Source organism: Winogradskyella echinorum, assembly GCF_014297365.1.
Classification (GTDB): Bacteria; Bacteroidota; Bacteroidia; order Flavobacteriales; family Flavobacteriaceae; genus Winogradskyella; species Winogradskyella echinorum.
Genome location: NZ_JACOQD010000001.1, coordinates 1,211,101 through 1,268,771, shown reverse-complemented (window position 1 = coordinate 1,268,771; position 57,671 = coordinate 1,211,101). Strand labels below are relative to the sequence as shown.

Annotated in this window: 43 protein-coding genes (2 of these 43 only partly in view); 22 read left to right on the top strand and 21 right to left on the bottom strand. The window is 32.4% G+C overall.

Going from position 1 to position 57,671, the window contains the following annotated elements:
- Positions 1–1,327 carry the 3' portion of an amidophosphoribosyltransferase gene (locus H8K90_RS05655; RefSeq protein ID WP_186844946.1) on the top strand. It extends 572 nt beyond the left edge of the window, so the window shows 1,327 of its 1,899 coding nt (coding positions 573–1,899); the start codon falls outside the window, past its left edge; its stop codon occupies positions 1,325–1,327.
- Positions 1,328–1,859: 532 nt separating this feature from the next.
- Here the strand turns inward: H8K90_RS05655 and H8K90_RS05650 are convergent.
- The gene (locus tag H8K90_RS05650; RefSeq protein WP_186844945.1) at positions 1,860–2,468 is read right to left on the bottom strand and encodes a superoxide dismutase; all 609 of its coding nucleotides are present in this window, start codon (positions 2,466–2,468) and stop codon (positions 1,860–1,862) included.
- 110 nt (positions 2,469–2,578) lie between these two features.
- Between H8K90_RS05650 and H8K90_RS05645 the strand changes: the two genes are divergently transcribed.
- The 5 genes from H8K90_RS05645 to H8K90_RS05625 all read left to right on the top strand — a co-directional run bounded on the left by H8K90_RS05645 (position 2,579) and on the right by H8K90_RS05625 (position 12,126).
- A complete protein-coding gene (locus H8K90_RS05645) occupies positions 2,579–5,710 on the top strand; it encodes a UvrD-helicase domain-containing protein (RefSeq protein ID WP_186844944.1) in 3,132 nt (1,043 codons plus the stop codon).
- A gap of 41 nt (positions 5,711–5,751) precedes the next feature.
- Positions 5,752–6,945 (top strand): glycine C-acetyltransferase, encoded by a 1,194-nt coding sequence (gene kbl / locus H8K90_RS05640; RefSeq protein WP_186844943.1) that lies wholly within the window; start codon positions 5,752–5,754, stop codon positions 6,943–6,945.
- A gap of 124 nt (positions 6,946–7,069) precedes the next feature.
- Positions 7,070–8,464 carry an OmpA family protein gene (locus tag H8K90_RS05635; protein ID WP_186844942.1) on the top strand — a complete coding sequence of 465 codons (1,395 nt, stop codon included), beginning with the start codon at positions 7,070–7,072 and terminating at the stop codon, positions 8,462–8,464.
- A 63-nt stretch (positions 8,465–8,527) separates the two neighbouring features.
- Positions 8,528–11,287 (top strand): PD-(D/E)XK nuclease family protein, encoded by a 2,760-nt coding sequence (locus H8K90_RS05630; RefSeq protein WP_186844941.1) that lies wholly within the window; start codon positions 8,528–8,530, stop codon positions 11,285–11,287.
- The gene (locus tag H8K90_RS05625) at positions 11,287–12,126 is read left to right on the top strand and encodes an alpha/beta hydrolase family protein (RefSeq protein ID WP_186844940.1); all 840 of its coding nucleotides are present in this window, start codon (positions 11,287–11,289) and stop codon (positions 12,124–12,126) included. Before H8K90_RS05630 ends, H8K90_RS05625 begins: the two co-directional genes overlap by 1 nt.
- 8 nt (positions 12,127–12,134) lie before the next feature.
- On the opposite strand, the gene H8K90_RS05620 is transcribed toward H8K90_RS05625, so the two are convergent.
- A complete protein-coding gene (locus tag H8K90_RS05620) occupies positions 12,135–12,932 on the bottom strand; it encodes a universal stress protein (RefSeq protein WP_186844939.1) in 798 nt (265 codons plus the stop codon).
- A gap of 36 nt (positions 12,933–12,968) precedes the next feature.
- Here H8K90_RS05620 and H8K90_RS05615 point away from each other — a divergent pair, with 36 nt between their 5' ends.
- From H8K90_RS05615 to H8K90_RS05600, 4 genes are all read left to right on the top strand, one after another.
- Positions 12,969–13,469 carry a GNAT family N-acetyltransferase gene (locus H8K90_RS05615; protein ID WP_186844938.1) on the top strand — a complete coding sequence of 167 codons (501 nt, stop codon included), beginning with the start codon at positions 12,969–12,971 and terminating at the stop codon, positions 13,467–13,469.
- Positions 13,466–14,800, top strand: a complete 1,335-nt coding sequence (locus H8K90_RS05610; protein WP_186844937.1) for an MATE family efflux transporter — start codon at positions 13,466–13,468, stop codon at positions 14,798–14,800. Before H8K90_RS05615 ends, H8K90_RS05610 begins: the two co-directional genes overlap by 4 nt.
- A 300-nt stretch (positions 14,801–15,100) precedes the next feature.
- The gene (locus H8K90_RS05605; RefSeq protein ID WP_186844936.1) at positions 15,101–15,553 is read left to right on the top strand and encodes a 6-pyruvoyl trahydropterin synthase family protein; all 453 of its coding nucleotides are present in this window, start codon (positions 15,101–15,103) and stop codon (positions 15,551–15,553) included.
- A gap of 10 nt (positions 15,554–15,563) precedes the next feature.
- Positions 15,564–16,340: a UDP-2,3-diacylglucosamine diphosphatase gene (locus tag H8K90_RS05600; protein WP_186845270.1), complete on the top strand. Its 777-nt coding sequence runs from the start codon at positions 15,564–15,566 to the stop codon at positions 16,338–16,340.
- Here the strand turns inward: H8K90_RS05600 and H8K90_RS05595 are convergent.
- From H8K90_RS05595 to H8K90_RS05580, 4 genes are read right to left on the bottom strand one after another with little or no spacing between them, the layout of a single operon-like run.
- Positions 16,337–17,617, bottom strand: a complete 1,281-nt coding sequence (locus H8K90_RS05595) for an MFS transporter (protein WP_186845269.1) — start codon at positions 17,615–17,617, stop codon at positions 16,337–16,339. The genes H8K90_RS05600 and H8K90_RS05595 overlap by 4 nt on opposite strands.
- A 4-nt stretch (positions 17,618–17,621) precedes the next feature.
- The gene (locus H8K90_RS05590) at positions 17,622–18,710 is read right to left on the bottom strand and encodes an OmpA family protein (protein ID WP_186844935.1); all 1,089 of its coding nucleotides are present in this window, start codon (positions 18,708–18,710) and stop codon (positions 17,622–17,624) included.
- Between the two features lie 26 nt (positions 18,711–18,736).
- The gene (recJ, locus tag H8K90_RS05585; RefSeq protein WP_186844934.1) at positions 18,737–20,428 is read right to left on the bottom strand and encodes a single-stranded-DNA-specific exonuclease RecJ; all 1,692 of its coding nucleotides are present in this window, start codon (positions 20,426–20,428) and stop codon (positions 18,737–18,739) included.
- A gap of 12 nt (positions 20,429–20,440) precedes the next feature.
- Positions 20,441–20,872 (bottom strand): OsmC family protein, encoded by a 432-nt coding sequence (locus H8K90_RS05580; RefSeq protein WP_186844933.1) that lies wholly within the window; start codon positions 20,870–20,872, stop codon positions 20,441–20,443.
- A 211-nt stretch (positions 20,873–21,083) separates the two neighbouring features.
- Here H8K90_RS05580 and H8K90_RS05575 point away from each other — a divergent pair, with 211 nt between their 5' ends.
- A complete protein-coding gene (locus H8K90_RS05575; RefSeq protein WP_186844932.1) occupies positions 21,084–24,215 on the top strand; it encodes a SusC/RagA family TonB-linked outer membrane protein in 3,132 nt (1,043 codons plus the stop codon).
- Between the two features lie 12 nt (positions 24,216–24,227).
- Positions 24,228–25,706: a SusD/RagB family nutrient-binding outer membrane lipoprotein gene (locus tag H8K90_RS05570; RefSeq protein WP_186844931.1), complete on the top strand. Its 1,479-nt coding sequence runs from the start codon at positions 24,228–24,230 to the stop codon at positions 25,704–25,706.
- A gap of 47 nt (positions 25,707–25,753) precedes the next feature.
- On the opposite strand, the gene H8K90_RS05565 is transcribed toward H8K90_RS05570, so the two are convergent.
- Complete coding sequence (locus H8K90_RS05565; RefSeq protein WP_186844930.1) at positions 25,754–26,782, bottom strand: aminotransferase class I/II-fold pyridoxal phosphate-dependent enzyme; 1,029 nt, start codon at positions 26,780–26,782, stop codon at positions 25,754–25,756.
- 4 nt (positions 26,783–26,786) lie between these two features.
- Entirely contained in the window at positions 26,787–27,797 is a 1,011-nt protein-coding gene (locus tag H8K90_RS05560) for a dipeptide epimerase (protein ID WP_186844929.1), read from the bottom strand.
- A gap of 71 nt (positions 27,798–27,868) precedes the next feature.
- Between H8K90_RS05560 and H8K90_RS05555 the strand changes: the two genes are divergently transcribed.
- Together H8K90_RS05555 and H8K90_RS05550 are read left to right on the top strand one after the other, a co-directional pair.
- The gene (locus H8K90_RS05555) at positions 27,869–28,471 is read left to right on the top strand and encodes a carboxymuconolactone decarboxylase family protein (protein ID WP_186844928.1); all 603 of its coding nucleotides are present in this window, start codon (positions 27,869–27,871) and stop codon (positions 28,469–28,471) included.
- 16 nt (positions 28,472–28,487) lie between these two features.
- The gene (locus H8K90_RS05550) at positions 28,488–29,261 is read left to right on the top strand and encodes a toxin-antitoxin system YwqK family antitoxin (protein ID WP_186844927.1); all 774 of its coding nucleotides are present in this window, start codon (positions 28,488–28,490) and stop codon (positions 29,259–29,261) included.
- Between the two features lie 20 nt (positions 29,262–29,281).
- Here the strand turns inward: H8K90_RS05550 and H8K90_RS05545 are convergent, their stop codons facing one another.
- Both H8K90_RS05545 and rsmI read right to left on the bottom strand, forming a co-directional pair.
- The gene (locus H8K90_RS05545; RefSeq protein WP_186844926.1) at positions 29,282–29,857 is read right to left on the bottom strand and encodes a uracil-DNA glycosylase family protein; all 576 of its coding nucleotides are present in this window, start codon (positions 29,855–29,857) and stop codon (positions 29,282–29,284) included.
- Positions 29,857–30,525, bottom strand: coding sequence for a 16S rRNA (cytidine(1402)-2'-O)-methyltransferase (gene rsmI / locus H8K90_RS05540; RefSeq protein WP_186844925.1), 669 nt, complete (start codon positions 30,523–30,525; stop codon positions 29,857–29,859). Before rsmI ends, H8K90_RS05545 begins: the two co-directional genes overlap by 1 nt.
- A gap of 93 nt (positions 30,526–30,618) precedes the next feature.
- Here rsmI and H8K90_RS05535 point away from each other — a divergent pair, with 93 nt between their 5' ends.
- Positions 30,619–34,026 carry a DUF7933 domain-containing protein gene (locus H8K90_RS05535; RefSeq protein WP_186844924.1) on the top strand — a complete coding sequence of 1,136 codons (3,408 nt, stop codon included), beginning with the start codon at positions 30,619–30,621 and terminating at the stop codon, positions 34,024–34,026.
- On the opposite strand, the gene H8K90_RS05530 is transcribed toward H8K90_RS05535, so the two are convergent.
- Together H8K90_RS05530 and H8K90_RS05525 are read right to left on the bottom strand one after the other, a co-directional pair.
- A complete protein-coding gene (locus tag H8K90_RS05530; protein WP_186844923.1) occupies positions 34,027–34,383 on the bottom strand; it encodes a DoxX family protein in 357 nt (118 codons plus the stop codon). It abuts the gene before it with no gap.
- A gap of 4 nt (positions 34,384–34,387) precedes the next feature.
- Positions 34,388–35,134, bottom strand: a complete 747-nt coding sequence (locus H8K90_RS05525) for a hypothetical protein (protein WP_186844922.1) — start codon at positions 35,132–35,134, stop codon at positions 34,388–34,390.
- An 83-nt stretch (positions 35,135–35,217) separates the two neighbouring features.
- Here H8K90_RS05525 and H8K90_RS05520 point away from each other — a divergent pair, with 83 nt between their 5' ends.
- The 7 genes from H8K90_RS05520 to H8K90_RS05490 all read left to right on the top strand — a co-directional run bounded on the left by H8K90_RS05520 (position 35,218) and on the right by H8K90_RS05490 (position 43,791).
- Positions 35,218–35,865 (top strand): thymidine kinase, encoded by a 648-nt coding sequence (locus tag H8K90_RS05520; RefSeq protein WP_186844921.1) that lies wholly within the window; start codon positions 35,218–35,220, stop codon positions 35,863–35,865.
- Positions 35,858–36,967, top strand: a complete 1,110-nt coding sequence (gene alr, locus H8K90_RS05515; protein WP_186844920.1) for an alanine racemase — start codon at positions 35,858–35,860, stop codon at positions 36,965–36,967. The genes H8K90_RS05520 and alr overlap by 8 nt, the downstream gene beginning before the upstream one ends.
- Positions 36,968–37,051: 84 nt before the next feature.
- The gene (gene mscL, locus H8K90_RS05510) at positions 37,052–37,453 is read left to right on the top strand and encodes a large conductance mechanosensitive channel protein MscL (RefSeq protein WP_186844919.1); all 402 of its coding nucleotides are present in this window, start codon (positions 37,052–37,054) and stop codon (positions 37,451–37,453) included.
- Positions 37,454–37,644: 191 nt separating this feature from the next.
- Complete coding sequence (locus H8K90_RS05505) at positions 37,645–38,634, top strand: aspartate-semialdehyde dehydrogenase (protein ID WP_186844918.1); 990 nt, start codon at positions 37,645–37,647, stop codon at positions 38,632–38,634.
- Between the two features lie 300 nt (positions 38,635–38,934).
- Positions 38,935–40,296, top strand: coding sequence for an Ig-like domain-containing protein (locus H8K90_RS05500; protein WP_186844917.1), 1,362 nt, complete (start codon positions 38,935–38,937; stop codon positions 40,294–40,296).
- 6 nt (positions 40,297–40,302) lie between these two features.
- Positions 40,303–42,780: an FG-GAP-like repeat-containing protein gene (locus H8K90_RS05495; RefSeq protein WP_186844916.1), complete on the top strand. Its 2,478-nt coding sequence runs from the start codon at positions 40,303–40,305 to the stop codon at positions 42,778–42,780.
- Positions 42,781–42,873: 93 nt separating this feature from the next.
- Positions 42,874–43,791 (top strand): ABC transporter ATP-binding protein, encoded by a 918-nt coding sequence (locus H8K90_RS05490; RefSeq protein WP_186844915.1) that lies wholly within the window; start codon positions 42,874–42,876, stop codon positions 43,789–43,791.
- On the opposite strand, the gene H8K90_RS05485 is transcribed toward H8K90_RS05490, so the two are convergent.
- The 9 genes from H8K90_RS05485 to accC all read right to left on the bottom strand — a co-directional run.
- Positions 43,786–45,261, bottom strand: a complete 1,476-nt coding sequence (locus H8K90_RS05485; protein WP_186844914.1) for a TlpA family protein disulfide reductase — start codon at positions 45,259–45,261, stop codon at positions 43,786–43,788. The genes H8K90_RS05490 and H8K90_RS05485 overlap by 6 nt on opposite strands.
- Positions 45,262–45,341: 80 nt before the next feature.
- Positions 45,342–47,594 carry an efflux RND transporter permease subunit gene (locus H8K90_RS05480; protein ID WP_186844913.1) on the bottom strand — a complete coding sequence of 751 codons (2,253 nt, stop codon included), beginning with the start codon at positions 47,592–47,594 and terminating at the stop codon, positions 45,342–45,344.
- 21 nt (positions 47,595–47,615) lie between these two features.
- Entirely contained in the window at positions 47,616–48,068 is a 453-nt protein-coding gene (locus tag H8K90_RS05475) for a 3-oxoacyl-ACP synthase (protein WP_186844912.1), read from the bottom strand.
- Positions 48,069–48,092: 24 nt separating this feature from the next.
- On the bottom strand, positions 48,093–49,514 hold the full coding sequence (locus H8K90_RS05470; RefSeq protein WP_186844911.1) for a hypothetical protein: 1,422 nt from the start codon (positions 49,512–49,514) through the stop codon (positions 48,093–48,095).
- 18 nt (positions 49,515–49,532) lie between these two features.
- Positions 49,533–51,728 (bottom strand): DUF1573 domain-containing protein, encoded by a 2,196-nt coding sequence (locus H8K90_RS05465; RefSeq protein WP_186844910.1) that lies wholly within the window; start codon positions 51,726–51,728, stop codon positions 49,533–49,535.
- Positions 51,729–51,754: 26 nt separating this feature from the next.
- On the bottom strand, positions 51,755–52,438 hold the full coding sequence (locus tag H8K90_RS05460; protein WP_186844909.1) for a hypothetical protein: 684 nt from the start codon (positions 52,436–52,438) through the stop codon (positions 51,755–51,757).
- A gap of 106 nt (positions 52,439–52,544) precedes the next feature.
- Positions 52,545–53,657 (bottom strand): NAD(P)/FAD-dependent oxidoreductase, encoded by a 1,113-nt coding sequence (locus H8K90_RS05455; RefSeq protein WP_186844908.1) that lies wholly within the window; start codon positions 53,655–53,657, stop codon positions 52,545–52,547.
- Positions 53,658–53,709: 52 nt separating this feature from the next.
- A complete protein-coding gene (locus tag H8K90_RS05450; protein WP_186844907.1) occupies positions 53,710–56,418 on the bottom strand; it encodes a zinc-dependent metalloprotease in 2,709 nt (902 codons plus the stop codon).
- A 132-nt stretch (positions 56,419–56,550) separates the two neighbouring features.
- Positions 56,551–57,671 carry the 3' portion of an acetyl-CoA carboxylase biotin carboxylase subunit gene (gene accC, locus H8K90_RS05445; protein ID WP_186844906.1) on the bottom strand. The gene runs 232 nt beyond the window's last position, so only the last 1,121 of its 1,353 coding nucleotides appear in the window; its start codon lies beyond the right edge, outside the window; it ends in the stop codon at positions 56,551–56,553.

Here is a 57,671-nt window from a genome sequence, read left to right as displayed (position 1 = left end):
AGATGATGCCGTTTCAAAAATTTATAGAGATTTAAAGAAAGAAGGGTATAACAAAAATGAATGTTCTCCTCTTATTGCTGAACGCCTTAAAGTTGGTAAAATATTAAAACGTGCTGCCAAAAACTGGGATGGTGGTTATGCTATGGCTGGTTTATTAGGTCATGGAGATTCTTTTGTACTTAGAGATCCTTCTGGTATTAGACCAACATATTATTATAAAGATGATGAAGTAGTGGTTGTAGCTTCCGAGCGACCAGTAATTCAAACAGTATTTAATGTTTCTTTTGAAGATGTTAAAGAATTAGAACCTGGACATGCTATTATCACTAAAAAATCTGGTAAAACCATTATTAAAAAAATACTAGAACCATTAGAGCGCAAAGCTTGTTCTTTTGAGCGTATTTATTTTTCTCGTGGTAGTGATGCAGAAATATATGAAGAACGAAAAGAGCTTGGTAGATTACTAATGCCAAAAGTTCTTGAAGCTATAGATAATGATACAGAAAATTCAGTTTTTTCATTTATACCAAATACTGCTGAGACCTCATTCTTTGGAATGATTGATACTGTAGAAGAGTATCTAAACAAAAGAAAAACACAATCTATTTTAAACGGAAACGGAAAGCTTTCTGCCGAAAGAGTTACAGAAATTTTATCCGAACGCCCAAGGATAGAAAAAATAGCCATTAAAGATGTAAAACTAAGAACCTTTATTACAGAAGACAGCAGTAGAGATGATTTAGTGGCCCATGTATACGATGTTACTTATGGCGTTATTAAACCCACAGACAATCTTGTTATTATTGACGATAGTATTGTACGAGGTACAACTCTTAAGAAAAGTATTATTAAAATGATGGATAGACTTAAACCTAAGAAAATTGTGGTTGTGTCTTCTGCTCCTCAAATACGTTATCCGGATTGTTATGGAATAGATATGGCAAATCTAGAAAGTTTAGTTGCCTTTAGAGCTGCATTAGAATTATTAAAAGATAACAACCAATACCATATCGTTGAAGAGGTTTATAATAAATGTTTAACTCAAGTTGATTTGAAAGATAAAAACGTAGTTAACTACGTTAAAGAGATCTACGATAACTTTACAGACGAACAGATTTCTGACAAAATTTCTGAATTACTAAGCGATGAAGAAGTTAATGCTGAAGTAAAAATTATTTTTCAACCTGTTGAGAATTTACATAAAGCCTGTCCTAAAAATCTAGGAGACTGGTACTTTACTGGTAATTACCCAACCGTTGGAGGTAATAGAGTAGTAAATAGAGCCTTTATTAATTTCTTTGAAGGAAATAAGGAGCGTGCATACTAATAATCACCCCAAAATAGCTTTTTATCCGATAAAACAAGTATTTAGTCGAAGAATACTGCGTTTTATCGGATATTTAGTTTGTTTTAACAAAATACATCTACATTGGTATCACCATAACATAAGTAGGTTAAGTTCATGGTAGATTTGGGGCAAAAAAAGGTGAACTTAGTTCACCTTTTTTTATACACTTAATTAAAGTTTTACTTTAAGTCATTTGTTTAATTTAAGATTCAATTTTATACATATCATCCCAGAAACGCGGTTCTTTCCACGCTTAGGCTAATATATAGGTCGTTTGTCCAAAAAATTGAACAGTTAAAATAATGTAAACTTATATTTGAATCACCATAACATAAGTAGGTTAAGTTTATGGTAGATTTGGGGCAAAAAGGGTGAACGTCTGTTCACCCTTTTTCATTTTTAATTCTCACGAAAGTGAGAATCTCATCAAACAAAATATTACTTTTTAAAGCATAAAAAAATCCGAGCCTTTTACAAGACACGGATTTTTAAATTATAATATTATTGTTACTTACTTCGCTTCTGCATAACGACGTTCAACTTCATTCCAGTTAATAACATTAAAAAATGCATTAATATAATCTGGTCTTCTGTTTTGGTAATTTAAATAATAAGCATGTTCCCATACATCTAATCCTAAAATTGGTGTACCACCACATGTAACACCTGGCATTAATGGATTGTCTTGGTTTGGTGTAGAGCAAACTTCTACTTTACCTCCTTTATGTACACACAACCAAGCCCAACCAGATCCAAATTGAGTCGCTGCAGCCTTGCTAAATGCTTCAATAAATGCATCCTTAGACCCAAACTCAGCTTCAATAGCATCTTTTAAGTCTCCAGAAAGATAACCTCTATCTTCAGGATTCATAACCTCCCAAAATAGAGAGTGGTTATAATATCCTCCACCATTATTTCTAACTGCACTATTAGACATATCTAAATTAGTAAGAATATCTTCGATTGACTTTCCTGCTAAATCTGTACCTTCTATTGCTGCATTAAGTTTCGTTGTATAACCATTATGGTGCTTAGTATGATGTATCTCCATAGTACGAGCATCTATATTAGGTTCTAAAGCATCATAAGCGTATTTTAATTTTGGTAATTCAAAAGCCATAGTCTTAAATTTTTATGTTAATGTTTCTATTTTCACAAATTTACAATATTGAAAACAAGAAAGTCTAAATAAATTATTAAGATTCCCTATTTTGGTATAAAATTTTTCATTTGCATAATTCACCTTACAAAATTTACAATGCGTCTGCAGGTAGCGGAAAAACATTTACGTTAGCTAAAGCGTATTTAAAAATACTCGTACAATCTAAAAACTACGACGAGTTTAAATCTATTTTAGCCATTACATTTACCAATAAAGCTGTAGGCGAAATGAAAGCGCGTATTATAGATATGCTAAAGTCATTTTCATCAGAAAAAAGTTTACAGCAACCACATCCAATGTTTGTGGCTATTTGTGATGAATTATCAATTGAACCTATTTTTCTTCACAATAAATCTAAACACATATTAAAGCATATTATTCATAATTATGGTGCTTTTGATATTTCTACAATAGATGGTTTTACACATAGAGTTATTAGAACCTTTGCTCACGACTTAAATTTACCTGTGAATTTTGAAGTTGAACTCGACCAAGAACGTCTATTAAACGAAGCCGTTGATAGCCTTATTGCTAAAGCCGGAAACGATAACACCTTAACAAAAGTTCTTATAGACTTTGCTATAGAAAAAGCAGACGACGATAAAAGCTGGGATATTAGTTACGACTTTAATAAAATTGCGAAACTTTTAGTTAATGAAAATGATCTTTTTGCAATTGAAACTTTAAAAGGTAAAACGCTACAGGATTTTAAATTATTAAAAGAGAAGTTGATTAAACAAATTCTGCAGCTTGAAACCCATATTGTAAAAGCTGCACAAGCTAGCTTAACATTAATAGAAGAATGTGGCTTACAGTTTGATGATTTTAATAGAAGTTCATTACCAAATCATTTTCAAAAATTAAGTGACAAACAATTTTCTGTTGGCTTTGAAGCAGCTTGGCAAAATGATCTCAAAGAAGGAAATACCATTTACCCTAAGCGTGTTACCGAAACTATTGCATCTACAATAGAAAGTATTCAACCTACCCTTACTGAAGCTTTTACAAAAACAAAACGTTTAATTTTTGAATTAAAACTCAAAAAAGAATTTTATAAAAATATAACACCTCTTTCGGTTTTAAACGCTATTCAAAATGAATTAAATGCTATAAAAGATGAGCAAAACAAAATGCTTATTTCAGAATTTAATAAAATAATTAGCAACGAAATTAAAGACCAACCCACTCCATTTATATACGAGCGTTTGGGCGAAAAATTTAAGCATTACTTTATTGATGAGTTTCAAGATACCTCAAAAATGCAATGGGAAAATCTAGTACCTTTATTAGATAATGCACTTTCTGCAGCAAATGGTTCTACCATGTTGGTAGGCGACGCAAAACAAGCCATTTATAGATGGCGTGGTGGCGAAGCAGAACAATTTATAAACCTGTACAATGAAACAGTCAACCCTTTTCAAGTTGAAGCAGAAGTTGTGCCACTTAATACTAATTACAGAAGTGCAAAAGAAATTATTGCTTTTAATAATTCTTTTTTTAAGTTTTTGAGTGAACGCTATTTTAGTAATGCACAGTATGCCGATCTGTATAAGCATGCTGGGCAAATACCTTTTAGCAATTTGGATGGTTTTGTAAATCTCAATTTTCTAGACATTACAAAAGAAGATGACGCTACAGAATTGTATGCTTTAGAGGTTTTAAAAACAATTAATCAATGTGTAGCAAATGGCTTTGCGCTAGATGATGTATGTGTTTTGGTGCGAAAGCGAAAAGAAGGCGTTGCTTTAGCAAATTACCTCAGTGACCAAGGAATTAAAATTACGTCTTCAGAAACTTTACTTTTAAAAAATTCTGACAAAATTAATTTCGTTTCTTCATTTTTAAAATTGCTTTTACAACCTAATAATGACAGTCTTAAAGTAGAAGTACTTTCCTATATAGCAGAAGAATATCATATTAAAGATAAACATCAATTTTTTACTTTATATCTAAAGAATAGTCTAGATGATATGTTTGAAGAGTTAAAGCAATTACAAATCTTCATTAATAAAGACGAGCTCCTTCAACTACCACTTTACGAACTTGTTGAGCATATTATTAGAACCTTTAAGCTTAACGAAAAATCAGATGCTTATCTTCAATTTTATATGGATGAGGTATTAGAGTTTTCTCAAAAACAGCATTCGGATTTAGCAGCTTTTGTATCTTATTTTGATAAAAAACAAGATAAGCTTAGTGTGGTATCTCCAGAAAACATGAAGGCCGTAAAAATTATGACCATTCATAAATCTAAAGGACTAGAATTCCCAGTTGTAATATTTCCGTTTGCAGATCTTAATATTTATAAAGAATTAGAGCCTAAAGTTTGGTTTCCAGTTATTGGGGAAGAATATTGTGGTTTTGATACTTTACTACTCAATTATGGAAAAGATGTAGAACATTATGGTGAAATTGGTAATGAAATCTACCAAACACACCAATCACAATTAGAACTAGATAATATTAATTTACTATATGTTGTACTAACAAGAGCTGTTGAGCATTTACATATTATTTCTAAAAAAGACATAAGCTCAAAAGGAGTTGTAAGCGAAAACACCTATGCAGGTATGTTTATTTCGTATTTGCAACAGCAAAATAAATGGAATGATAATCAACTAAATTATAGTTTTGGGAAGTTAAATTTAAAACAAAGTAATTTAGAAAAAGAAAGCGCTTCAAAAGCTCTAAAGTTTATTTCTGTACCAAAAGAAGATCACAATTTAAGTATTATAACAAAAGCTGGATTATTATGGGATACCAAACAAGAAAAAGCGATTGAACGAGGTAATTTAGTGCACTTGGTTTTGTCTAAAATTAAAACCATTGACAACCTCGATTTTGCATTTAATGATCTTTTAGTTTCTGGAGAAATAACAAAAGATAACAAAGACGATTTAGAAACTTTAGTTGCAAATGTTGTTGAACACCCAAAACTAGCCGTTTATTATCAAGATAATTTCAAAATATATAACGAACGTGATATAATTACAAGTTCTGGTCAGCTTTTAAGACCAGATCGTTTAAACATTAATTCTAAACACGAAGCTATTATTATAGATTATAAAACAGGTGAACAAAAAGCGTTTCATAAAACTCAGCTTAATGATTATGAAACTGTATTAACTCAAATGAACTTAACGGTAACTCACAAATTATTAGTTTACATAAATGACACCATTGATGTTATTGAAGTCTAATTTATACATAGTATCTTTGCACTACAACTAAAATAATAAACATGTACGGAGATATAAAAACACATTTACAACAAGAAATAGAATCTATTAAAGATGCCGGTCTTTTTAAAGAGGAACGTATAATTACCTCACCTCAAGGTGCCGAAATAACACTTAACACTGGGCAAAAAGTTTTAAATTTTTGTGCAAACAATTATTTAGGTTTATCATCGCATCCCGAAGTTATTCAAGCAGCAAAGGACACAATGGATACCCATGGTTTTGGGATGTCTTCAGTGCGTTTTATCTGTGGTACACAGGATATACATAAAGAGTTAGAACAAAAGATTGCAGATTTTTATGGCACAGAGGACACTATATTATATGCTGCGGCTTTTGATGCAAATGGTGGTGTATTTGAGCCATTGTTAACTAAAGAAGATGCTATTATTTCAGACTCTTTAAATCATGCTTCTATTATAGATGGAGTAAGATTGTGTAAAGCAGCTAGATATCGTTACCAAAATAATGATATGGCCGATTTAGAAGCGCAGCTAATTGCAGCTAATGAAAATGGAGCACGATTTAAAATTATTGTAACTGATGGCGTATTTTCTATGGATGGCTTGGTTGCACCCTTAGATGAAATATGTGATCTAGCAGATAAGTACGATGCGATGGTTATGATAGACGAATGCCATGCCACTGGTTTTATTGGTGAAACAGGAATTGGTACACTTGAAGAAAAAGGAGTTCTCGGACGTATAGATATTATTACAGGAACTTTAGGAAAAGCAATGGGTGGAGCCATGGGAGGTTATACAACAGCTAAAAAAGAAATTATTGAAATTCTTCGCCAACGCTCTAGACCTTATCTATTTTCAAATTCTTTAGCACCAGCTATTGTTGGGGCTTCTATTAAGGTTTTTGATATGCTTAAAAACGACACTGGTTTAAGAGATAAAGTAGATTGGAATACAAAATACTTCAAAAAAGGGATGAAAGAAGCTGGGTTTGATATCGTTGATGGTGACTCTGCAATTGTACCTGTAATGTTATACGATGCCAAATTATCACAGACTATGGCAAATATGCTATTAGAAGAAGGTGTATATGTTATTGGGTTCTTTTTTCCCGTTGTACCTAAAGATAAAGCGAGAATAAGAGTACAACTATCTGCAGCCCATGACCAAAATCAACTAGATAAAGCAATAGCAGCTTTTATTAAAGTTGGTAAAAGACTCGAAATTATTTAAAATGGTTACAAACTCGCTGATTTAGGGCGATATAACAATATTTTTATATATTTGTCTTTGTTAATAATATTTAACAACTTACTTTTGCTAACAATTAACACTTAAAATTAAAATAAATTTGAATATGAAAAATCTTAGCAGATTATTTTTTGCCGCAGTGCTTCTTATGAGTTTTAGCACTTCAAATGCTCAAGATAAGAACAATCCGTGGGCTCTTGGTATTGCAACTAATGCAGTTGATTTTTATCCTGTAGGAGAAGACACACCTCAAGGTGATTATTTTGACGAATATTTTAACGTTACAGATCATTGGAACATTATGCCGTCTATATCTATGATTTCTGTTTCTAGATACCTTAGCGATGGTTTTACTTTTACAGCTACAGGTTCTCTTAACAAAATAGAGAAATTTGGTTCTAATGTTAGTCCAACTGGTGTTGAAACAACAAATAATGTTGATGATTTAACATATTTTGGTCTTGATGGTAGAGTTTCTTACAGCTTTATGGATGTTATTAACTCTAACAAATTCGACCCTTATTTAGGTGTTGGTGGTGGTTACACTTGGGTAGATGACTTAGGTGCAGGTACTATAAATGGAACTTTAGGTCTTAAATTTTGGGTGACTGAAAAATTAGCTGTTGAAGCTCAATCTACTTACAAGCATGCTTTTGAAGATAGATTATCTAAGCATTTCCAACATTCTCTTGGTATCGTTCTTAAGTTTGGTGGTACTGATACTGATAATGATGGTATCTACGATCAAGATGACGCTTGTCCAGAAGAAGCTGGTTTAGAGATCTTTAATGGTTGTCCAGATTCTGATAACGATGGTATTCAAGATTCTAAAGACGATTGTCCTAACACTCCTGGTTTAGCTGAATTTAACGGTTGTCCTGATGGTGATGGTGATGGTGTAATGGATAAAGATGATAAGTGTCCTACTGTTGCTGGTCTTAAAAACTTAATGGGTTGTCCAGATGCTGATGGTGACGGTGTTGCTGATGGTGATGATAACTGTCCTAACGAATCAGGTCCTGCTGCAAACAACGGATGTCCTTGGCCAGATACTGATGGTGATGGCATCTTAGATAAAGACGATAAGTGTCCTAACGAAGCTGGTACTGCTGCTAACAATGGTTGTCCAGAAGTTAAGCCAACTGCTCCAGTAATGGAAACTTTAAATAGTTATGCTAGATCTATCTTATTCGATACAGGTAAAGCTTCTTTCAAAAAAGAAACTGACCAAGTATTACAAGCTATGGTAGCAATCTTTAAAGATTACCCACAAGCAGATTTCTCAATTGAAGGTCATACTGATAGTGTAGGTTCTAAATCTACTAACCAAGCTTTATCTGATAGAAGAGCTAACGCAGTTAGAGATTACTTAATCGCTAATGGTATTAGTGCAGATAGATTAACTGCAGCTGGTTTCGGTGAAGATAATCCTATCGCTAATAACAAAACAAGAGCTGGTAGAAAAGAAAACAGACGTGTAGAGGTGAAGTTGAAAAACTAATAATATCTCTAAAATATATTGAAAAAACGCTCCGAGATTCGGAGCGTTTTTTATTTTTATAAAATGATAAGTTTTATAAAAAGCGTACTTGTAGATCTTAAGAGTAAGGGTTTAAAACTAGAAGATTTACACTTTATCCTTCCTAGTAAACGTGCCGGCGTTTTTTTAAAACATCATCTATCTACTTTATTAAGTCAACCCATCTTTGCACCAAATATTCTCAGTATAGAAGAGTTTGTTGAAGAATTATCGGGTTTGCAAACTATTCCAAACACAGAATTACTTTTTAAGCTTTATGACAGTTATAAAAAACTAACAAATGAAGCTGACATAGAGTCGTTTGATTCATTTTCTAAATGGGCACAAATATTATTACAAGACTTTAATGAGATAGACCGCTATCTTATACCACAAGAGGACATTTTCGATTACCTAAACGCTATAAAAGAACTTAATCACTGGTCTTTAGAGGCAGAACAAACCGAACTAGTTAAAAACCATCTAAAGTTTTGGAAACGACTTAAAAACTATTACTTAGATTTTACAGAAAATTTGCTTCAAAATAAAAAAGGCTATCAAGGACTAATCTACAGAGAAGCCGCAGAAAACTTAGAGGTTTACATTAATAGTAATACCGAAAAAACACATGTTTTTCTCGGCTTTAATGCACTTAATGAATCTGAATCTCGGATAATACAAGGCTTACTTCAAGATGACTTAGCGTATATTTATTGGGACATAGATAGAACATTTATTGATGACCCTATTCATGATGCTGGACTATTTACAAGAATACACAGAAAAAAATGGAACTATTTTAAAAAACATCCTTTTAATTGGATAACCTCAAACTATAGTGAAGAAAAAACTATTGAAGTCATTGAAACCCCTAAACTTGTTGGGCAAGCCAAATATATTGGTCAATTATTAGAAAATATAAGCAAAAGCAATAAAAACCTATCTAGCGTAGCTGTAGTATTAGGGGAAGAAAACTTATTAATCCCTGTACTAAACTCTATTCCTAAAGCTGTAACAAATCTTAATGTTACAATGGGTTTGCCTCTAAAATTTGTGCCTTTAGCGTCGTTCTTTGAGCATTTATTTGTCATCCATAAAAACAATCCTAAAAATTATTATTACAAAGATGTTATAAATATTCTCTCACATCCATCACTATATCCGCTTTTTAAAACAGAATCTAGTAATACGGCTAGTGAAATAACAAATTACATTCAAAAAAATAATCTTGTTTATATTACTATAGACGACCTAAAGGCGCAAACAAATTTACATACAGACATCATTAAATTATTATTTAAACCTTGGGAAGATAATGCCGAAAATGCCCTAAATAGTTGTTCTGATCTCATCTTTAAAATGAAGACTAATATTGATGCAAATAAGAATATAAATCGTTTAGAGTTAGAATATTTATATCGTTTCAATACATTGTTTAATCAACTTTCTGAACTAAACAGCAATTACAAATATCTAAATACGGTTTCTACCTTACAAACAATTTACAAAGAGCTTTTAAGCTCAGAAACCCTAGATTTTAAAGGAGAACCACTAGAAGGATTACAAATTATGGGAATGTTAGAATCTAGAGTTTTAGATTTTGAAACAGTAATTATCAGTTCAGTAAATGAAGGCATTTTACCATCAGGAAAAACAAATAATTCATTTATTCCTTTTGATGTTAAAGTTCAGAACGGATTACCAACATTTAAAGAAAAAGATGCTGTTTATACCTATCATTTTTACAGGCTATTACAGCGTGCTAAAAATGTATATATACTTTATAACACAGAAGTTGATGCCCTCAAAGGTGGTGAAAAAAGTAGATTTATTACTCAATTAGAAATTGAGGGTATTCATAATATTAAGCATACTACAGCTTCACCAGATGTACCAATTATTAAGAAACAACTCAAACAAATTACAAAAACACCATTAGTTACTGAAAAAATTAAAGAATTAGCTCTTAAAGGTTTTTCTCCATCGTCTTTAACTAATTATATAAGAAATCCAATAGATTTTTATTTCGAAAAAATTCTTGGTATTAAAGATTTTGAAGATGTAGAAGAAAACATAGCTGCGAATACTATGGGATCTGTTATTCATAATACATTAGAGGATTTTTATAAACCTCTAGAAGGTGAATTTTTAACTGTTAATCATTTAGAAACTTTTAAAAAACAAATTAAACAAACAGTTTCAAAGCACTTTAAAGACTTGTATAAAGATGGTGACTTTTCAAAAGGAAAAAACCTTATCATTTTTGAAATAGCACAACGTTATATTTCCAATTTCTTAAACTCTGAAATTGAAAGTCTCAATACTGGTAACCAAATAAAAATCTTGGCAATTGAAGCTGAAAAATCCGTTGAAATAAAAATTGAAGGCCTAGATTTTCCGATAAAGTTAAACGGAAAAGTTGATAGAATAGATGAATTAAATGGAATTACGCGTGTTATTGATTATAAATCTGGCAAGGTTGAGCAGAATAAAGTCGAAATTGTAGATTGGGAGGACTTAACTACAGATTACGATAAGTATAGCAAGTCATTTCAGGTGTTATGTTATGCTTATATGATGCGCAAAAATAACCTCATACAATTACCTATCGAAGCCGGAATTATTTCTTTTAAAAACCTCAATAAAGGCTTTTTAAAGTTTGGTAAAAAACAATCTTCTGGTAGTAGAACAAAAGACCAATTAATTACTCAAGAAACCCTTAATAATTTTGAGATTGAACTTAAAAAACTCATTTTAGAAATCTGTAATTCTAAAGTAGATTTCATTGAAAAAGAACTCGAATAATGATTATTGATAAGAATATAATTTTAGACCGAAAAGATAATAAACCAATTCTTATTGATGCGTTTTATAACGAAAAGAAAACGAAACAACCTATCGTTATATTTTGCCATGGTTATAAAGGATTTAAAGATTGGGGAGCTTGGAATATTATGGCAAAAGAAATTGCTAAAGCCGGAAATTGCTTTATTAAATTCAATTTTTCTCATAATGGAGGTACAATGAATAATCCAATTGATTTTCCAGATTTAGAAGCCTTTGGAAATAACAACTACACTAAAGAGCTTGATGATTTAAAAGCAGTAATAGATTGGGCACAAGATCAATTTAAAAATAACCTGCAAATTGATATTAATAACATCTGTTTAATTGGTCATAGTCGTGGAGGCGGAATCGCTATAATAAAAGCCTCAGAAGATATAAGAATTACTAAACTCATCACATTAGCTAGTGTTAGTAATTTCGAAAAACGAACTGCAACCATTGATGATTTAAAAGAATGGAAAGAAAAAGGAGTTAAATATGTATTAAATGGTAGAACCAAGCAACAAATGCCGCATTTCTATCAGTTTTATGAAAACTTTAAAGCCAACGAAAACCGACTACATATTAAATCGGCTATAAAGCAAGTAAAAGTTCCTATACTTATAATACATGGAGATAAGGATACTTCTATCTCAATAGATGAAGCAAAAGACTTACACAAATGGAATCCGACTAGTCAACTTAAAATAATTGAAGGAGCAGATCATGTTTTTAACACCAAGCATCCTTGGGATAAAGAAACACTATCTTATGAATTAAATAACCTGGTTAATTCAATTCATAGTTTTTTAGAATAAAGTTTATTTTATTTTAAACCACTTAAAATAAGAACAGGTAATTGGGTGCTATGAAAATCTTTCTTTAAAATCACATTATTCTCCCAAAGCTTCTTAAAAAATCCTCGTTTACGTCGTACAACACAAAGCAAATCTGGATTATTAGATTTATAATGTTCTAAAACAGCCTGAAACGTTGTTGGGCTTTCAGCAATAGTAGTCTTGGTAATTAATGCGTTTAATTCATCATTAAGATCAAAATCTTCCTTTTTATGATGTGCAGTTTTTACCAATAATAAATTTACAGTAGCTTTAAATTGATTTTTAATTGAAGACAAAGGATACAACACTCTTTCCTTTTTTATAATCGCAGATTTAATAGCTAGTAATATTTTTTCGAAAGGTCTATAAGTATAACCCTCTGGCACTATAAGCGCAGGTATTTGTGTACGCTTTACAATTTTACCCGAAGTCCTTCCTAAATACACCTCATCTTTAATAGAATTAGTACGAGGCTCTAATATGATTAAATCTACGTCTAAGGCATCACAAACTTTCTCTATAGTATCTACCAACTTACCCTTAAAAGTTCTTGTATAAACCTCAACACCTTTTGTGTCGATAGAAGCTACATGGTCATCTAAAAAATCCTTAGATTCTTTTTCTATAATAGAATCTACATTTATCATTGTACCTGCTTTAGTATAAACATTATATATTTGGACTACATATAATTTTGCGTTAAATGCCTTAGCAAAATCTACAGCATATTGTAAGTGTGATTTTGCATTTTTTGAAGACCCAACAGGAACAAGTATTGTTTTCATTTTAATAAAATTTTGAAACAAAAATAAACATTAAAAATGATTCGTAAAGCTACTATTATAGATATTGAACCCATAATGACAATGACAAAGGCTTGTGCTAAAGCAATGATAGCCAAAGGTATTTATCAATGGAATGAGCATTATCCTAATCCTTCTGCGTTTAAAAATGACATTAAGCAACAAGAACTTTATGTTTTAGAAATTAATGGAGAGGTTAAAGGATCTATTGTTATTTCAGTTTTTATGGATGAAGAATACATTCCTATAAAATGGTTAACAAACAATGAAAATAACATTTATATTCATCGGTTAGCCGTTCACCCTGAATTGCAAGGAAAAGGATATGCACAACAATTAATGGACTTTGCAGAAAACTTTGCTATAGAAAATAACTATAGCTCTATTAGGTTAGATACCTTCTCACAGAACAAAAGAAATCAAAAGTTTTACGAACTTCGCGGCTATAAACGATTAGGTGATATATATTTTCCGAAGCAAAGTAAATTTCCTTTTCATTGTTACGAACTAGTGTTTTGAGTACTTCAATAAATTTAAAACAAATCAATAAACTTGCTATACCTGCATTAATTTCTGGTGTATCAGAACCTATTTTGTCATTAACTGATGCTGCAATTATTGGTAATATGGATTATAATGCCACCACCTCTTTAGCTGCCGTTGGTATTGTAGGCACTTTTTTTTCTATGCTTATTTGGGTTTTAGGGCAAACAAGAAGTGCCATATCGTCTATTGTCTCTCAATACCTGGGTGCCGGAAACATTGATAAAGTAAAAGATCTACCTGCGCAAGCCATATTTTTAATCACTTCACTTAGCTTAATTATCATAGCTGTTACTTTCCCATTTGCTACAACTATTTTTCAGTTTTATAACGCCTCTGGTGAAATACTTAATAGTAGTGTTGAGTACTATCAAATTAGAGTATTCGGATTTCCGTTTACGCTGTTTACAATAGCCGTTTTTGGCACCTTTAGAGGTTTGCAAAACACTTACTACCCAATGTTAATTGCCATCACAGGAGCGCTTGCAAACATTGTTTTAGACTTTATTTTTGTGTATGGCATTGCCGATAAATTACCTGCAATGCATATAAAAGGTGCGGCTTATGCTAGTGTTATTGCACAGATAATAATGGCATTACTCTCAACATATTTTATTCTAAAGAAAACAGATATTCCGTTATTAGTAAAATTTCCTTTCAATCCAGAAATTAAACGATTTGCAATTATGATTGCAAATCTATTTATTAGAACACTAGCTTTAAACCTAGCATTATACTTAAGTACAAGTTTTGCAACAAAATATGGTGAAAATTATATTGCTGCATATACTATAGCTATTAATCTCTGGTTTTTAGGAGCTTTTCTTATAGATGGATATGCAAGTGCAGGCAATATCTTATCGGGTAAATTGTTAGGGGCTAAGGACTACAAAAGCCTCATAACTTTAAGTGATAAACTTATTAAATACGGAATTTCCATTGGTGTAATAATAGCAATTATTGGAGCTTTAATATACTATCCAATTGGTAACCTTTTTAGTAACGACCAAGCTGTATTAAACGAGTTTTATAGTGTATTTTGGATGGTGTTACTTATGCAACCATTATGCGCTTTAGCTTTTATTTTTGACGGTGTATTTAAAGGTCTGGGAGAAATGAAATATCTTAGAAATGTTTTACTTTTTTCTACCCTTTTAGTGTTTTCGCCAATCATATATTTAAGCGATTATTTAGATTATAAACTCTACGGTATTTTTATAGCTTTTACATTATGGATAATTGCCAGAGGCATTCCTTTAATCATAAAATTTAGAAAAACATTTAAATCGCTTGCTCAAAACACTTAAATTTGGCCTAAATTATATACTATAGTGAAATTTATTATTTCCATATTACAAGAAGTTAACATTGATGAAAAGTTAAAAAATGCTCCCGATAGCAGTTATGGTATAGGTGTTTTTATCGGTACTTTTTTACCGTTTTTAATTTTAGTGATTCTTGCATATATTATTTACAGATATAATAAAAACAGAATAAAAGACGAATAGAATGGATATTCTTAATTTTTTAGGAGGTAATGGATTATTTCTTATTCTTGGCATCGTATTAATCGTTGTTTACTTTTATAATAGAAACAAAAGACGTTAATGAGCAATATTCGAATTACAAAAAAGTTCTCTTTTGAGACTGGTCATGCACTATACGGTTACGATGGCAAATGCAAAAACGTACATGGACATAGTTACCGATTAGACGTTACTGTGATAGGTTCTCCAATTTCGGATAGCTCCAATGTTAAATTTGGGATGGTTATAGACTTCGGTGATTTAAAAAAAATCGTAAAAGAAGAGATTGTAAATGTATTTGACCACGCTACCGTTTTTAATAAAAACACACCTCATGTTGAGTTAGCAAAAGAACTAAAAGATAGAGGTCATAATGTGCTATTGGTAAACTACCAACCAACAAGTGAAATGATGGTTATTGACTTTGCTGAAAAAATAAAACAACGTTTGCCAAAAAACATAAAATTGCATTCACTAAAACTTCAAGAAACAGCGACTAGCTTTGCTGAGTGGTATGCTTCAGATAATGACTAAAACCAATCACATAACAATTCCTAAAGGAAAAAAAATATACTTCGCATCAGATAATCATCTTGGAGCTCCTACTAGTGAAGCTTCAAAACCTCGTGAAAAGAAATTTGTCGCTTGGTTAGACGACATAAAACATGATGCTGCTGCTATTTTCTTACTTGGAGATTTATTTGATTTTTGGTTCGAATATAAAACAGTAGTTCCTAAGGGCTTTACAAGAACCTTAGGGAAACTAGCAGAACTGAGTGATTCTGGTATTCCAATTCATTATTTTGTTGGTAATCATGATTTATGGATGAACGGTTATTTTGAAGAAGAACTTGGTATTCCAGTATATCATAATCCACATGAATTTACATTTAGTTTTGAAGCTTCAACTACGCTCAGTCACCAAACGATATTTATTGGTCATGGCGATGGCTTAGGACCAGGTGATAAAGGCTATAAACGTATGAAAAAAGTGTTTACCAATCCGTTATTTAAGTGGTTATTTAAATGGGCACATCCAGATATAGGAATTAAAATTGGGCAATACATGTCTGTAAAAAACAAACTAATTTCTGGAGACGATGATGCTAAATTTTTGGGCGAAGACAATGAATGGTTAGCCATTTACAGCAAGAAAAAACTTGAAGAAAAACATAGAGACTACTTTGTATTTGGTCATAGACATTTGCCTCTAGAAATTCAACTAAACGAAAAATCTAAATACATCAACTTAGGAGACTGGATTCAATATTACACCTATGGTGTTTTTGATGGAAACACTTTTGAATTAAAAAAATACTAAACAACGACTTCCTCTTCCTTTTCGTGCTCTTCAATATCTTTTTGAAGGTCTAATTCTCTTAAAGGTTTATTTTTAACTCCTATTACCGCTACCACTATAAGGGTTATTGTACCACCAAGCATAACGGCTAATGGTGCGCCAAAAATTCTAGCAGCTACTCCACTTTCTACAGCACCTAACTCGTTTGACGAACCCACAAACATAGAATTAACAGCACCAACTCGACCACGCATATCATCTGGTGTTTTTAATTGAAGAATTGTTTGACGTACCACCATAGAAACACCATCAAATACACCTGCAAAAAACAAGGTTAACACACTGAGCCACATTAATTTTGAAGCTCCAAAAATTATCATACAAACTCCAAAACCAAAGATGGAAATAAGTAATTTTTTACCTGTGTTTTTAGTTATAGGAATGTAAGTTGTAGCTAACATCGTTAAAATACTTCCAGAAGATAATGCCGCATTTAAAATGCCTAAACCTTTTGGTCCTGCATCTAAAATATCTTTAGCAAAAACAGTGAAAATGGCAACTGCTCCACCAAACAAAACAGCAATCATATCTAAGGTTAGTGCTCCTAAAACAACCTTATCGTTAAATACAAAGGTTAATCCGGCCTTTAAGCTTTCCTTCACGGTTTCCTTATTTCCTTTATTTAATATTGGTTTTTTAGTAATTAGAAAAACTAAAGCAAACGCTATCATTACTAATAAAAAAATGATACCTAGCGTATGATGCACTCCTATCCAAGCAATTAAAAATCCGCCACACAGCGCTCCAAAAACACTTGCACCTTTCCAAGTGCTGCTGCTCCAGGTTGCCGCATTAGGATATATCTTCTTCGGTACAAGTAAGGCAATAAGAGAAAATATAGTCGGTCCAAAGAAAGCTCTTAAAATACCACCAAAAAACACCAATCCATAGATACTGTATAAAATAGAAGGCATTTTCCAAGTGGATTCAATCTTATCTGAAGTGAGCCAAAATAATCCAAAACTTATTAAAGAAAATAAGGCAATGCAAAGCATAAAAAGATTACGCTTTTCTTTTTTGTCAACAACATGTCCTGCAAAAGGAGCAAGACAAAAAGCAGGTAAAAATTCGCACAACCCAATTATAGCCAGACTTAATTTATCATTAGTCATAGAATAAACTTGCCATTCAATTACTACAAATTGCATGGACCAACCAAAAACTAATGCAAAGCGTAATAATAAGAAAATATTGAATTCTTTAATTCGTAATGCCGCAAATGGGTCGTTTTTTACCACTTTATTATTCAATCAATTTAAACTCTACACGTCTATTTTGTTGTCGTCCTTCTTCTGTTTCATTTGTTGAAACTGGTTGCGAACTCCCAAATCCAAAGGATTTAATTAAAGACTTATTAAGACCACGCGAAATTAAATAATCTGCAACAGCTTTTGCACGTTGTTCTGATAATTCTTTATTTCTGGTTTCTAAACCAATGTTGTCGGTATGCCCATAAATTTCAATTCTTAAATTTGGATTTTCACTTAAATGCTCATATAAATGATTTATCTCAACTTTTGAAACCTCTAATAATTCAGCTTTATCAAAATCGAATAACACCTTTTTGAAGGTGTAGATTTCATTAGGTTTTATTTTTGACTCTTCGACAATTTTAACGGTTTCCACTATCTTTTCCTTTTCTAAAGGTTCTACCGAAACATCGTCTATGTAGTAATATGAAAATGATTCAAATTCTGATTTCCTCGGTTTACTCTTTATAGTATTAGAATTGTTATTGAAATTGCCTATTGAAAAATAATTTTCAAAACCTTCAGCTGTATATATAAATGATACTTCCAACCATTCTTTATCGTTATGGTAAAATTCTTTGCTAAAAGTTGAACGAAATTTTAAATTAGGAATTCGTTTAGAAAAGTGCTTCGCATTGATATAAGACTTGGTTTTAAATGCATTAAATTTTTCAGATGTCATCATCATTCCTAATTCTTTAAGTGCATATCTCGAATTTTCAGCTAAACTTATAAAGAATCTCACCTGATATTTCTTTCCTCGTTCTAAAGTCGATTTTAATGTGCCTTGAATGTATTCTCTATAATCTTTCTTGAAATAAGTATAAATACCTGCATAAGCATTTCCTGTCCGAGCTTTTTGTTCTCCAACGAAATTTTTATACCCCATTTTTTCACTACATGAATTAAAATAATCTGTAGTTCCATTATTTGGTATCGTCCATTTTTTGACATTTTTATGAAAAAAACTTATGCCTCTTGGACAGTCGTAAAAATCTTCAAAACTTGGGTTAAACACTAAATTTTGACTGAACAAAACATGACTAAAGAGAAGAAAAGTAATAATAGTCAGTTGTTTCATGCTCTTTTAACGAAATATTTTATAGTTTATTCTTTTATATCTTTTAATTTCAACTGTAAACTCACATTGCCATTCCAATGGTTTTCATCTATGGAATACGCAGCGTTGAATGGTCGTTTACTTTTTATAATATCTATTTTATCACCCAACCCAAAACCAATACAAACTATTTTGTCATTAAATGATTTTGTTGCCGTAAAGCGTAAATGCTTGTCGTCCTCACCAACACATTTACCATAACCTGTATCTTTTATACCTTGCGTCATAAAGGTTGGTGACATATTTCCTGGTCCAAATGGAGCAAATTGTTTTAGAATTCGCATAAGCCTATCATCTATCTGACTTAATTCAATTTCTAAATCAACCTTTAATTCTGGTGTTAATAGTTTTGGGTCTATCGTTTCTTTAACAACACTTTCAAATTTTGCTTTAAATGCCTCATAGTTTTCTGGAAGTAACGTTAAACCTGCTGCATACTTATGTCCACCAAATTGCTCGATATATTCTGAACAAGCTTCCAATGCATTATAAACATCAAATCCTTTTACTGATCTCGCCGAAGCTGCAAGTTTATCACCACTTTTGGTAAAAACTAATGTTGGTCTGTAATAAGTTTCTATTAATCGTGAAGCTACAATACCAATTACACCTTTATGCCAATCTTCGCGATATACAACTGTCGTAAAACCTTCTTGTTCATTATGCTCATCAATCTTAATTAATGCTTCTTCAGTTATCCGTTTATCAGTTTCTCTACGGTCTGTATTAAACTGATCAATATCAACAGCGTATTCAGCAGCAAGGTTAAAATCTGTTTCCGTAAGTAAGGTCACAGCGTGATTACCGTGTTTCATTCGTCCAGCAGCATTAATTCTTGGAGCAATGATAAATACAACATCAGTAATTGTTAATACCTCCTTTTTTACCTCAGCAATTATAGCTTTCATTCCTGGTCTTGGGTTGGTATTAATAACCTGTAAGCCAAAATATGCTAAGGCTCTATTTTCACCCACAATAGGTACAATATCTGCACCAATAGCAGTGGCTACTAAATCTAAATACTCTACTAAATCTTCAACAGATTGACCTTGTTTTGAAGCCAATGCAGTAATCAGTTTAAACCCAACACCACAACCACATAATTCCTTAAACGGATATTCACAATCCTCTCGTTTGGGATCTAAAACAGCAACCGCATCAGGAATTTTATCACCTGGTCTGTGGTGGTCGCAAATAATAAAATCAATGCCTTTATCATTGGCATAAGCAACTTTATCCATAGCCTTTACACCACAATCTAAGGCAATAATTAATGAAAAATCGTTGTCGTCAGCAAAATCAATGCCTTTATAAGATATACCATAACCTTCATCATAACGATCTGGTATGTATGTGGCAACAGCATCTGTTCTTGTTTTTAAATAAGAAGACATTAAAGCGACAGATGTAGTACCATCTACATCGTAATCTCCGTAGACCAAAATATTTTCACCTTCTGCTATGGCTGTTTCTATTCGGGCAACAGCTTTGTCCATATCCTTCATTAAGAATGGATCGTGTAAATCCTCAAAACTTGGTCTGAAAAATGTTTTAGCGGCTTCATAGGTGTCAATTCCTCTTTGCAGTAACAAAGTTGCAACGATATCATCTACCTGAAGTGCTTTTTTTAGTTCTTCAACTTTTGAATATTCTGGTTTTGGCTTTAATGTCCAACGCATAGACTTTACAACTTATCTTAGAGTGGATATGTGATAGTGTATGTTTGTTTCTACCTTTGCAAAACGTCTAAACATTTCCATTACACCACAATATTTATCGACAGATAAATTTACAGCACGCTCACATTTTTTCTTATTTAAATCCGACCCATAAAAATGATAATCCACAACCACAGAGTGGTAATACTTAGGGTGCTCATCTGTTAATTCACCAGAAACTTCTATTTTAAAATCGTCTATTTCAACTTTCATTTTATCTAAAGTTGAAATAACATCTAGCCCAGAGCAACCAGCTAATGATGACAACATCATAGCTTTAGGTGCCATTCCAGACCCTGTTCCTCCAAATTCTTTTGAGGCGTCCATCATAATAGATGGCCATCTCGGATTATCGGATTCAAACACCATGTTCCCTTTCCAATGTGTTGTTATTTTATCTGCCATTATTGTAGTTCTTTTATTGTTTTTTTCTTTCTCAAAAGTACTATTATTAAATTAAATTAAAACCTAATATAACTTGATTAAACAGTTGTCTTTTTACATGTAATATAATGCATATAAACAATTTAGAATTAATATAAAAAATGTAAATAATATGTTAATGTCGATAATTTGTATAACTTTAACTACAATCAACATAAAAAATCCCTCATTTATGAAAAAAAACTCAATCAAATTTCTTTTCAGTTTTTTCTTAATGTTTTCATTTATTCTTTCCGCTCAAGAAGTGAGTGTAAGTGGCACCGTTAAAGATGCAAATGGTATGCCATTACCAGGTGTAAACATTCTTATAAAAGGAACTACTAAAGGAACCGCAACAAACTATGATGGAGAGTACAAGATTAATGCATCTCAAGGAGATGTTTTAGTATTTTCTTATCTCGGTTTTGTAACAAAAGAAATGGCTGTAACAGGCGCAACACTAAACGTAAGTTTAGAAGAAGATCTCAACCAATTAGACCAAGTAGTTGTAACTGCTTTTGGTATTAAAAAGGAAACGCGAGAATTAGGGTATTCTGTAACACAAGTAAAAGCAGAAGATGTAGAGCTGGCTGGACAAGCTAATGCCATTACAGCGCTTCAAGGACGTGTGGCAGGTCTGCAAATTAACCAAACATCTGGTTCTTCTGGTGGTGGTGTAGATATCTTAATTAGAGGTGTAACATCTATTGATCCTAGTAGAAACAATCAACCGTTAATTATTGTAGATGGTATTGCTTTAAATAACGACACTTTTGCTGGTAATGTATTACCAAGTGCTGGTTCTAATTCTACTGGAAGTAATGAGCAATTTTCATTTACTAACAGAGCGGCAGATATCAATCCAGAAGATATTGAATCTTATAGTGTTTTAAAAGGTGCTGCCGCAACAGCATTATATGGTATTAGAGCCTCTAATGGTGCTATAATTATTACAACTAAAAAAGGAAAGCTTGGAAAAGCAAAAGTTTCTTTCACTGCATCTACCTCTTTTAGAAAAATAAATACAACACCAGAATTACAAACTAAATATAGAGAAGGTTTTAGTGGTGCGCCACGAACCCTTTATACTCCTGAAACAGAATCTGGATTTACGAGACTTGGTGGTACCTCTTTTTATTCTTGGGGACCAGAATACTCTGTAGATTCTTACACATTGCCAGATGATACTGTAGTTGATTTATCAAACGATAAGTTTTATGATCCTTATGATTTGTTTCAAACTGGTGTTAATACTCAGGTTAATTTTAACATAAGTGGTGCAACTGAAAAAATGAATTACTTCTTTTCTATGGGTAATAATAGTGAAGAAGGAGTTTTACCAAATTCTGAATACAACAAATCAACATTTAGGTTTAATGGAGGTTATCAAGTAACTTCAAATTTTAAAATTAATTCTTCTATTGCTTATACAAATGCTGGAGGAACAAGAGCTAATAGTGGTGATAAATCTGTATTTAGTTCGTTATCCTACTACTCTGGTACATTCCCTATAAACGATTTTCAAAACGCAGATGGAACTCAACGAAACTATTCGTTCGGAGTTATTGACAATCCAAGGTATTTTTTAGAACATAGTAATCTAAATGATGATGTTAATCGTTGGATTGGAAATGTAACGCTTAATTGGGCGCCTACCGATTGGATGAATGTTACCTATTCTGCACAGGTTGATAATTTTTCTGACCAACGTAATAGATTTGTTCCTGCTGATTTAGATGTTGGTACGCAGGTTGGTGGATTTATTGTAGAGCAAGACATTGACTTTACAGGTTTAGAATCTAATTTATTAGTGACTATGAATAAGGATTGGTCCGAGGACTTCGGAACTACTTTAACCTTAGGTAATCAAATATCGGATACTAAAAGAGATTTCACTTCCTTACGTGGAGAAACCTTAAATGTTCCTGGAGTTAATGATATTGCAAATACCATTAATATATTTGGCGGTAATAGTATAGTTCAATTGCGAAACGTTGGTTTCTTCGGTGAATTAAAAATAGATTACAAAAACAGTCTGTTTTTAACTATTACTGGTAGAAATGATTGGGTTTCTACATTACCAACAAATAATAGGTCTTTCTTTTACCCATCAGTTAGTTTAGCATATGACATAAAAGATTTAATTGGAGATAATGACATTCTTACTTTTGGTAAAATAAGAACTTCTTGGGCTGAAGTTGGTAAAGGTCCTGTATTTGGTAGAAACGGGCGTTATTTCGTTGCTGATGGAGATTTTCCATTTGGAGGATCAGGTGGTTTTAGATATAGTACTTTACAAGGTGATATAAATACAAAACCAGAAAAAAATCAGTCGTTTGAAATTGGAGCTGACATGAGATTTTTAAATAATAAGGTTAGGTTAGACTATGCATACTATTCTACTAGAGCAAAAGATCAAATATTTGATGTTGCCGCAGCACAATCCACAGGTATTTCAGCTTTAAATAGAAATGCAGGAGATTTTAAAACCTTTGGGCACGAATTATTAATAGGTGCAAACATTATTAATAATGACGACTTTAAATGGGAAGTTATTTTAAACTGGTCAACAAATCAAGGTGAAGTTGTAGACTTACCAGATGATATAGAGTCTGTTGTATTTGCAGATGCAGGTTTTGCAGGTGTAACCTCAGAAGTTAGAGAAGGTGATAAAATGGGGACCTTATATGGCTGGACTTGGAGATACGAAAATGGCGAACGTTACATTGATGCTAATGGTAAACCAGAAATTGATTTTACTGAGCGTAAAAAAGTCGGTAACGCTTTCCCTGATTTTATAAGTTCAATTGGTAACAGATTAGAATACAAAAACATCTCATTAAACTTTTTACTAGAATGGAAAAAAGGTGGTGATTTATATGATGCAGGTAGACGAAACTCTATTAGAAACGGTATCTTAAAACTTACTGAATTTAGAGATGTTGAAACTGTTTTAAGCGGTGTAATGGACGATGGCAATGGTGGTTTTACAACCAACACAACATCAACATTAATTGATCAAAATTATTACCGTAGTTCTACAGATTATAATAGAGCTTCAGAAATTCTTGTACAAGATGCCTCTTGGGTTAAACTTAGAAATATTGGGTTAACTTATAATTTTACAGGTAGCTTATTAGAAAGTCTTAAATTAGATCGATTATCAATTACAGCAAGTGCCCAAAACATACTTATTTGGACACCTTATGAAGGTTACGATCCCGAAGGGAGTCAATACAGTGCAGGATCTAATGTATATGGTTTTGCAGGTTTAGGAACACCAGTTAGCGAAAGCTATACTTTTGGAATTAATGTAGGATTTTAAAAAATGAAAAAGATGAAAAAACAAATAACAAAAAGCCTATTATTAATATGTATGATTATAGGTATCACAGCATGTAGTGAAGAATATTTTGACGTTAATACACCTTCTGGAACCGTAGATGAAGGGGATTTAAGAATGAACGATCTTTTAGGTCCTGTTATCCATAGTACTATGGAAGGGCAACGTTCTGCTGAATTAACTTTTGGTAATTACGTTCAAAATTTTGTAAGCCAAGAAGGTGGTGCAGTTGGAGAAACGACCGCTAGTGGATTATGGTCTCAAGTTTATCTTTATGTATTACCGAATGTGAAGGTAATACAATCTAAAGTTGAAGCAGAAGGTGCTATTCATTTTGGTGCTGTTACAGATATAGTTACAGCAATTAATTTAGGTATTGCAACAGATACTTGGGATAATATTCCTTATAGCCAAGCTAACTTTGGTCAAAGTAATTTATTTCCTGCATTTGATACGCAAGAAGAAATCTATACCGAGATTTTTAATCTTTTAGATGGAGCTATTGCTGCACTACAAGCTACTGATTCGTCAGGTATTTCTTTAGGAAGTGAAGATTTAATTTATGGCGGAGATTTAGATAAATGGTTAAGAGCAGCTTATACGCTAAAAGCACGTTATCAACTTCGTTTAATTGGAAATGGTTCTGTAAGTGCAAATGATGTTTTAAATACCATTAACAATGGGTTTGTGTCTAATGCAGATGATTTTCAGATGTTTTATGACGACAGAAATATAAACCCTTGGTATTCTGGTGAAATTCTTGCTAGAAATACAGGTAATTTTCACCATGATATTGCAAGCCAACTTGTAAGTTCTATGAATGGTGATTACTATCCTTTTCAAAGTGGAACCCTATCAATAGACCCTCGTCTTCCTGTTTTTGCTACTAATAATGGAGAAGCAGAATGGAAAGGTTATGTAAGTGGTGGAGGTGGTTTAGCACCTGATGGTACTTCTGCAAATACGCAATTTGTAGATGGAGGTTTCTACACTAAAATTGATGCCCCATTAGTTTTAATAACTTATGCAGAAGCTCAATTTATTAAAGCTGAAGCGGCATTCTTAGCAAATGGTGGTACTGAAACAAGTGTTGGTTCTACATCTGTGGCTTATACAGCATATATGGAAGGTATTATGGCTAGTATGGATAAATACGATGTAGATGGTACTGATTATGTTGCAGATGGCGCAGTTGATGTTGGGGAAGCAGGTTTAATGCTAAATCATATTATGAAAGAAAAGTACATTCATAATTTCCTTAATCCTGAAACATTTGTGGATTACAGACGTTACGATTTCTCTGATGATGTATTTGTTGGCTTAACCATACGAGAAGAAGAAGATTCTGAGGCAGATTATGCTGGTGAATGGTTTAGAAGAGCATCATATCCAGCTTCTGAATTGGTAAGAAATGAAGCTGTAGTAATTGCCAACCAACAACTACCAACTGCACCTGTTGGATGGGATGAATAATAGGTTAAAGACGTATCAAAAAAAGCCACAGTTAATTGTGGCTTTTTTTATATTAAATTATTAAGAGCTGTTGCCAATAATTTTAGATCTGCCTTGGTATGGTTTGCTGTTATCACAACTCTATTCATTGGTGTATCGTAAGAAGGATATTCAAAACTAGTTATGATAATGTTTTGGTTTAATAGCTTTTTATAAAACCCTTCTTTTTGAAAATATAATACAGGATAATTTTCATTGTGTGAAGATTTTATCTTTTCATTTAAAAGTGAAAATAAAAAGGACATGTTATCCTTTAAGATAGTCATTTGCTCTCTATAAATATGTTGTCCATTAATAAAAGCATATAAATAAGCTGCGTTTGCACCAGAAGAACTTATAAAGGCAGCTTCATTCCTAATCCCATTAATAATCGATTTCTCACCAGCTATATAACCACCAGAAATACCTAGAGCCTTACCCAAAGAACCAACCGCTATTTTTTTAATTATTCTTTTTGAAGAAATATTTGAAAATACACCACGCCCAGATGTTCCTAAAACACCTATTGAATGCGACTCGTCCACTAAAAGTGTAATCGTCTTTTGTTTAGGAATTTCGTCGAGAAACTTAAATGAAGTAGGCACAACTTCAAGTGCCAAAATTGCATCTACAGAGATAACAATGTTTTCAATAGTATTGTCTAATAATCTTGGATTAAGATTACCTTTTACAAATAAAGGTAAACTATCTTTTCCAACTATTGCAGGATGCGTTTTAGGATAGTGATAGAATTCAGCATTAGTTTTAGATAAATAGTCAAGGACTAGCTTACCAGCCAATGCACCTGAAGAAACAGTTATTGAAGCCTCTGCTTCAATCCATTTTGCCATCATAGCTTCAGCTGATTCATAAATTGATAATTTAATATTAGCATTTCGGGAACTTCCATAAAATGTTCCCCATTTTTTAATGCCCTCAACGACTAATTCTTGAAACGCTTTGTGCGTAGATAACCCTAGGTAAGAAGTACCTCCAAAATATAAATAAGATTTACCTTCTACGGTTATTGATCTATCAGGAAACTCATTAACTCTCATATTGTTATATTAGAGAAACACCTATTCCTAATTCATTACTATAAGTTGTTATTCCATCGGTTATGGTAACACCTTTAGCAATATCTTTTGCTAATAATAATGCTCCATCCATATCTACGTAATCTAACAATGGTAGTAAATGCGCTATAGCAGAAATGCCAACAGTAGATTCCGTCATGCAACCTACCATCGTTTTCATGTTTAGACGTTTAGCTTCATTTAGCATTCGTCTTGCTGGTGTTAAACCACCACATTTAGTCAATTTTACATTAACACCATGAAAATGACCATGACACTTAGCAACATCTGCTTCAACCTGACAGCTTTCGTCTGCAATAATTGGTAAACTAGAATTTTTGAAAACAAGTTTGTGTCCTTCCCAATCATCTGCTTTTAGAGGTTGCTCAATAAATTCAACTCCATAATCTTTTAAGATTTTAGAATTATCTATGGTTTCTTGAGGTGTCCAACCACAATTTGCATCTACTCTAAAAATTGCATCGGTATGCTTACGTAACGCTTTTATTATTTCTATATCGTTGTTGGTGCCAAGCTTAATTTTATAAATAGGCCAAGGTTTTTCTTTCATTTTTTCAACCATTACTTCAATGGTATCCAAACCAATTGTGTAGTCAGTTAAGGGATTATTATCGATATTATAATTCCATAACTCATATAGTTTTTTCCCTTTTCTTGTGGCATATAGATCATTATAAGCTAAGTCTAAAGCACAAAGCGCAAACATATTTTGTTGTAATTGTGGTTGCATTTTTTTCCAGAATAATTCTGGAGTAAGATTGCCTGAATTCTCTATAATTTCGCGTAAATTCTCTAAATCACTAACCATGTTTTGCACAGAAATATTATAATAAGGGTTAGATGTAGCTTCTCCAAAACCAGAATACCCATTATCAGTAAGCTCAACAACCATAGAGGGTTGAATATCGTGAGATTCTCTAGAAATAGTAAAGGTGTGTTTCAATTGTAAATCGAAAGTCCTTAAGATCATTTTCATGCTAACAAAGTTTTATATTTACATTAAATTTAAAAAAATTATCTATCAAATAACCTTAATAAATAAAAACTATGGCATTAGTAACTCCATTGTCTGCAGAACACGATTTAGAAACCAAAAAATTAGCTGAATTTTTTAACGAAACACTTGGCTTTTGTCCAAATTCCGTTTTAACGATGCAGCGCAGACCAGCTATTAGTAAAGCATTTATTAACCTAAATAAAGCTGTAATGGCAAATGAAGGTAGAGTTACCTCAGCATTAAAACGAATGATTGCTTGGGTAAGTAGTAACTCAACAGGTTGTAGATATTGCCAAGCACATGCCATTAGAGCTGCAGAACGTTATGGTGCAGAGCAAGAGCAATTAGATAACATCTGGGAGTATAGAACACATCCTGCCTTTAATGAGGCAGAACGTGCTGCTTTAGATTTTAGTCTTGCCGCTTCTTTAGTACCAAATGGTGTTGATGCAGATATAAAAAAACGTTTATATGAGCATTGGGACGAAGGTGAAATTGTAGAAATGCTTGGTGTCATTTCTTTATTTGGTTACCTCAACCGTTGGAATGATTCTATGGGAACTGATATTGAAGAAGGCGCTGTTGAAAGTGGCAATAAATATTTAGGAAAACATGGCTATGAGGTTGGCAAGCACGATGGGTCTCAATACTAAAAATCAATCTGTTTTTATGAAATCGCTAAGTGGCTTTTTACTTATTTCTATTTTTTCAATTACACTTCTAAGTTGTGAATTTATTGGAAAAGAAAAGAAAGATGATTCATTTACTTTCATTGGAAGAAACGGTTACACTATTAGTAATTACAATGGTTTAAGCTACTACCGTTTAAATGAAACCAGCGAATTTATGAATGGTTATTATGTTGTAGGAAATGAAGTCACCAAATGGGAAGAATTTGAGTTTAAAGAAGGCTTATTAAATGGTGATTATATTATTTTTCATCCTAATGGAGAAATATTTTCTAACACCAAATACGCTAATGGTAGAAAACATGGAGATGAACTTATGTATTCTGGCGATGGAATTTTGATAAAAAAGAGCACTTACCGAAATGATATTTTAGTTGGAAGCCAATACTCTTATTTTGAAAATGGTGAAATTCAATCAGAAAATAAAATTGAAGACGGAAAATCTATAGAATCACAGCATTATGATCTTCTCGGAAATATCATCGCTCAAAGTTTTATAAAAGACAGTAGAACTATACGTCAAAAAATAGTTGATGGCAAGATATACTCTGAAATGGTGTCTTCAAATTACGATAGTTATGAAACCATAAAATTTTTTAATGAAGATGGTACTACAAAAATATATTTACAAAAAGTTGAAGAAAATGATACCATGTATATTCTTGAGCTAGATGATGATGGAAACGAAATAAAACGAGTAGATACCAAAGCAAATCCACAAGAAGCTATGCAATACTTTAGTTTGTTTAAGTAAAAACTTATATGCTTTAAGAGTTATCTGATTATTATTTCTTCAACCTTATTTCTCAACTCACCCACCACCAATTCCTCAAACCAAGGATTCTTACTTCGCCAAAATCGATTTGTTGGTGAAGGATGCGGAATTGGGAAATACTTTGGCAAATACGATTTATACTTTCCAACCGTTTCTGTTAAGGTTCGTTTTGCTTTCTCTTTTAAATAATACTTCTGAGCATACGCACCAATTAAAATAATCAACTCAACATTTGGCATTTTATCTAACAATTGCTCATGCCATTGTGGAGCACATTCTGGTCTAGGAGGTAAATCTCCTGTTTTTCCTTTTCCTGGATAACAAAATCCCATTGGTATAATGGCAAAGTTTTCGGTGTTGTAGAATTGCTCATCTGTAACTCCTAACCATTGTCTTAATTTTTTACCACTTTGGTCGTCCCAAGGAATACCAGATTCGTGTACTTTGGTTCCAGGTGCTTGACCTATAATTACAATTTTAGATTTTATATGTGCAGTTGCAACTGGTCTTGGGCCTAGTGGAAGGTGCACTTTACATATAATGCATTGGCTTATGTTGTGTAGTAGTTCCTCCATTATTTTTTTCCACCAACAACAATTACAATTTCCCCTTTTGGTGGTTTATTGGTGTAATGTTCTAAAACGTCTTTAGCAGTACCACGTATAGTTTCTTCATAGAGTTTGGTGATTTCTCTAGAAACTGAAACTGGTCTATCCTCTCCAAAATACTCACAAAAATGCCCTAATGTCTTCACTAGCTTATGTGGACTTTCGTAAAAAATAATGGTTCTGGTTTCTTCTGCCAAAAATAATAATCGGGTTTGGCGACCTTTCTTTACAGGCAAAAAGCCTTCGAACACAAACTTATCATTAGGTAATCCACTATTGACTAATGCAGGTACAAAAGCAGTAGCTCCAGGTAAACATTCTACATCTATATTATTTTCCACACAAGCTCTTACTAATAAAAATCCAGGGTCTGAAATTGCGGGTGTACCAGCATCACTAATTACAGCAATAGCTAGACCAGATTTTAGCTTTTCTACTAAGCCATTTACTGTTTTGTGCTCATTGTGCATATGGTGGCTTTGCATCTGAGTGGTAATTTCAAAATGCTTTAAAAGCTTTCCTGAGGTTCTGGTGTCTTCAGCCAAAATTAAATCCACCTCCTTTAAAATCTCAATTGCTCTAAAGGTGATGTCTTTTAAATTTCCTATTGGTGTTGGTACTAAATATAACTTCATATAAAAGAATAACTTCTTATCAAATTTACAATCTTTTCTATATCTTGACGCAACCATATGTAAGAATCTACATCTAGTATAAAAAACCAATCTGTGCTAAAATCCTTCTACGTTTTATTATTCGTTTTATCTAATGTTTGTTTTTTAAGTGGCCAGACTACAGATTTGTCTATTGCTATTGAGGCTCAAGATTTAAATGGCACAGCTGTATCTCAAATTGATATTTACGAAGATTTTCAATATTTAATTACAGTTACTAATTCTGGAAATTCTGTTAATAACGCCACCATTTCGGTAAGTTTTGATTCTGAGCTTACTATACTTTCTTATAACTCTCAAAATAGTAATGCTGGTGCTTCAGATTTTGCTAATATCAATGTTGCCGATAATATTTTAACTGCTTCTGTGGCTACAATGCCAAATAACTCGAGTGTAGAATTATTGATTACAGCTACTGCTCCGACAGATTTGGGTGGTATTGCAGCAAATGGAACTGTAAGCCCTCCGCAGAACACAACCGATATTAATAACAGCAATAATCAGTCAATAATTTCTATAGATGTTTTAGATATTGTCATTGATTTCTCGGTAACGCATTCTCAAATTCAACCTACAGATGGAGTGCCTATAAATGCTTGGGGAGATACTGTGACTTATCAATTTACAATTACAAATAATAGTGCTATTGATTTCCCATTAACTGCTATTAATGGTAAACTATTTTTAACCTCATCAAACGCAAATGGTCAGCCTTTTGCGGAATTTGTCTCTTTAACGTGTATTGCAACCACAAATGGTACATTATGCCCAGATTTATCTGGTTTTGGTGGAAACGCAAATGTCGTTTCTGCCTCCTCTGTAACTAATGCTGCTCCAATTTTTTCGCTTCAAGCACCTATGGAATTTACACCTGGAGGTAGTATTACTTTTGAAATGGTTTATCAATATTCCAATTTCTCTTGCTCAATAGACCCAATGCCTATAGAGGTTGGAAGTTTTATTCAAATTTCATTAGATCATGCTAATGTTTCTCCTAATAATTCAAATATTGTAAATACACCATTACTTAATGCAGATGTATGCCCTTTAACTGATATATGTATTGATACAATTCAAACAAATCCAGATATAACAACCAATATACAATACGACCAAGAAATTACATTTGTTACTACTGTTTGTAACTCTGGAGGAGTAGAAACACCTATGTCATTTTTTCTTCAAAATTTATCTTACCCTTATGCCACATGGCAAATTATTTCAATTAATTGTTTGGGAACTACTGGCCCTGTTTCATGTAATGATATTACTATTTCTAATGGTGGACAGTTATGGGCTAGTAATAATTTTGTTTTACAACCCAATACTACGATTACTATAGAAACTGTTCTAAAATATATTGAGCCAGAGTGCAGTATTAGTTCTAGTCCAATACAAGCTGTTATAAGAAGTGCCACTAACATTTTAGATAGTCAATTAATAGATAGTAATCCTCAAGACAACTACGACTCAAACCTTGTTGAACTTCCTGCCGTAGAACTTTGTGAATTCTCTGATTTAGTAGTAACTAAAACTCAAACAGGCCCTGAATTGCCAATAGGAAGTTCTACTACAAATACAACAGAATGGGGTTTAGTATCTTATGAAATCACTATTGAAAATATTGGAGATGATGATGCTATTATTGAAGTACAAGATTATATGCCTTTTGCTGATAGTGATACTGCTCCAATAAGCGCAATGCTAACCTCAGTTGAATGTATAGGAACTACAGGAACGGCATCTTGTTTTAATATTGAAAACACTAATATTGGTGTGCTTTTAGATGGAGTTTCTGAAAACGGAGAATTTGATACATTTTGGCAAATATTGCCTGAAGATAATTGGGAATTACCTGCAAATAGTTCTGTATCTTTTAGTGTTACTATAGATTGGATACCAGAATGTTCTACAGACCCAATAATTGGAACCAATAGAGTAAGTGCAAGTTATGTTAATGGGCTAGTTGAGACTGATACCTCCAATAACAATGCAGAAGTAAATACTTTTTTTGCGCCCTGTGTGGACTTAGTGGTGCAAACCTATCCGGAATTTACACAGGTAAATACCAATCAACCTTTTAACTGGGTTGTGGATATTAGTAATAGTACCACTAGCTCTGATGCTATAGATGTACTTTTTGAGAACACAATCAATCCTGTTTTTAATATTGTTGGTAGTCCTGTTTGTACTGTGACCTCTGGTAATGCCTCGTGTATCACAACATTTGATGTTATTGGTAATTTTATTTCTGGTATAATCCCATCTATGGAAGCAGGTTCTACTGTTACCATTAGTATTCCTGTAACTGCTCCAAGTTTTGGTGGTGCCTTTAATAATATTGCTGAAGCTATTCCTAATGCCATAAATAATGAAGAGTTAACTCCAGAAACTAATATTTCTATAAATAGTATCCAGGTTATAGCTCCGGTTTTACAAAAATCCTTTATGCCAGAAACCATATTTGAAGGAGCTGAAAGCGAGTTAACCTTTACTGTTTTTAATATCGCTTCAAATCCAACTCAAACTAATATTTCTTTTACAGATAATTTACCTGCAGGATTAACACTTTCTGGTGTTCCTGATTGGAATGAAGCCAATGGTTGTACCGCAAATTTTATTGGTGATCTTGGAGACGATTTTGTTGGAGTAAATAGTTTGGTGTTTCCAGATGGTGTGGTAAGTTGTACATTTTCAGTTATGGTAACTTCAAATATTGCGGGTACTTATTTAAATAATTTTGAAAATTTTACTAATAACAACAATATCGACGCCTCACAAACCAATGCTACATTAAATGTTATTGTAGATGACTCTGATGTAGATATTGAGGTTGTAAAAACTGTGACACCTGCAGAAGTGGTTATAGGAGAAGAAGTCTATTTTACCATTACAGCAACAAACCTAGGTACTACAACCGCTACAATAATAGAAATTATCGACGCTTTACCACAAGGTTATGAATTTGTATCAGCATCTACAAGTTTTGGAACATTTGATGAGACTAGTTTCCTCTGGAATATTCCAAGTTTAGATGCTAATTCTTCTGAAATTTTGACGTTAACCGCAACTGTAGTGTCGTCAAATAACCTAACTAATGTTGCAACTTTAACCAGTGTTAATGAACCCGATAGGGATGAGTCTAACAATGAAGATAGTGCTACTGTAGAAGTATCTAATTGTTTAAGTGTTCCTGAAGGAATTTCACCTAACAACGATGGAAGAAATGATGTACTACTTATTCCATGTATAGAAAATTACTCTAATAACACACTAAAAATCTACAATAGGTTTGGCACACAAATCTATGAAGCTTCAAATTATATAAATACTTGGGATGGCAGGGCAAACATGGGATTTCCTAATTCTTCGGAGTTGTTACCTGTAGGCACGTATTATTATGTGCTTAAAATAAAAGATATTAAAGATCCTTTTGTTGGCTACGTATATCTTAATTATTGATTAATCTCTAAGGTATTTACCTAAAAAATAAGACGGAAAAATAGCCAAAAGTCCATAAAGTGAAAACCCTAATATGCCATGACCAGCATAATGATGAGCTGCAGTTGCTAAAACCAAATCAAAGAAAAAACCAGCATAGGCCCATTCTGTTAACCATTTGTTAGGTCTCCAAAGTACTATTACAACTCCAAATATTTTTACAAATGCAAGCGGAATAACAATATAGGTAGGATAATTAAAACTTTCGAAAAAGCCTTTTACCATTTCTGTTTTAGTAAAGTACATAAATGCTGAATAGGTAAAAATTCCGCATAAAACCGCTGTGCATACCCAATACAAAATTTGTTTGGCGCGCATCAATTTAAATGAATTTGCCTTCTATAATTTCAATAAAACGCTCTTCGTATTCTTCTTTACCATCCCAATTGTTATAGTCTGGTTTTATCATTTCAAAAATTAATTTTCGAGCTTCACCCAAGGAATGTGTAGTATTAATTTGAGAAATTACACGGTCGTAATCTTCATTCTTACCTTCAAACAAGTGTTTAATAAAGGCCAGTTTATCGTTTAAGCCTATCTGTAAACTCTGTCCTTTTAATTTATCATTTAAGGATTTCTTTTCGTTTTCAGCTTCTCGTTTTTTAGCGTCTTCAATCGGTTCAAACTCTGGCATTGTGGCAAAATCTGACGTTATAGTTTCAAACTCTACTGTTTTTGGAGCCTCATTTGGTAATGTCTTTTCTAATATAGCATCTACTTGATGTGTTTCCTCTGGCATCTGTGCTACCATATCTTTAATCTTTTCCATCACAGGTTCCATAATACCATCATCTTCAACTTCATCTAAATTGATGTAAGTTTTATTTTCAACCTCAATGTTATCACTAACCTTATTGTTAAAAGCAGTGTCTAACATATCAAAAAATGAAGAGTCATTACCAATTGTTGGCATATCATCTTCAAAATTTTCTTTGGCAAATTTTAAAACTGTAAGCTTTTCATAGAGTTTAGAAACTTCATCATGCATTCTATCAACATCTTCCTTGCCTTTTAGTTTTAGAATCCTATGCGCTATACTCACTAATTCTGATTCTAATTTCTTTTTCATGTCTTTTGCTTTTGTTTTTTGATAAATTTGATTGACCTTTATACAAACGAAAATATACTACGTTTTAGTGCTAAAATTACGAAATGTTTCTTGAAAATACGGTAAATCATAAAGAACAATTTGGGTGGATTGAGGTGATTTGCGGATCGATGTTCTCTGGTAAGACCGAAGAATTAATACGCAGATTAAAACGCGCCAAATTTGCAAGACAGAAAGTTGAAATTTTTAAACCAGCTGTAGATGTACGCTATGATGATGAAATGGTAGTCTCTCACGACTCTAATGAAATCCGCTCTACGCCAGTGCCAGCAGCTGCTAATATTCCTATTTTAGCAGATGGCTGTGATGTGGTTGGTATTGATGAGGCTCAATTTTTTGATGATGAAATTGTTCGTGTTTGTAATGACCTAGCAAATAAAGGAATTCGTGTTATTGTAGCGGGTTTAGATATGGATTTTAAGGGCAATCCTTTTGGTCCAATGCCTTATTTAATGGCTACTGCAGAATATGTAACTAAGGTACATGCTATTTGTACTAAAACAGGGAATTTGGCTCAATACAGTTACAGAAAAGCTAAGAGCGATGATCTAGTTTTACTTGGTGAGGTTGATGAATATGAACCTTTAAGTAGAGCGGCCTATTACAAAAGCATGTTACGTGATAAAGTGAGACAAATGAAAGTAAATGATGCTGAAGAAATAGATTCTAAAGATAAAAAGTCTAATGGCTAAGGCTCAAGAAACCATTCTCGAAATTGATTTAAGTGCTTTAACGCATAACTTCAATTATTTAAAATCAAAATTACAACCCCAAACTAAGTTTTTAGCTGTCGTTAAGGCCTTTGCCTATGGCAGTGACTCTATTGAAGTCGCTAAACATTTAGAAACTTTAGATGTAGACTATTTTGCTGTCGCTTATGCCAACGAAGGTGTTAATTTAAGAGATGCTGGTATTACCACTCCAATCCTTGTATTACACCCTCAACCTATTAACTTTAAAACTATTATAGAGCGCTGTTTAGAACCAAGCATTTATAGTGCAAGAATTTTAAATGAATTTATAAAAGTTGCTAAAGCTAATTCTCAGACCAATTATCCTGTTCATATTAAGTTTAATACTGGACTTAACCGATTAGGATTTTGGGAAAATGATATAGACTATATAGTTTCTCAATTAAATGAAACAAAATCTATTGTAGCAAAATCATTGTTTTCGCATTTAGCCGCAAGTGAAGACCTAAAAGAAGTGGAGTTTACAAATAGTCAAATTAAAAAATTTGAGCACATTGCTAAAGAATTTGAAAATAAAATAGGTTACAAGCCGTGGGTACATCTGTGCAATACCTCTGGTATTATAAATTATCCCAATGCACATTTAGATATGGTGCGATCTGGTATTGGTCTCTATGGTTTTGGAAATTCTGCATTAGAAGATAAAAATTTAAAACCCATTGCAAGTCTAAAATCCATTATTTCACAAATCCATAACATTGACAAAGACGAAAGCGTAGGTTATAACAGAGCCTACAAATCTCAAGGATTTGAAACAATAGCAACTATACCCATTGGTCATGCAGACGGTATTAACCGAATTTATGGCAATGGAAAAGGGTTTGTTTTTATTAATGAAATAAAAGTTCCAATTATTGGTAATGTATGTATGGATATGATTATGGTAAATGTCACTGGTGTAGATTGTAAAGAAGGAGATGAAGTTATTGTCTTCAATTTTAAGAATAAAGCAAGTGTTTTGGCTGAATCGGCAAACACAATTTCTTATGAAATTTTAACCTCAATATCGCAACGTGTAAAGCGCATTTATTTAGCCGATTAAACTTTTTTTTAACATATTGTGACTTTTTTAATTAACTTAGGGTCTTAATTAACATATCAACTAACTATTTAAAAACACTAAATTATGTTAAAAGAATTTAAGAATTTTATTATGACAGGTAACGTGATTGATTTCGCTGTTGCTGTAATTATGGCTGGTGCTCTTGGCGCTGTTATTAACGGATTTGTTTCTAAAATTGCCATGCCACTTATTGGTCTTGTAACCGGAGGTAAAAGTTTTGCTGACATGTTCTGGACTCCAGGAGATGTTGAATACGCAACTGTAGAAGCTGCTAAAGAAGCAGGCGTTGCTGCCGTAGAATATGGTGCATGGATTGACACTATTGTTAGCTTAATCGTAGTAGGTTTTGTAATGTTTATGATTGTAAAAGCATACAACAAAACTAAAAAGCCAGTTGAAGAAGCACCTGCAGGACCATCTGAATTAGATTTACTAACAGAAATCAGAGATGCATTAAAAAAATAATAAAATTTAGCTTCACTGCTACATTATATTTTTAATAATTAAACCCAGACACAAAGTCTGGGTTTTTCTTGTTTTATATAAAAAAGTTAAATAATTAACATTTTGTTTTTTGTTGTTAAAAGGCTTTATTAATTTAAGAATAAGATTTTTTTTAATTTAAATTAGCGCAAAATTATTTAAATCATTAAAAAATGAAAATAGCTATAGTAGGTGCAACTGGCCTAGTGGGCAATGTAATGTTAAAAGTTCTTGAAGAGCGTAATTTCCCTGTTGATGAATTATTATTGGTAGCTTCAGAGCGTTCTGTTGGTAAAAAAATAAAATTCAAAGGAAACGATATTGAAGTTATTAGTATTCCTACTGCTATAGAAATGCGACCAGATATTGCATTATTTTCTGCAGGTGGTGGTACATCATTAGAATGGGCACCAAAATTTGCAGAAGTTGGTACAACGGTTATTGACAACTCTTCGGCATGGAGAATGGATTTATCTAAAAAATTAGTCGTTCCAGAAATTAATGCAAATGCATTAACTAAAACCGATAAAATAATAGCAAATCCTAACTGCTCTACCATACAAATGGTAATGGCATTAGCACCACTACATAAAGAATACAAAATAAAACGTATTGTGGTTTCAACCTATCAATCAGTTTCTGGCACAGGAGTAAAAGCTGTTGAGCAAATGGAAAATGAAATCGCTGGCAAAAAAGGCGAAATGGCTTACCCTTATCCTATTCACAAAAATGCGATTCCACATTGTGATGTTTTTGAAGAAAATGGATACACTAAGGAAGAAATGAAATTAGTAAGAGAAACTCAAAAAATCCTTGACGATAGAACAATAGCCGTTACAGCAACAGCTGTTAGAATACCAACAGCAGGTGGACATAGCGAAGCTATTAATGTTGAGTTTGAAAATGATTTTGACTTGAGCCGAGTTAGACAATTACTAAATGAAACAGATGGCGTAACCGTGCAAGATAACTTAGATGTAAACGTTTACCCAATGCCAATGTATGCCAATGGAAAAGATGATGTTTTTGTTGGTAGAATAAGACGAGATGGTTCTCAACCAAACTCATTAAATCTTTGGGTTGTAAGCGACAATCTTAGAAAAGGTGCCGCGACAAACACGGTACAGATAGCAGAATATCTAGTGAAAGAGGCTTTAGTTTAAAAAATCTTTCCCGAGCCTTGTATCAGCAATAAACTAATGTTTTTCAAACAATTAAGCTTTATTGCTGATATTAATTGGTGCACAATAAACTTTTGTTTTATCATAGAAAACAAAAGTCTCTTCTTTCCTTTAAAACACTCTCTATTTAAGTAAAAAGACGACTTAATCGTAACGATAAGCAAGTTTAACTTTTAAATAGAGTGACTTCTCTAAAAAAATATTAGCTTTAAATCTATTTTTTCTATTTAGGTAGGGCTTTTAAGTAATTAACTGTCTTATTAATAGTAGTCTTAATTGCATATGAAAAAACTTTACAGTCTATTTTTATTCTCCCTATTATTTATGCTGGCTTGTGGCTCAGATGATAGCTTATCTCCGCTAAATATAGAGACAAATCCAGATGCTGTCACCATAGCCCAAAATTCTCAAATTGAAATTTTTGTTTTTTCAAATGATTCCAATATACCTTCAAGCGGTGAATTAATACTAAGTAATCCAGCAAAAGGGAGTGCACTTATATTAGACACCAATAATACACCTAATAATCCTAGTGATGATACTGTGCAATATACTGCCAACCCAAATGAAGTCGGCCTAGACAGTTTTGAATATATCATTTGTAACGCTTCAGGGAAGTGTAAAACCGAGACAATTAATGTAACAATTACAAGCAATTCTGATGTGATTTTTAATTTAGAGAATATGCCATATCAAACACTTTCTGAATATCAGTTGTTTGAAGGCACTTTAAAAAACTTGGAGCCCGGATTTGGGGTAACACCTTATACTTTAAATTCTACATTATTTACTGATTACGCTAAGAAAAAACGTTTTATTTGGATGCCTAATAATAGTAAAGCGACCTATGTTAGCGATGATGTAACACTTAACTTTCCGGTTGGTACTATTTTAATAAAGAATTTCTACTACGATAATGTATTGCCTAACGACGAAACTCGCATTATTGAAACTCGGTTAATGATTAGAAAAAATGAAGGGTGGGTTTTTGCTAATTACGTGTGGAATAATGAACAAACTGAAGCTTCTCTTGATATGAACGGTAGCTTTATTGATATTGAGTGGCAAGATGATGATGAAGTAAAATCTGCACAATATAGAATTCCGGCTGGTTCAGAGTGTCATACTTGTCATAAAATTACAGAAATTGCAAGACCAATAGGTCCCAAACCAAGAAACCTAAATTTAAATTACATGTATAATGATGGCCTAAAAAATCAATTAGAAAAATTGGTTGAATTAGGTTATTTAGAAAATTCATTGCCAAATCATATAGATACTTTACCAGATTATAATGATATTAATGAAAGTCTCGAATTAAGAGCTAGAGCTTATTTAGATATTAATTGCGCACATTGCCATTCTGAAGAAACACATTGTGCTTACCGTCCTATGCGGTTTGGTTTCTCAGACACTCACGATTTTACAAATTTGGGTATTTGCGTAGATCCGGATACTGACCTTGGTGAAGATTTGGGTCATATTGTAGAACCTGGTGATGCTAGAAATTCTGTATTATACTTTAGGTTAAGTTCAACAGAACCCTCTAATAGAATGCCTTTAATTGGTCGTGCAATTGTACATACTGAAGGCACTCAACTTATTGAAAATTGGATAAACTCCTTAACTAACGACTGTAACTAAATTACTATGAAGAAAATTTTAATCCTCCCTCTATCTTTATGCTTGGCTCTAATAAGCGTCGAAGCTCAAGAATTAAATCAAAGTGCAGATTGGCCTAATGAAGATTGGTCACTTTCTGGAACTTACGACTCTGATCACCTAGAAGAAAATCCTACGATAGCTTCTGGTTCAACATCTTTTTCATTTGATGATAATTTAGCTGGTGGATCCTCGATTAATAATGTTGCTGCAGAATCACCAATAATTGACCTCAGTGCAGCATACAACGTTAATGAAACAGATATAAACGTAACTTTTAATTACGTTTTTAATATCTATCAAAATGAATCATTGAACTTACAATACTGGGACGAAAGTACTAGTGAATGGGTAAATTGGGGAAGTCCGTTAGATGAAAACTCTGGGGCAACTGTTAATTTTTGTAATGGCAGCTTTACAGCATTTATAAGTGACGTTTTAGATATTTCTGGTTTTACTAGCACGCAATTACAAGGATTTAAATATCGCATTTTATATAATGATAATTCTTCGTATGGTTGGGGGTTTTGTGTTAATTCTGTAGCTATTAGCTCTACTGAACCACCCGCTTGCCCAAGTGTTAGTAATATTTCAGTAAACAACATCACAACTACAACTGCAGATGTTAATTGGAATGCTGGAAGTACTGAAACCTTATGGGAAGTTGCTGTAGATTTAGCAACCGATCCCATGCCAACAACTGGAGATTCTACCGCAAGTAGTGTTTATGTAATAACAAATCTATCTCCAGAAACAGAATACAGGGTATGCATAAGAGCCAATTGTAATGGAGGTGGTTTTAGCGCATGGGAATGTCAAACATTTACAACAGGAGTAGACACCTCTGGATATCCCGTTTCTTTTACAACCAACCCAATTAACACAACCGGATCATACGACATAGCTCTTGTTGATTTAAATGGTGATTTTTTAGACGATGTTGTTTCAGTTAGTTCAGATAATATTAATGTACATTATCAGCTTTCGTCTGGTGGGTTTAGCATGAGTAATATTACGACAACTACTGCAGATTTTGCTCCTAGTTGGAGTTTAGCCGTTGGTGATTTTGACCGTAATGGTTATAACGATTTGGTATATGGTGGTTATCCTGGTGTAACATTTATGAAAGCTAATAACACAGGCACTGCTTATACCGAAATATCAGGATCTGAATATGTGTTTTCACAACGATCAAATTTTATAGACATAAATAACGATGGGCATTTAGATGCTTTTGTTTGTCACGATGTAGAACCAAATGTGTATTATATTAACGATGGCTCTGGTAACTTAACATTCTATCAAGGACCAAGTGTAGAAGCTCCTAATGGCATAGGTACAGTTCCAGGTGGTGGAAACTACGCTACCGTTTGGATAGATTTTGACAACGATAGAGATATGGACATGTTTATTGCTAAATGTAGAGGAGGTTCGACATCAATTAGTACAAACGAACTTTGGAGAAACGATGGTAATGGTGTATTTATTAATGTTGCTGATAGCAATGGTTGGTATAATACTAACTATCCTGGTGTTGGACATAACAATTCATCTAACTTAGGAGATAATGTGCAAACATGGTCTTCCGCTTGGGCAGATTTTGATAATGACGGAGATATGGATGTGTACGTTGGCGCAAGTAGTACCTCTAATGGAGATTCTAAACTAATGAGAAACAATGGAGACGGAACTTTTACAGATGTTACCTCTGGATCTGGTGTTTTGGCAGCAAGTTTGGGAATAGAAAATGCTCCTGCAGATTTTGATAATGATGGCTATGTAGATATTCTTTCTAACGGAGATATTTTATTTAACAACGGAGACTTTACATTTACAAACTATGCTTCTAATGTTCCTCCAAGTGGTGCAATTGGTGATGCCAATAATGATGGTTTTTTAGATGTTTTTAGAAATGGAAATATATATGTAAATAATACAAACACAAACAACTGGATAAAAATTAATACTGTAGGAACAGACAGTAATATAAACGGCATTGGTGCTAGGGTAGAAATACAAACTCCATCCGGAAAACAAATAAGAGATGTAAGAAGTGGAGAAGGTTTTGAATTTATGAGCACACTCAATACACATTTTGGTATTGGCTCAGAAACTAGCATTGACAATATTACTATTTATTGGCCATCTGGCATAGTCGATTATATAGCTAATCCGGCAATAAATACAACTCATAATATTGTTGAAGGCTCTGCCTTAAGCGTTATAGACGAAACTTTAACTGATGTTTCTATCTATCCTAACCCAGTAGAAGATGTACTTCAGATAAAAACATCTGCTGATGTCACTAATAAAATCGCAACAGTTTTTGATGTTAATGGAAAACGTTTGAGCAGTACTAAGTTAAAAACCAACACGCTAGATGTATCCAATTTAGCAAGTGGAATTTACTTTTTAAGATTAGAATCTGAAGGAAAAACTATAAAAAGAAAGTTTATTAAAAAATAGTAACACCGCCAGTTTAAGTGCAGTCTAGAACTATTATAACACACTAATAACCGTTTGATAAATCAAGCGGTTTTTTTGTGCTATTTTTGTCATATGCTACAAGTAAAAAATGTCTCTTTTGGATACTCTAAAACTGTCGTTTTAAAGGCTATTGACTTTAAAGTTGAAGCTGGAGAGAATGTAGCTATTATTGGCGAAAGTGGTTCTGGAAAAAGTACATTACTCAAGCTTATTTACGGAGAATACGATTTAGAAGAAGGGCAGGTTTTTTGGAAGGACACCGAAATTCTTGGTCCAAAATACAACTTGGTTATTGGCTACGATTTTATGAAGTACGTTACCCAAGAGTTTGACCTAATGCCATATATTACTGTTGAAGAAAATATAGGTAAACACTTATCGCGCTTTTACCCAGAAGAAAAACAAAAACGCACAAAAGAACTTATAAAAGTAGTAGAGCTCGAAGCCTTTGCTAATACTAAAGTTAAAAATCTAAGCGGAGGACAAAAACAACGTGTAGCTTTAGCAAGAGCTTTAGCTAAACAGCCCGAAATTCTTTTACTAGATGAACCTTTTAGTCATATCGATAATTTTAAAAAACAATCGCTTAGAAGAAGTGTTTTTAAATATCTAAAAGATAATAACAGAGCCTGTATTGTTGCTACTCACGATAAAAGTGATGTTCTAGGTTTTGCCGACCAAATGGTTGTGCTTCATGATAAAAAAATCATTGCAAAAAATACACCTCAGCAACTTTACAATAATCCAGAACTGCCTCTAATTGCTTCTTTTTTTGGAGAATATAATATTATTGAAACTTACGGTATTGTTTATGCGCATCAAATTAAAATAGTTGAAAAATCAGATTTAAAAGCTGTAGTAAAGCAATCTTATTTTAATGGAAATTCTTGGTTAATTGAAGCTCTTTATAATTCTGAATCTATTTTTATTGAGCATTATTCAAAAATTAAAAGCAGTACAGAAATAAACATTGAGATAACTACCTTATAATTTTATTTTCTCCATACTTTTTATAAACTCTTCTAGTTCTTTAGGCTGACTTGGTCTAGCTGCATTGTTGGTTATTATGTTTCCTTCTTCATTAACAATTAGGTATTGTGGTATAGAAACTGCATTTTCTATAGTTGAATGATTTTTTTCAAAATCAACAAAAAATTCCCGACTAGCTAAATGATGATAACCCGCAAGATCATAAAATTTAATCATTTGCTCCCATTTATCTTTATCTTCAGAGTTGTCTAAAGAAATAAATAATTTTTTATAATTATTCTCTGCCAATATATCTTTAATGTCTTTATTATATTCAAATTCTTTTTTACACGGTCCACACCAAGTTGCCCACATATCTATATATAGTTTTTCACCTTTAAATTTAGAAAGTAATTCGGTTAAACTATTTACTTTAGGATCTTCAATTATGGTAACATCGTCAGAGAATCCGTATTCGGTTTTAATGTGATAATTTCTAATTGGCAAAATTTCTTTCTCTAAATATTGATTAAATTTACTATCTGGATAGTTATATTTAAAGTCATCAAATATTGTAATTAAGCTTTTTTCGTACTGTTTTTGTATTGCCTCATTAAATATGTAATGAGCCCAAATATATTCCCTATAAGGCTCTTCAACATTCTTTTTCATCTTATCAATCACAACATAATTAATACTATCTTTTTGATATAATTCACTAATTCTTTCCCTTGAAAATCCGCCATACATATTTCTTCTAACCTTTACATGTAAAACATATTCTGGCCAATTCCAAGGGGTACTTTCAAATTTATAAGGAAAAGTTTTAACCGTTGCATCTATTAAAGAGTCGTATTTGTTTTTTATTAATTCATTTGTCGACTCTAGTCTATAATCACTTACACTAACTTTACCAGCAGCATAATAATAATCAATATCCTTTTTAAGAAATTTATAAAATGGCTCATCTACTTCCTTAGCATCATATAAGTCTTGAAGTTTTTTTAGCTCTTCATTTCTTAATTTTTCAACTTTTAAAGAAAATAGCTGTGCTGTAGAATCTTTATTAAATTTATTTATAAATGTAAATGAGTTTAATGGTGGTCTTACAAAGCTATTTAACAATTCTTGACCTTTGGCATTGTCTAATGTATATGTTGTTTTACTATCAGTAAGATTAATCTGATAGTCTTGATTAGGAAGTAAAATAATTCTTGAGAATTTATTCCCAATTCTTAATGAAGCATTTTCTGGAGTTTCAATAGTAAATTTAAAAGCAAACTCTCCTTTTTCATCTTTTTCAATTATATCAAACTTATTTTCAAACAATAAAACACCGTTAAGAGGCCTTGTTAACTTTATTTGATCAATAAGACTATCAGTAGTAGTAATTTTAAGGCTTGATTTTGGTAATGGATTAGATTCAGGCTTGTCTTTTTGGCAATTAAATACTAATAGACCAACTATAAACAAAAAGGCAAAATTTCTCATGTAATGGTGAGTTTATACTTATAACATTAAAAATACTGAATTGAGAGTTAAATCTTATCTATTTAATTTCTTTTAACGTCCTACTTATCAAACTTCTTTAAAAGCGCTGGCAAATAAAAGATATCTGTAATGAGCGCAATTGCAACTGTAATAGCACAAAGCAAACCAAAATCTCTAACTGAAGGTGTAGCACTAGAAGCAATAATTAAAAAGCCAGCAACTAAAGCAAAGGTTGTGGACAACAAAGCACTACCAGTATAACGCATAGCATTATCCATTCTTGCTTCGGCTGTCCTATCATCTTTTTTGCCTCGTCTATATTTATATACCAAATGAATGGTGTCATCCATAGCTATACCCAACATTATAGGTGTTATCATGGCTGTGGTAACATCTAAAGGAATGTCTAACAAACTCATAAAAATAGCTAATATCGCTAAGGGTAAAAGATTAGGGATTAGAACTAAAATGGTAGTTTTAATACTTCTTATAAAAATGAAAAGACACAAAAATGCCACAAAAAAAGCTGCAAAAAAGGACTTAAACTGTGTTTGTAATATAAAATTATTAAGCTGAGCAAAAACTACCGCAAAACCATTGATTTTTAACTCATAGTTTTCTGTATTAAACGTAGATTTAAAGTCTTGCTGTATGTCTTCAATCAGTTGCTCTAACTGAGAGGTTTTAATTTCTTTAAAACTAATCGTTATTCCTGCTGAAGTAAAATCATCTGAAAACAATTTAAAAAAACTATTGTCTTCATTATCTACTGCAGATAAGGTGTTTTCTATTTGCGCTGCCGAGACATTACTCTGAAATAATATTGGCGAACGTTTTTCTAAAAAAGATTTAATATTAATTACAGAAACTGGTGTATTAATTAATGGGTTCTTTTCTATTTTATTTTGAAAATTCTCTAATTGTGTTAAAGCTTCAACGCTCAGCATATTTTCGCCATTAGAAGTAGAAATATTGAGCTGCATTCTTGAGCTTCCGTTTAACTGACCTTCTATAATTCGTAAATCTTGTTTTGCTTTTCCTTCCGCTAACAGATCTAATGAATTGGTATCAATCTTTACCTGAAAAACAGCATACATACCATATATTAATACCAAGGTAAATCCAACTATTATTGGTGTTTTATATTGAGATGTAAATCTATTAAGCCAAGAAATAAACTGACCTTGGCCTATGCTCTTAAATGACAATAATGGTTTTGCTACTTCAAAATTTAATGTCATAAAACTAAAGCCAATAATGGTTATGACATATACCAAAATAAAACTCAACAATAAGCCAACACAGGTAAAAATTCCCATGTTTTTAAAGGCTGGTAATGGAGATAAATACAAGGCAAAATAGCCAACAAAAGTGGTAAGTGTTGTATAAAAACAAGGAGTGAAACTCTTGCGGATAGCCAATGCTAAAAGCTGAACTTTTGATAGTGTCTTGTTGGCAATTCCTTCTTTGTGATAAATATTAATAATATGCACCGCATCACTCACGCTATATACCATTAGAATGGTAGGAATAAGCATAGAAATCATATTCAATGCAAAACCTAAAGAGGTAATTATACCAAATAATAAGCTCACAGGCACTGCAACCGATAGCAGCGAAATAATAAGATAGCGCTTACTTGGTAATAAAAATAGAAGCATTAACGTAATTACTAATACGGTTAATACACCAAAGACTAAACTCTCTTTGTAAATACCGATACTATAGGCTTCGTTTAAAACTGGAGGACCTGTTAAATGATGCTCAGGAAAATATTGGTCAATTACACCTGTAATTTCGCCAGCAATGGTTTTTCGTTTAGCTTCAATGGTTGGCGTTGGATTTAATTGAATGTAAAAAAACAGATTTTTATAATCTTTAGACACCAATTGAGAAGTAATACTTGGCAATTTAGAAAATAGATTTTTTAAACCTTTTTCACTTCGTTTAGAGGTATATAAATCAAAAAAGCCAACTTTTTTATTAGCATAAATAGGATATTTAGCTTTTGCTAAGCTAAAACTTGTTTTTACATAGGGCAATGTATCTATTGCGCTATGCAGTTTTATTAGTTGATTGATTTCGGCTTCTTCAATTGCATTTTGTACAGGGAACATCGCTACGAATATTTCATCCGAACCTAACTCTTCCTGAAAATCTATGTACGCCTTATAACTAGGATCGTCTTCTAAAAACCAAATAGACAATGAGTTGTCAACGCTAAGTTTATTTACCGTTTGATAAGCTGATAAAGCCATTAAAATCAATAAAACTGCAATAATTGCAATTCTGAATTTTATAATGATTTTTATGATATTCTCTATCGTCTTCATTAAGATAATACTTGAGCTTTATTACTCAATTTTAGTGATTACAAAAGTAGTGCTTCTAAATTGAATTTGCTCACCAACTGTTTTAGATAATAAAAGTTGGGCAATAGGCGTAGATGCTGAAATGGCATAGAATTTTTCATTTTCTAATATAATTTCACCAGCACTAATCGCCAAATAATAATTAAACTGCGACGTATATACCAAACTTCCACGTGCTACCTTTTTATGATGAGTATCTGTGTCAATTTTCTGAAGTACCTCTTTTATTTTTTGAATTTCGGCTAGCTGATTCCCTGCTTTTTCGCGTTCTAGTTGCAACATAGCTCGACCTGTTTCGTGCTTATCGCCTGCACTACTTTTGGTTTCTGAAGTTAGAGATTCTTGAATTTCATGAATCGTCTTTGTTATAGCTTCTAAACGAGCATTAACAAATGCCTGACATTGAGCGTATAGTTCTTGTTTTATATAAGTCATTTCTCAATTCTCGTTTAAAATAAATTAGTTATCAAGTTTCTCTTCTGATTCGCTTTTTTGAAACCCAAAGAAAATCTGAGAGGCAATATTTATATCTTCATTTTTACCTACAAGATTACCTTGTATTTTAATTTGATTGGTGCTTTTAATTTGATTTGCCTCAATTCTTAACACATTTAGTAATGCAAAAACCTCATTTGCTTTGGGAATTGATAAATCTTCTTGTAAACGATTAAAATTAACATTGAGCTTAAAAAAACTAGAGCTCTGTTTTTCTTCGAGTTTTATATTTTCTTGTGTTGTATTAAATGAGGTTTGATTATTGTTTTCTTTGGCATAAAATGTATAATATGGAATACTTGTTAATACATTGTTTTTTATTGCCCCTTGAGTTTTTAGATAATCCATTAAACTTTTATTTTCTTCAACCTCAACGTTAATAGATATTTTTGGAGCTTTCTTTTCTTGCAACGTTTTTACAGCAATTTTCTCGAAATTATCGTCATATTCGTAACTAACAATTGTATCTTGTTGTGTTGTAGTACCACTAATTGTTGCACTAAAATAGCCTTTTGATTTGTCTATTATTTCTGCTACTGATAGATTGTTTTTAGTGAAGAAAGAAGCGTCTTTTAAACTTTCTATAAACATTTTTTTGTTTTCTTCTTTATCAAAATTAGCATCAAAATAAAATTGTAATGCAGCTTCTGGTAAACTATTGTAAGTTATGTTCGTTTTGTATCTGTCTTTGCTTTGGGTGTGCAAAATACCATCTACTAAAGCTTCACTGTCTTTAAAATTAAGAGATATTAAACTTTCTTTATTTAAAAAAGTAACATGGTCTGATGCCTTACTTAGCTTTTTTATAATAGGATGATTTTTATCTGAAATAAGTTTGTTATATAAAAGAACATCTTCAAAAACAGTTTTTATGTTTTCTAAAGAGGTGTTTGTAGTTAAGGCTACGGCTATTTTCTCTGAATTCCAAGCAAGTATTAGTTTAGACTTCTCTAAAATTAGATTCTTATAACCTTTTGCATTAACTGTAATAACACTCGACTTCTTTTTGGAATACTTGTCTATGTATTTTTCAAAAGCTTCTGAATCATCTATTTTTAAGGTGGTAAAAAGGGTGTTATTAATGTTTTTAAGAGTATAAAAGGCCATTGCGTATGGTTTTAAATCTACCCCTTTAACCTTTTTAATTGAGTCTTTCTTTTTGTCTTTTCTTATAGATTCCGTCTGTTCCCAATAATAACCTGGTGATGAAAGTGCGTCTAAAACTAGTGTTTTTGTAATATCGTGAATACCAATTTTTAAAACGGTTTCTGCGTCTTTATGAATAACATTAAGTAAAACGGAAGTTTTCTTAAAATGAGTATAACCAAAATACCCTAACAATACTAATACAAGTATTGATAGGGTTATTTTTAAACGTTTTTTCAAAAGATTTCTTTTAATAAATTAATCGATTAATGCGTTAATCATATTTAAAAAGTAAGCTAAACTATTCTTATGTCCTTTCTCTGGTGTATTTAATATCAATTCACCTTCCATAGAGTTGTTTTTAACTTTACTTGTTCTAAAAAGGACATCTCTTGTGTTTTCAGAAATAAAGTCTATTCGCTTTTTTATGTCATCTGGCATTACTTCTCTCGGGAATGTTGAAGCAATTTCTTGTCCGTTTACGTATATGATGCTTGAGTTTTTCTTAATTAAATTTTTATGTGTTCCGCCCACTTTGCCTTTATAATTACCGTTTTTTATAGCAACCATATCTTCAAAAGAAGTTCCCATAAGTATTGCGTTGTCCTTAAACATAAAATTTAACTCTATTGGTAAGTCATTTGTTTTCAATTGGTAGATGCCATTAGCATTTAAAGTAACTTCTCCTCTACTTTCTTTAACTGCAATATCCATTAGTTTACGAAACATGTCGCCTTCAGAGGAGGTAATCATCATTAAAAAACCTGGTAAAGTTTCTTTTTTAGTTTTAGTTACTTCAGTTCTTTCATAATTTTCATCATATTCATAGGTTGTATAACTCAGTTCTCTTTCTTTCATTTCTGTAAGAACAAATAACATATCACCTCGCAGAATTTTTGCGACTCCTTCTTCATCAATAATTAATGATAAAAGACGCATACCAATAGGAATAAATGCCGCAACTTCATCATCTTTGAAATTCTCAAACATGTTAGTCATCATATCTGGATAAGCTTCTAAAATACCTTTTGTACTAGCGTTTATAGAAAAATACCCTAACATTTTATCTTCGTTAAAGTAGTTAAAGAAGTTTGAATTCATTTTACCATCATACATCGCTTTAACGTATTTAGCCATGTTGTCATTCATGGTATAACTGGTGTTAAGTGATGCATGCTCCTTTTCAAAATTAAGTCTAGATGTTACAGACATATCTCCGTAAATATTATCCATAGTATCGTATAAGCCCATATAATTAGGGCCTAAACCATAGGTTGCTTGTTTTAATATATCTGAATACATAGAACCAAAATCACCAATCCATGCAATTGCTTCGTCCTTACCTTTACCAACAGCTTTGGTATATTTAGAATTTTTTAAAATAGACCCTTTAGCATAATTACCAATCATGGTTGACTTTGCATAAGCAATAAGTACTTTATTTTCTTCTAACTGCTTTGCTTCTCTTTCTTTTCTTATTCTTTCATAATAATCTTCATTGTAAATAGACTCTGTAGATTCAATAACCGTCTCCTCTGCCATTATCTCTTCTACTTCAATTATTTCTTCTACAACTTCTTCATCGCCTACATAAGACTTTATTTTAAGTGTTTCGGTACCGTTTTCTGTATTTGTAGTTAACGTTATTGTTTTATTCTGAATGCCAGATCTATTTTTACTATTGAACTTAACAGTTATTTCACCAGATTCACCAGGACTAATAGCTGTATTAGGGTAATTAGGAACTGTGCAACCACAACTGGCTCTTGCATCTGAAATTATTAAATCTGAGTTTCCGGTATTTGTAAATACAAATGAATGCTCAACTATTTCCCCTTGTGCTATATTACCAAAATTAAATTCTGACTCAGAAAAAGTCATTACAGGATAATCCGTTGCAACTGCCTCATCCACAACATCAACTGCTTCTTCTACAGCATATTCTTCTACTACACCATAATCGTTATAGCTATAGTCATTATGCTGACTTGTTTGCTGCGAAAAAGTTAATAATAACATATTATCATTCCACATTGTAACCATGCTATCATAAGGGTCTACAAAATACGATAGATCTCCATCCTTTATTATTTTTTCCTTTTGTCGCTCTGGCATTAAGCTTTCAAAACCTTCCTTATTTTTTAGAGGTATTAAAAAGCTATGTTTAAAACCAAGGGTATCTGATTGCATAAAGTAATAGAAACTGCGATTTAAATCTATTCCTAAATCGTCTAAATTAGACACTTTACCATCTGTTTCTCTTAGCATTTCCTTTAAGAACATTTTGCCTATTTTAGAATTTTCAAATTCAGCAATAGAAACCAAGTCTGTAACGTTTCCGCCTTTTATGGAAACAACAGCTTTAGCGTCTCTTGGTATTTTTGAAACTAAATCTTGGGCATTTACTAATAACGAAATGCAAAATAGATAAGTAAAGAGTAATAGTTTTTTCATTTTTAAGTTGGTTTGGGTTGTTCTTTTTATTTTGATAATTTAATAGTATTTGAAATCGATTTTTTACCTAATATTAATGACATAACATCTACTTTAAGAAATACAGCTTTCTTGTTCGGAGATATTTTAGCATTTGTGTTAGATACTTCTTTAACATCATTTTTAAATCGATAAATACTCGTATAGTTGGCACCTTCAAAAATTTTGCGATCTTCACTATTCAGTTTATTAAAATTTCTTTTAATACTATTATCATATGAAAATGATCGTTTAAAGCTATTTATACTTGAGTTAAAAGAAAAATTGGAAGTGCTAAAGTTTGTTTTGCTCTTTTTGTTGTGCTTACTTATAAGATCTTTAAAAACAGAATCTAAATTGTCTATAGACGTGAAATCACAAGATATTGTAAAAATATAATTATCGTAATCTGTAGTTGTATTTATATTGGTAATACCATTTATAGTTTTTAAATGATTTTTAGCTTCTTTTAAGGCTTTACCTATATCTTCTTTTGATGGTACCTTATGACCATTTACACTATCTAAAAGCATTATAGATGCGATTTTCGATTTACTTTTACTGAGATTAAAAGTTACTAGCATCTTTCCACTACCATCGGCATTTAAACTAATCTCTTCTAAAACCTCAAAACAACTTGTAAATAAGGTTAAGCTAAAAAGTAATAAAGATATATTGAAAACTCTTTTCATGATAAAGTATTGATTTTTGGGGTTGTGCCATCTAAAAAATAAATGTAGGACAAAACTGATTCAAAAATAGGCAATTATACTATTTAATTCATTTTAAGAATAAAAATTACAACAAATCTGCTAATTCTCTACCAACTAAACTACCTATGGCAACTCCCATGCCTCCTAAACGTACTCCGCAAAACACATTATTTGATAACTGTTTTACAATGGCATTTTTCTGTTGTCCAACTCCCATTATTCCGCTCCAGCGATGATCTATTTCAAAATCAGTAGATGGCAAAATTGTTGTTTTTAATAGTTCTTCTAATGTATTTTGAATGATTTTAGTTTCACTAAATTCTGTAGTTTCTTCAGCCTTAAAATCGAGGTTTCTACCTCCTCCAAATAAAATTCGATTATCTATATTTCTGAAATAATAGTAACCCTTGTCTAAATGAAATGTGCCTTTTATTTGTAAATTATCTATTGGTTTGGTGATTAAAACTTGAGCTCTTGCTGGTTTAACATTAGGTATATTTAGCTGTTTGGCAAAACCATTGGTTGCTATACAAACTTTCCCTGATGAAAATTCAAAATGATTAGTTTTTAATTTTACAGAATTAGTGTTTTCAGAAAAAGATTGAACTGTAATGTTATTTAATATTTTAATTCCTAAGGATTGTACTTTAAACAGTAATGCATCCATCATTTTACCTGTATCTATTTGTCCTTCATAATGATTAAAACAATATTTGGCTTTTATATTATTGAAACCAAAATTGTTTTCTTTGAATATAAATACTTCAGAATTAAAAATTGGATAAAGGAGTTCATTTATTTCAGGCTGTTTACTCAGACATAAATCATAGAGCATGTCATCAGCTTTTAAGAATAACTCATAACCACCTAAATTTTGATAATCAATAATTTTATCTCCTAACGTGCTGCGCAGCAGTTGCAAGCCTTTTATTCGCTTGTTAATCAGCTCTAAAACTTCTTCTGTAGAATGATGTTGTAAATCTTCAATGATTTCGCTTAAACTACCAAAACAGGCAAATCCAGCATTTTTTGTACTTGCACCTTGTGGTAATACTCCTTTTTCGATAACCACGATTTTAGCTTTTGGAAAACGGCTTTTTAATTGCAAAGCACAATTTAGTCCAACAATGCCACTTCCAACTATAGTATAATCTATGTTGGTTAGCCAAGTTTTTATTTCCCAGTAAGATAAATTCATGGTATAAAAAAAGCTCCCAATATTAGGAGCTTTTAAAGTATAAATTAAATTATTAATCTACTATTATTTTCTTCGTCACTTTTTGCGAACCATCCATAATAGTTAATAAATAAACTCCTGATTGCGCATTATTGAGTCTAATAGTTTCATCAAATCTACTTACACTACTAAATTGATTAATATAAATCGCTCTTCCTCTTATATCGTAAACTTCAACAGTAATAGCTTCACCAGACTTAGGATTAAAACCTATATTAAACTCACCATTATTTGGGTTAGGATATATAGATAAACCATCTATCTCGTTTTGTGTAGTTGATAATACTGGTTCACTTGAGTTTTCACACACTTCAATGGTTACTGTATTAATTGAACTTGTTGTACCATCTACTGTATTGTCAAAAATAAAAAATGCCCAATTCCCTTGGGAGTTAGTTCCATCTACTACAGAAAGTGGTTCTTGTGGTGTTACATTATCTCCATTACTTATGGTTCCGCAATTAATGGCTGACCCCTCATCATCATAAACAATATTAGGATTTGCACTGCCAGGACAGTCTTGCGAAGCCAATCTTATTAGAAAAGAACCTACATAAGCTGGATGTCTAAAGCCATATAATAAATCACCACTGTTTGGATGTGTAATATCAACTGTAATATTAGCATCTGTCATCGTTAAAGATGTTGGAACATTTAATGTATAGCCAGAATATGTAGTTGTGCTTTCTGGCACAGAAATACCTCCAAAATTAAATGTAAAGCTCTCACACACATCCACATTTTGATATTCGTAGTTACCAATAGCGAAGAAAAAATTGTTGACATTAAAAAAGATATTACCTGCTCCTTCAACCATAATTCTACATTTAGGTGCACTTACATTTGGTACAGTAATATCATGAGAACCATCATTTGGTACATTAGATGCTAAAACTGTATTATAAGTTAGACCTTCGTCGGTAGATAATAAAATATTAACGTTAGCAGTGTTTATACCATTTGCGGTTGTTCCGGCTACATCCCAAGTTATAGTTTCTGTTTGCCCTGGTGTCCATACAATTTGATTAGTGCTCTGCGAAGTCACTCTAAAAGGACCAGCAGCAGCTACATTAGTAATTGACATTAAATCAGAATCTGTTTGGCCACCATTAGCATTATTATCTCTTACGGTAAGGTTATAATTAATTGTTCTATTTACTGTTGACAATTTTTCCCAAGTTGTAGAGATGCCACCATTGTTTAAAATTTCTGGAAGTCGTGGCACATATCTAATTGGGTCATCTGTACCAGTAAACGATCTAACTAGTGGTCCTGTAACCGTTGTTTCTGTTGGTACACCTGAAGGACCTAAATCGTACTGCTCCCAAGTATAAGTAAGTGAGCCATTTCCGTTTGGGTCCGAAGATCCACTACCATCTAATTTATATGGAGTTCCACCAGGAATTGTATAATCAGAACCAGCTATTGCTGTAGGTTCGTCATTACCTGTTGCTGTAGTCGTTCCTGGACACAAAAAAGAACTTGTAATATGATTCCAAATTAACTCTAAACTTTTTTGGTGAAAATAATCATCACTATTACCTTGAACATTATCAGACCCACAAATACCTGCATACGCCATTATGGTAGAACCACTGCCAGGCTCGTATGCTGAAGATCCTGTTCTATTACCTCCACTACAGTTTACTTGGTTACCATTAAAAGTATGTGTTGAACCAAATTGGTGACCAAGCTCGTGTGCCACAAAATCAATGTCATAAGAATCTCCTACTGGCTGTGGAGAACCAGTAACTCCTCTTGCTTTATTACTATTGTTACAACTAACACCAAGACCAGCTAATCCACCTGCTCCAGTACTAAATGTGTGACCAATGTCATAATTTGCACTACCAATAGTAGAATTTATTTCTGTTTGACTTTGACCTATTAAGATATTTGCACTATCATTATTAAATGGATCAGTGGCAGCATCTGTAAATACAATACTTGAGTTATTGGCAACCAACGTCATTGTAATTGATAATTCTCTTTCATAAATACCATTTACTCTTGCTAAAGTTACCATAATGGCATCCATTGCATCCGTAACTGTTCCACCATGAAAAGCGGTATATTCTCCTGTGCAGGCTATAGCAATTCTATAATTTCTTAAAGTTCCATCACTAGCATTTTTTGCTTCTAAATTATTTTCAAATGACTTATTTAGTAATTCTGGTTCGTCTATAACACCACATTCAAAATCAAAATTTCTAGCTTCTAAATTTTTCTTTGCATAAACAGTATAAACACTGCCATCTACAGTATATGGATCTATAAACTGTGTCCCATTTGATGTTCCAAGAAACATAGCATGCAGCCCTTTCGGAGTAATTGTAAACCTAACTATCTCTGTTGGATTATCAATTCCTTGACCTGAGTATGCCCTCATATTAGGAAATTGAGCTTGAAGCTCTGGTGCCATAACAGAAGCTTCAAAAACTTGATATCTACTAAGTTTTCCTTCAGAATTTGGAAAAGAAATAATCGTGTTTCCTTTGTTCTCTCTATTCCCCACATTAGCTAAAGCTGCTTTAACACCTTCAATATCTAATTGATAAAATTTCTCTTTTGTAAGGCTAATTTTTCTTGAAATTTGCTCGGATTGATTTGCTTTTGCATCGTTAATACTTGTCCAAAATTTATTAGAATTTTGAGCACTAACAGTTAAAGAAAAACAAGCAATAACAAAAATTGTTGTTTTAATAAAGTAGTTCTTAATCATAATATTTTTTTAATTCTTAAATTTAGGTGTATTTATCCTATTATCAAAAAAAGTGACTATCTCTTTTTAAGGTGTGGTGTGAAGCATATATAAAGAAAAACACCCAAACTTATGAGCTTGGGTGTTACTAATTTAATCTTCTATTTCTTCTTTCATTACAAAGTCTTCCATAAACTTTGTTGTATAATTACCAGCTAAGTAGTCTGGATGTTCCATTAATTGTCTATGGAATGGAATCGTTGTTTTAATTCCTTCAATAACAAACTCGTCTAAAGCACGCTTCATTTTATTAATTGCTTCTTCTCTTGTTTGAGCCGTTGTAATCAATTTGGCAATCATAGAGTCGTAATTTGGCGGAATGCTATAACCAGCATATACATGTGTATCTAAACGCACACCATGACCACCTGGAGCATGTAATGTTGTTATTTTACCTGGTGAAGGTCTAAAGTCATTAAAAGGATCTTCCGCATTTATTCTACACTCAATTGAATGTAAATTAGGAGTATAATTTTTACCAGAAATAGGTACACCTGCTGCAACTAATATTTGCTCACGTATTAAATCGAAGTCTATAACTTGCTCTGTAATAGGGTGCTCTACCTGAATACGAGTATTCATTTCCATAAAGTAAAAATTTCTGTGTTTATCCACTAAAAATTCTACTGTACCTGCGCCTTCGTACTTTATATATTCTGCCGCTTTAACAGCTGCTTTCCCCATTTTATCTCTCAGTTTATCTGTCATAAAAGGAGAGGGTACTTCTTCCGTTAATTTTTGATGGCGTCTTTGTACAGAACAATCTCTCTCCGACAAATGACAAGCTTTACCGCGAGAATCACCTACAATTTGTATTTCTATATGGCGAGGCTCCTCAATTAGCTTCTCCATATACATATCGTCATTGCCAAAGGCTGCTTTGGATTCTGTTCTGGCAGATTCCCAGGCATCTTGTAGGTCTTCAGGTTTCCAAACCGCACGCATTCCTTTTCCACCACCACCTGCAGAAGCTTTTAGCATTACAGGATAACCTGTTTCTTTAGCTAGCTTTTTACATTGTTCAAAATCTTCAATTACACCTTCACTACCAGGTACACATGGTACACCTGCAGCCTTCATGGTTGCTTTAGCGTTAGCTTTATCACCCATTCGGTCAATCATCTCTTCAGATGCACCGATAAATTTAATGCCATGTTCTTCACAAATTTTTGAAAATTTAGCATTTTCTGATAAAAAGCCATAACCAGGATGTA

What these genes read in the sequence shown, in the direction of transcription:
- H8K90_RS05480 (WP_186844913.1), bottom strand. Translation starts at nt 47,594, where the DNA reads ATGAAGACGATAGAGAATATCATAAAAATCATTATAAAATTCAGAATT.
- H8K90_RS05500 (WP_186844917.1), top strand. Translation starts at nt 38,935, where the DNA reads ATGAAAAAACTTTACAGTCTATTTTTATTCTCCCTATTATTTATGCTG.
- H8K90_RS05565 (WP_186844930.1), bottom strand. Translation starts at nt 26,782, where the DNA reads ATGAGAGTTAATGAGTTTCCTGATAGATCAATAACCGTAGAAGGTAAA.
- H8K90_RS05485 (WP_186844914.1), bottom strand. Translation starts at nt 45,261, where the DNA reads ATGAGAAATTTTGCCTTTTTGTTTATAGTTGGTCTATTAGTATTTAAT.
- H8K90_RS05530 (WP_186844923.1), bottom strand. Translation starts at nt 34,383, where the DNA reads ATGCGCGCCAAACAAATTTTGTATTGGGTATGCACAGCGGTTTTATGC.
- H8K90_RS05575 (WP_186844932.1), top strand. Translation starts at nt 21,084, where the DNA reads ATGAAAAAAAACTCAATCAAATTTCTTTTCAGTTTTTTCTTAATGTTT.
- H8K90_RS05580 (WP_186844933.1), bottom strand. Translation starts at nt 20,872, where the DNA reads ATGGCAGATAAAATAACAACACATTGGAAAGGGAACATGGTGTTTGAA.
- H8K90_RS05630 (WP_186844941.1), top strand. Translation starts at nt 8,528, where the DNA reads ATGATAAGTTTTATAAAAAGCGTACTTGTAGATCTTAAGAGTAAGGGT.
- H8K90_RS05545 (WP_186844926.1), bottom strand. Translation starts at nt 29,857, where the DNA reads ATGGAGGAACTACTACACAACATAAGCCAATGCATTATATGTAAAGTG.
- recJ (WP_186844934.1), bottom strand. Translation starts at nt 20,428, where the DNA reads ATGCGTTGGACATTAAAGCCAAAACCAGAATATTCAAAAGTTGAAGAA.
- H8K90_RS05590 (WP_186844935.1), bottom strand. Translation starts at nt 18,710, where the DNA reads ATGAAACAACTGACTATTATTACTTTTCTTCTCTTTAGTCATGTTTTG.
- H8K90_RS05570 (WP_186844931.1), top strand. Translation starts at nt 24,228, where the DNA reads ATGAAAAAACAAATAACAAAAAGCCTATTATTAATATGTATGATTATA.
- H8K90_RS05505 (WP_186844918.1), top strand. Translation starts at nt 37,645, where the DNA reads ATGAAAATAGCTATAGTAGGTGCAACTGGCCTAGTGGGCAATGTAATG.
- H8K90_RS05620 (WP_186844939.1), bottom strand. Translation starts at nt 12,932, where the DNA reads ATGAAAACAATACTTGTTCCTGTTGGGTCTTCAAAAAATGCAAAATCA.
- alr (WP_186844920.1), top strand. Translation starts at nt 35,858, where the DNA reads ATGGCTAAGGCTCAAGAAACCATTCTCGAAATTGATTTAAGTGCTTTA.
- H8K90_RS05450 (WP_186844907.1), bottom strand. Translation starts at nt 56,418, where the DNA reads ATGATTAAGAACTACTTTATTAAAACAACAATTTTTGTTATTGCTTGT.
- H8K90_RS05495 (WP_186844916.1), top strand. Translation starts at nt 40,303, where the DNA reads ATGAAGAAAATTTTAATCCTCCCTCTATCTTTATGCTTGGCTCTAATA.
- H8K90_RS05625 (WP_186844940.1), top strand. Translation starts at nt 11,287, where the DNA reads ATGATTATTGATAAGAATATAATTTTAGACCGAAAAGATAATAAACCA.
- H8K90_RS05605 (WP_186844936.1), top strand. Translation starts at nt 15,101, where the DNA reads ATGAGCAATATTCGAATTACAAAAAAGTTCTCTTTTGAGACTGGTCAT.
- mscL (WP_186844919.1), top strand. Translation starts at nt 37,052, where the DNA reads ATGTTAAAAGAATTTAAGAATTTTATTATGACAGGTAACGTGATTGAT.
- rsmI (WP_186844925.1), bottom strand. Translation starts at nt 30,525, where the DNA reads ATGAAGTTATATTTAGTACCAACACCAATAGGAAATTTAAAAGACATC.
- H8K90_RS05525 (WP_186844922.1), bottom strand. Translation starts at nt 35,134, where the DNA reads ATGAAAAAGAAATTAGAATCAGAATTAGTGAGTATAGCGCATAGGATT.
- H8K90_RS05555 (WP_186844928.1), top strand. Translation starts at nt 27,869, where the DNA reads ATGGCATTAGTAACTCCATTGTCTGCAGAACACGATTTAGAAACCAAA.
- H8K90_RS05455 (WP_186844908.1), bottom strand. Translation starts at nt 53,657, where the DNA reads ATGAATTTATCTTACTGGGAAATAAAAACTTGGCTAACCAACATAGAT.
- H8K90_RS05520 (WP_186844921.1), top strand. Translation starts at nt 35,218, where the DNA reads ATGTTTCTTGAAAATACGGTAAATCATAAAGAACAATTTGGGTGGATT.
- H8K90_RS05465 (WP_186844910.1), bottom strand. Translation starts at nt 51,728, where the DNA reads ATGAAAAAACTATTACTCTTTACTTATCTATTTTGCATTTCGTTATTA.
- H8K90_RS05560 (WP_186844929.1), bottom strand. Translation starts at nt 27,797, where the DNA reads ATGAAAATGATCTTAAGGACTTTCGATTTACAATTGAAACACACCTTT.
- kbl (WP_186844943.1), top strand. Translation starts at nt 5,752, where the DNA reads ATGTACGGAGATATAAAAACACATTTACAACAAGAAATAGAATCTATT.
- H8K90_RS05635 (WP_186844942.1), top strand. Translation starts at nt 7,070, where the DNA reads ATGAAAAATCTTAGCAGATTATTTTTTGCCGCAGTGCTTCTTATGAGT.
- H8K90_RS05460 (WP_186844909.1), bottom strand. Translation starts at nt 52,438, where the DNA reads ATGAAAAGAGTTTTCAATATATCTTTATTACTTTTTAGCTTAACCTTA.
- H8K90_RS05650 (WP_186844945.1), bottom strand. Translation starts at nt 2,468, where the DNA reads ATGGCTTTTGAATTACCAAAATTAAAATACGCTTATGATGCTTTAGAA.
- H8K90_RS05550 (WP_186844927.1), top strand. Translation starts at nt 28,488, where the DNA reads ATGAAATCGCTAAGTGGCTTTTTACTTATTTCTATTTTTTCAATTACA.
- H8K90_RS05615 (WP_186844938.1), top strand. Translation starts at nt 12,969, where the DNA reads ATGATTCGTAAAGCTACTATTATAGATATTGAACCCATAATGACAATG.
- H8K90_RS05475 (WP_186844912.1), bottom strand. Translation starts at nt 48,068, where the DNA reads ATGACTTATATAAAACAAGAACTATACGCTCAATGTCAGGCATTTGTT.
- H8K90_RS05490 (WP_186844915.1), top strand. Translation starts at nt 42,874, where the DNA reads ATGCTACAAGTAAAAAATGTCTCTTTTGGATACTCTAAAACTGTCGTT.